The sequence below is a fragment of the Cobetia sp. MM1IDA2H-1 genome (assembly GCF_002916775.2).
GTDB classification, from domain to species: Bacteria; Pseudomonadota; Gammaproteobacteria; order Pseudomonadales; family Halomonadaceae; genus Cobetia; species Cobetia marina.
The window spans coordinates 1,551,056-1,608,726 of the sequence record NZ_CM133225.1; the positions used below are offsets into that span (position 1 = coordinate 1,551,056).

Annotated in this window: 50 protein-coding genes and 1 pseudogene (1 of these 51 cut by a window edge); 29 read left to right on the forward strand and 22 right to left on the reverse strand. The window is 61.4% G+C overall.

What is annotated here, in order from left to right; translation table 11 throughout:
- A protein-coding gene (locus BOH68_RS06630) for an EamA family transporter (RefSeq protein WP_077377196.1) crosses the window boundary here: on the forward strand, positions 1–22 show its 3' portion. 875 nt of this gene lie to the left of the window's left edge; the window shows 22 of its 897 coding nt (coding positions 876–897); the start codon falls outside the window, past its left edge; its stop codon occupies positions 20–22.
- A gap of 101 nt (positions 23–123) precedes the next feature.
- On the opposite strand, the gene BOH68_RS06635 is transcribed toward BOH68_RS06630, so the two are convergent.
- A complete protein-coding gene (locus BOH68_RS06635) occupies positions 124–1,605 on the reverse strand; it encodes a mannitol dehydrogenase family protein (RefSeq protein ID WP_077377193.1) in 1,482 nt (493 codons plus the stop codon).
- Between the two features lie 140 nt (positions 1,606–1,745).
- Positions 1,746–3,506 (reverse strand): purine-cytosine permease family protein, encoded by a 1,761-nt coding sequence (locus BOH68_RS06640; RefSeq protein WP_077377189.1) that lies wholly within the window; start codon positions 3,504–3,506, stop codon positions 1,746–1,748.
- 770 nt (positions 3,507–4,276) lie between these two features.
- Here BOH68_RS06640 and BOH68_RS06645 point away from each other — a divergent pair.
- Complete coding sequence (locus BOH68_RS06645) at positions 4,277–4,672, forward strand: RcnB family protein (protein WP_077377186.1); 396 nt, start codon at positions 4,277–4,279, stop codon at positions 4,670–4,672.
- 144 nt (positions 4,673–4,816) lie between these two features.
- On the opposite strand, the gene BOH68_RS06650 is transcribed toward BOH68_RS06645, so the two are convergent.
- On the reverse strand, positions 4,817–7,093 hold the full coding sequence (locus BOH68_RS06650) for a xanthine dehydrogenase family protein molybdopterin-binding subunit (protein ID WP_077377183.1): 2,277 nt from the start codon (positions 7,091–7,093) through the stop codon (positions 4,817–4,819).
- Between the two features lie 356 nt (positions 7,094–7,449).
- Between BOH68_RS06650 and BOH68_RS06655 the strand changes: the two genes are divergently transcribed.
- Positions 7,450–7,935, forward strand: coding sequence for a MarR family winged helix-turn-helix transcriptional regulator (locus BOH68_RS06655; protein ID WP_303567221.1), 486 nt, complete (start codon positions 7,450–7,452; stop codon positions 7,933–7,935).
- Positions 7,936–8,013: 78 nt separating this feature from the next.
- On the opposite strand, the gene BOH68_RS06660 is transcribed toward BOH68_RS06655, so the two are convergent.
- Genes BOH68_RS06660 through BOH68_RS06675 form a run of 4 tightly spaced genes read right to left on the reverse strand, consistent with a single transcriptional unit; the run spans position 8,014 to position 11,441 of the window.
- A complete protein-coding gene (locus BOH68_RS06660; RefSeq protein WP_077377180.1) occupies positions 8,014–8,646 on the reverse strand; it encodes an N-carbamoylsarcosine amidohydrolase in 633 nt (210 codons plus the stop codon).
- 30 nt (positions 8,647–8,676) lie between these two features.
- Positions 8,677–9,429: a maleate cis-trans isomerase family protein gene (locus tag BOH68_RS06665; protein WP_077377177.1), complete on the reverse strand. Its 753-nt coding sequence runs from the start codon at positions 9,427–9,429 to the stop codon at positions 8,677–8,679.
- A gap of 15 nt (positions 9,430–9,444) precedes the next feature.
- Positions 9,445–10,278 (reverse strand): alpha/beta fold hydrolase, encoded by an 834-nt coding sequence (locus BOH68_RS06670; RefSeq protein ID WP_077377174.1) that lies wholly within the window; start codon positions 10,276–10,278, stop codon positions 9,445–9,447.
- Positions 10,275–11,441: an FAD-dependent monooxygenase gene (locus BOH68_RS06675; protein ID WP_077377171.1), complete on the reverse strand. Its 1,167-nt coding sequence runs from the start codon at positions 11,439–11,441 to the stop codon at positions 10,275–10,277. The genes BOH68_RS06670 and BOH68_RS06675 overlap by 4 nt, the downstream gene beginning before the upstream one ends.
- Positions 11,442–11,972: 531 nt before the next feature.
- Here BOH68_RS06675 and BOH68_RS06680 point away from each other — a divergent pair.
- The 5 genes from BOH68_RS06680 (at position 11,973) to BOH68_RS06700 (ending at position 18,501) form a co-directional block, all read left to right on the forward strand.
- The gene (locus BOH68_RS06680) at positions 11,973–13,028 is read left to right on the forward strand and encodes a M29 family metallopeptidase (RefSeq protein WP_077377168.1); all 1,056 of its coding nucleotides are present in this window, start codon (positions 11,973–11,975) and stop codon (positions 13,026–13,028) included.
- A gap of 140 nt (positions 13,029–13,168) precedes the next feature.
- Positions 13,169–13,678 (forward strand): (2Fe-2S)-binding protein, encoded by a 510-nt coding sequence (locus BOH68_RS06685; protein WP_077377165.1) that lies wholly within the window; start codon positions 13,169–13,171, stop codon positions 13,676–13,678.
- A gap of 70 nt (positions 13,679–13,748) precedes the next feature.
- Positions 13,749–16,757 (forward strand): c-type cytochrome, encoded by a 3,009-nt coding sequence (locus BOH68_RS06690; protein ID WP_258038288.1) that lies wholly within the window; start codon positions 13,749–13,751, stop codon positions 16,755–16,757.
- A gap of 42 nt (positions 16,758–16,799) precedes the next feature.
- Positions 16,800–16,988 carry a hypothetical protein gene (locus BOH68_RS06695; RefSeq protein ID WP_077377159.1) on the forward strand — a complete coding sequence of 63 codons (189 nt, stop codon included), beginning with the start codon at positions 16,800–16,802 and terminating at the stop codon, positions 16,986–16,988.
- Positions 16,981–18,501: a sodium:solute symporter family protein gene (locus BOH68_RS06700; protein WP_077377156.1), complete on the forward strand. Its 1,521-nt coding sequence runs from the start codon at positions 16,981–16,983 to the stop codon at positions 18,499–18,501. Before BOH68_RS06695 ends, BOH68_RS06700 begins: the two co-directional genes overlap by 8 nt.
- A gap of 98 nt (positions 18,502–18,599) precedes the next feature.
- Here BOH68_RS06700 and BOH68_RS06705 read toward each other — a convergent pair whose 3' ends face one another.
- Entirely contained in the window at positions 18,600–19,208 is a 609-nt protein-coding gene (locus BOH68_RS06705) for a helix-turn-helix domain-containing protein (RefSeq protein WP_170877442.1), read from the reverse strand.
- A gap of 328 nt (positions 19,209–19,536) precedes the next feature.
- Here BOH68_RS06705 and BOH68_RS06710 point away from each other — a divergent pair, with 328 nt between their 5' ends.
- From BOH68_RS06710 to BOH68_RS06755, 10 genes are all read left to right on the forward strand, one after another.
- Positions 19,537–20,595 carry a type 2 periplasmic-binding domain-containing protein gene (locus tag BOH68_RS06710; RefSeq protein ID WP_077377150.1) on the forward strand — a complete coding sequence of 353 codons (1,059 nt, stop codon included), beginning with the start codon at positions 19,537–19,539 and terminating at the stop codon, positions 20,593–20,595.
- Between the two features lie 79 nt (positions 20,596–20,674).
- Positions 20,675–21,190, forward strand: a complete 516-nt coding sequence (locus tag BOH68_RS06715) for a TRAP transporter small permease subunit (protein WP_077377147.1) — start codon at positions 20,675–20,677, stop codon at positions 21,188–21,190.
- Positions 21,187–22,515 (forward strand): TRAP transporter large permease, encoded by a 1,329-nt coding sequence (locus BOH68_RS06720; protein WP_077377144.1) that lies wholly within the window; start codon positions 21,187–21,189, stop codon positions 22,513–22,515. Before BOH68_RS06715 ends, BOH68_RS06720 begins: the two co-directional genes overlap by 4 nt.
- A gap of 31 nt (positions 22,516–22,546) precedes the next feature.
- Complete coding sequence (locus tag BOH68_RS06725) at positions 22,547–23,587, forward strand: Ldh family oxidoreductase (protein WP_258038286.1); 1,041 nt, start codon at positions 22,547–22,549, stop codon at positions 23,585–23,587.
- A gap of 313 nt (positions 23,588–23,900) precedes the next feature.
- Positions 23,901–24,995 (forward strand): ADP-ribosylglycohydrolase family protein, encoded by a 1,095-nt coding sequence (locus BOH68_RS06730; protein ID WP_077377138.1) that lies wholly within the window; start codon positions 23,901–23,903, stop codon positions 24,993–24,995.
- Positions 24,996–25,833: 838 nt separating this feature from the next.
- On the forward strand, positions 25,834–26,178 hold the full coding sequence (locus BOH68_RS06735; protein ID WP_077377135.1) for a hypothetical protein: 345 nt from the start codon (positions 25,834–25,836) through the stop codon (positions 26,176–26,178).
- Positions 26,179–26,245: 67 nt separating this feature from the next.
- A complete protein-coding gene (locus BOH68_RS06740) occupies positions 26,246–26,584 on the forward strand; it encodes a hypothetical protein (RefSeq protein WP_077377132.1) in 339 nt (112 codons plus the stop codon).
- Between the two features lie 66 nt (positions 26,585–26,650).
- Positions 26,651–26,989, forward strand: coding sequence for a hypothetical protein (locus tag BOH68_RS06745; RefSeq protein WP_139345468.1), 339 nt, complete (start codon positions 26,651–26,653; stop codon positions 26,987–26,989).
- Positions 26,990–27,056: 67 nt separating this feature from the next.
- Entirely contained in the window at positions 27,057–27,395 is a 339-nt protein-coding gene (locus BOH68_RS06750) for a hypothetical protein (protein WP_077377126.1), read from the forward strand.
- A gap of 77 nt (positions 27,396–27,472) precedes the next feature.
- Entirely contained in the window at positions 27,473–27,820 is a 348-nt protein-coding gene (locus BOH68_RS06755) for a hypothetical protein (protein WP_077377123.1), read from the forward strand.
- 485 nt (positions 27,821–28,305) lie between these two features.
- Here BOH68_RS06755 and BOH68_RS06760 read toward each other — a convergent pair whose 3' ends face one another.
- The 3 genes from BOH68_RS06760 to BOH68_RS06770 all read right to left on the reverse strand — a co-directional run bounded on the left by BOH68_RS06760 (position 28,306) and on the right by BOH68_RS06770 (position 30,590).
- A complete protein-coding gene (locus BOH68_RS06760; RefSeq protein ID WP_077377120.1) occupies positions 28,306–28,719 on the reverse strand; it encodes a DUF6691 family protein in 414 nt (137 codons plus the stop codon).
- Positions 28,716–29,216, reverse strand: a complete 501-nt coding sequence (locus BOH68_RS06765; RefSeq protein WP_333781921.1) for a YeeE/YedE family protein — start codon at positions 29,214–29,216, stop codon at positions 28,716–28,718. Before BOH68_RS06765 ends, BOH68_RS06760 begins: the two co-directional genes overlap by 4 nt.
- A 477-nt stretch (positions 29,217–29,693) precedes the next feature.
- Complete coding sequence (locus BOH68_RS06770; RefSeq protein WP_077377114.1) at positions 29,694–30,590, reverse strand: LysR family transcriptional regulator; 897 nt, start codon at positions 30,588–30,590, stop codon at positions 29,694–29,696.
- Positions 30,591–30,726: 136 nt separating this feature from the next.
- Here BOH68_RS06770 and BOH68_RS06775 point away from each other — a divergent pair, with 136 nt between their 5' ends.
- Entirely contained in the window at positions 30,727–31,713 is a 987-nt protein-coding gene (locus BOH68_RS06775) for a zinc-dependent alcohol dehydrogenase family protein (protein WP_077377111.1), read from the forward strand.
- Between the two features lie 134 nt (positions 31,714–31,847).
- Positions 31,848–32,657 (forward strand): SDR family NAD(P)-dependent oxidoreductase, encoded by an 810-nt coding sequence (locus tag BOH68_RS06780; protein ID WP_077377108.1) that lies wholly within the window; start codon positions 31,848–31,850, stop codon positions 32,655–32,657.
- A 104-nt stretch (positions 32,658–32,761) separates the two neighbouring features.
- Here BOH68_RS06780 and BOH68_RS06785 read toward each other — a convergent pair whose 3' ends face one another.
- From BOH68_RS06785 to BOH68_RS06805, 5 genes and pseudogenes are all read right to left on the reverse strand, one after another.
- Positions 32,762–32,890 carry a putative transporter small subunit gene (locus BOH68_RS06785; protein ID WP_218015038.1) on the reverse strand — a complete coding sequence of 43 codons (129 nt, stop codon included), beginning with the start codon at positions 32,888–32,890 and terminating at the stop codon, positions 32,762–32,764.
- Between the two features lie 83 nt (positions 32,891–32,973).
- Positions 32,974–34,616, reverse strand: a pseudogene (locus tag BOH68_RS06790) (sodium:solute symporter family protein).
- 953 nt (positions 34,617–35,569) lie between these two features.
- Positions 35,570–35,881, reverse strand: coding sequence for a putative quinol monooxygenase (locus BOH68_RS06795; protein WP_043332154.1), 312 nt, complete (start codon positions 35,879–35,881; stop codon positions 35,570–35,572).
- A 226-nt stretch (positions 35,882–36,107) separates the two neighbouring features.
- A complete protein-coding gene (locus BOH68_RS06800) occupies positions 36,108–37,598 on the reverse strand; it encodes a CoA-acylating methylmalonate-semialdehyde dehydrogenase (protein ID WP_077377102.1) in 1,491 nt (496 codons plus the stop codon).
- Positions 37,599–37,717: 119 nt separating this feature from the next.
- Positions 37,718–39,067, reverse strand: a complete 1,350-nt coding sequence (locus BOH68_RS06805) for an aspartate aminotransferase family protein (protein ID WP_077377099.1) — start codon at positions 39,065–39,067, stop codon at positions 37,718–37,720.
- 150 nt (positions 39,068–39,217) lie between these two features.
- Here BOH68_RS06805 and BOH68_RS06810 point away from each other — a divergent pair, with 150 nt between their 5' ends.
- Positions 39,218–40,204 (forward strand): LysR family transcriptional regulator, encoded by a 987-nt coding sequence (locus tag BOH68_RS06810; protein WP_077377096.1) that lies wholly within the window; start codon positions 39,218–39,220, stop codon positions 40,202–40,204.
- A gap of 75 nt (positions 40,205–40,279) precedes the next feature.
- Here the strand turns inward: BOH68_RS06810 and BOH68_RS06815 are convergent, their stop codons facing one another.
- The gene (locus BOH68_RS06815) at positions 40,280–40,990 is read right to left on the reverse strand and encodes a helix-turn-helix domain-containing protein (RefSeq protein WP_077377093.1); all 711 of its coding nucleotides are present in this window, start codon (positions 40,988–40,990) and stop codon (positions 40,280–40,282) included.
- 329 nt (positions 40,991–41,319) lie between these two features.
- Positions 41,320–42,465: an aminomethyltransferase family protein gene (locus BOH68_RS06820; RefSeq protein ID WP_077377090.1), complete on the reverse strand. Its 1,146-nt coding sequence runs from the start codon at positions 42,463–42,465 to the stop codon at positions 41,320–41,322.
- Positions 42,466–43,151: 686 nt separating this feature from the next.
- Here BOH68_RS06820 and glnT point away from each other — a divergent pair.
- The 8 genes from glnT (at position 43,152) to amt (ending at position 52,451) form a co-directional block, all read left to right on the forward strand.
- Complete coding sequence (glnT, locus tag BOH68_RS06825; RefSeq protein WP_077377087.1) at positions 43,152–44,486, forward strand: type III glutamate--ammonia ligase; 1,335 nt, start codon at positions 43,152–43,154, stop codon at positions 44,484–44,486.
- Between the two features lie 117 nt (positions 44,487–44,603).
- A complete protein-coding gene (locus tag BOH68_RS06830) occupies positions 44,604–45,521 on the forward strand; it encodes a class II glutamine amidotransferase (protein WP_077377084.1) in 918 nt (305 codons plus the stop codon).
- Positions 45,521–46,207, forward strand: a complete 687-nt coding sequence (locus BOH68_RS06835; RefSeq protein WP_258038285.1) for a GltB/FmdC/FwdC-like GXGXG domain-containing protein — start codon at positions 45,521–45,523, stop codon at positions 46,205–46,207. Before BOH68_RS06830 ends, BOH68_RS06835 begins: the two co-directional genes overlap by 1 nt.
- A gap of 14 nt (positions 46,208–46,221) precedes the next feature.
- A complete protein-coding gene (locus BOH68_RS06840; protein ID WP_077377081.1) occupies positions 46,222–47,562 on the forward strand; it encodes an FMN-binding glutamate synthase family protein in 1,341 nt (446 codons plus the stop codon).
- Between the two features lie 686 nt (positions 47,563–48,248).
- On the forward strand, positions 48,249–48,935 hold the full coding sequence (locus tag BOH68_RS06845) for a dimethylamine monooxygenase subunit DmmA family protein (RefSeq protein ID WP_139345467.1): 687 nt from the start codon (positions 48,249–48,251) through the stop codon (positions 48,933–48,935).
- Complete coding sequence (locus BOH68_RS06850; RefSeq protein WP_077377075.1) at positions 48,920–49,864, forward strand: PDR/VanB family oxidoreductase; 945 nt, start codon at positions 48,920–48,922, stop codon at positions 49,862–49,864. The genes BOH68_RS06845 and BOH68_RS06850 overlap by 16 nt, the downstream gene beginning before the upstream one ends.
- A 39-nt stretch (positions 49,865–49,903) precedes the next feature.
- Positions 49,904–50,959: a heme-dependent oxidative N-demethylase family protein gene (locus BOH68_RS06855; protein ID WP_077377072.1), complete on the forward strand. Its 1,056-nt coding sequence runs from the start codon at positions 49,904–49,906 to the stop codon at positions 50,957–50,959.
- 145 nt (positions 50,960–51,104) lie between these two features.
- On the forward strand, positions 51,105–52,451 hold the full coding sequence (gene amt / locus BOH68_RS06860) for an ammonium transporter (RefSeq protein ID WP_219815823.1): 1,347 nt from the start codon (positions 51,105–51,107) through the stop codon (positions 52,449–52,451).
- A gap of 213 nt (positions 52,452–52,664) precedes the next feature.
- On the opposite strand, the gene BOH68_RS06865 is transcribed toward amt, so the two are convergent.
- The 4 genes from BOH68_RS06865 to BOH68_RS06880 all read right to left on the reverse strand — a co-directional run bounded on the left by BOH68_RS06865 (position 52,665) and on the right by BOH68_RS06880 (position 57,662).
- Entirely contained in the window at positions 52,665–53,507 is an 843-nt protein-coding gene (locus tag BOH68_RS06865; protein WP_077377066.1) for an IclR family transcriptional regulator, read from the reverse strand.
- Positions 53,508–53,648: 141 nt separating this feature from the next.
- Positions 53,649–54,344, reverse strand: a complete 696-nt coding sequence (locus tag BOH68_RS06870; RefSeq protein WP_219815822.1) for an aminomethyltransferase family protein — start codon at positions 54,342–54,344, stop codon at positions 53,649–53,651.
- Position 54,345: 1 nt separating this feature from the next.
- Positions 54,346–57,354: a 2Fe-2S iron-sulfur cluster-binding protein gene (locus tag BOH68_RS06875; RefSeq protein WP_258038284.1), complete on the reverse strand. Its 3,009-nt coding sequence runs from the start codon at positions 57,352–57,354 to the stop codon at positions 54,346–54,348.
- Positions 57,351–57,662 (reverse strand): sarcosine oxidase subunit delta, encoded by a 312-nt coding sequence (locus BOH68_RS06880; protein WP_054555966.1) that lies wholly within the window; start codon positions 57,660–57,662, stop codon positions 57,351–57,353. Before BOH68_RS06880 ends, BOH68_RS06875 begins: the two co-directional genes overlap by 4 nt.
- Between the last annotated feature and the right edge of the window lie 9 nt (positions 57,663–57,671).

Sequence of the window (57,671 nt, forward strand, 5' to 3'; positions counted from 1 at the left end):
GTGGACCGTTGCGCTGGCATGAGGCACAAAAAAAGCGAGACAGGCGGCTGCCTGTCTCGCTTTTTGTCTTTCTGCGGGTGCTGGCGGGGCATCACGCTGTCGTGAGCCCCTTCACCGCCATGCTTACTTGGCGTCTGCCACCAGCATTTCCAGCGTGGCGCGCGCGCCGTTGTCGTGCAGGCTCTTCAGGGCCTTGAGATAGGCATCGCGGAAGCGCGGCTGATCGACCAGGTCTCCGAACAGTTCGCGGTTGTCCAGGAAGGCGGTCGGCTCTTCGCGCTGACGGCTGGCGCGCTCCATCAGCTCGTCCTTCAGCGGGTCGACCACGTCGATGGTCTCGCCTTGCTCGTCCACGCCTTCGGCATAACGTGCCCAGCTGGCCACGACGGCTGCAGTACGACGCAGTTCGCCGTCGGTCTTGAGCTGTGCGTGTGCCACCGGGATCAGGAACTTCGGAATGCGGTCGGAGGTCTCGGCGCACAGACGCGCGAGGGTGTCCTTGACTTCCGGGTTGGCGAAACGCTCGATCAGCGTGCGGCAATGGGCGTCGAGATCGATACCGGGCAGCTGGGCCAGCGTCGGGCGAGCTTCCTCGTTCATGTAGCCGAGCAGGAAGTCGACGATCAGCGGGTCGTTGCAGGCTTCGTGGGCGTAGCGATAGCCGGCCAGATAGCCGAAGTAGCACAGCGCCTGGTGACCGGCGTTGAGCAGACGCAGCTTCATCAGCTCATAGGGCTCGACATCTTCCACCGGCTGCACGCCGGCATCTTCAAAGGCCGGGCGGCCATTGGCGAAGTGGTCTTCCAGCACCCACTGGGTGAAGGGCTCGCAGACCACCGGCCAGGCGTCTTCCACGCCGAAACGTGAGGACAGCTCTTCGATGTCAGCTGGCGTGGTCACCGGCGTGATGCGGTCGACCATGGAGTTGGGGAAGGGCACTTCGGCTTCGATCCATGCCGCCAGCTCGGCATCACGTGCACGCGCGTAGGCAGTGAACATCTTGTGAGCGACGTTGCCGTTGCCTTCGATGTTGTCACAGGACATCACGGTGAACGGGGCGACGCCGCGCTCGCGACGACGGGCCAGGGCTTCGGTGATCAGGCCAAAGCTGGTCTTGGCTTCACCCGGATTGGCCAGATCGTGCTGGACATCGGCATTCTCGAGATTGAATTCGCCGCTAACCGGGTGGAAGTTGTAACCACCTTCGGTGACGGTCAGCGAGACGATGCGGATCGCCGGGTCGGCCATCAGCTCGATGACGGCATCCGGGGAGTCAGGGGCAAAGCGGTAATCGATGATGGACCCCACCACGCGCGGCTCATAGTTGCCGTCCGGGTGCTTGAGTACCACGGTGTAGAGGTGGTCCTGCGAGGCCAGGGCTTCCTGCATGCGGCGGTCACCCGGCATCACGCCGACGCCGACGATGCCCCAGTCCAGCGCCTTGCCCTGATTCATCAGCTCGTCGAGGTACATGGCCTGGTGCGCGCGATGGAAACCGCCCACGCCGAAGTGGACGATACCGGTGCTGACCGCAGTGCGGTCATAGTTCGGAGTGGCTACCTTGGCGTCCAGCTGAGTCAGACTGGCATTGGAGAGACGGGTCATGGGGAGGTCTCCTGCCGCGTGTCGCGGTCGAGTCGAGATGGGTAAAGAAAGGGTAGGTCGTAACGGCCAGCGGCGAAGGTCACCCGTGTGATTCAGGCTTCCTTCGCCGCTGGCATGGCAGGGGGCAAGCCCCTGCCGACTCAGCTAGCGGTGGCCGCTTGCTTGGGGGACTGCTTGTTGAACAGCGCCTTGCTGCGCTGCAGCTCCCAGTACGCGAAGATGAAGTAGATGATCGTCGACCAGATGGTCACGTCATAGAACAACTCACGATTCGCTTCGTAGCTGGCCAGGTCCGGACTGCCGAACAGTACGCGCAGCGCGAGGACCATCGGCACCGCCAGGCCCAGCACCATCCAGACGGCCTTGATGACCTTGGTCAGACCCGAAGTGTCCTTGACCGGTGCATGGTTGGTGGTCTCGGCCTGCTTGGCGTGCAGGGCTTCGACACGCTCCTGGAATTCCCGCTCGGCCGCTTCGGCTTTCGGGTAGGAGGCGGCTGCACCGGCAGATCTGGCCATCAGGGTGTAGAGGATGATGGAGACAAACCAGGTCGGCAGGAACAGGTAGTAGAACGGGATCACGTCGACCATCTCGAGGCCAAAGCCGAAGATCAGTGACAGCGCCCAGGTCGCCAGTGCCGGCGTGTTGTGCTTCACGCCCTTGTAGCGCGCCCAGTAACGGCTGAAGCCGAGTTTCGGGAACAAGTGATGCTCAGCGAAGATGATCCCGCCGACCGGCACCAGCACCAGACCCGCATAGGTCAGCAGCGGCAGCATGCTGCGATAGACGAACGGGAAGCAGCTGAGCACGGCAACGCAGATACCCACGGCCAGCGTCGCCTTGTTGCGCGACAGGTTCGGCATCGCCGACTGGGCGGCAAGGCCAGCGCGGTAAAGGTTGGCGTTGGCTGTTGTCCAGCCAGCGACGACCACGATCACGAAGCCAGCGGCGCCAAGGGCGTGCAACGCCACTTCGCCCGGTTCCAGTACATCGATGCTGATACCGGCGACGGCTGCGGTGGCCGCGCCCATCAGACCGGCGGAGATCCAGGCGACGTAGTGGCCGAACATCATGCCGGTGCTGGTCGCAAGGCCGGAGCGCATGCGCTTGGCATAGCGCAGCAGCGCCATGTCGATCAGACCGAAGTGGGAGAAGGTATTGGCCGCCCAGGAGAAGCCGATGACTTCCCAGATGCCGATGCCTGCTTCGCCCTGGGAGTTGATCCCGGTGAAGACGGTACTGCCGGCGACATCAATGAAACTCGAGAAACTGTTCAGGCTGGTTTCACCAGTGACAGACTCCGCCAGTTCCGGCAGCAGTACCATGCCGCCGACGGTGAACATCAGCATCAGCCATGGGGCGCAGATGCTGGCAAATTCGGTCAGGGCATTGAAACCATAGACGGCAACCAATACCACGATGGCGGCAACGGCCAGTGCCAGCAAGATGAACTCGAAGCTGGTGGGGTAGGCCTGGGTCTGGGCTGGAATGTCGAACAGCAGTCTGACCGCCGTGGCGGAAACGGTGATCATGGCCGCCGAGATGGCGGTGAATATGATCACGTTGGCCCAGTTGTAGAGCCGTGACATCGAATCACCGGCAATACGGTGAAGATAGGTGAAGAGGCTCAGACGGGTCTCGATCGCGATTGGCGTCGTGATCAACCAGAAGCTGAGTACTGCAAGGCCATTACCGATCAGCAGGCCCAGCAGGATATCCCAGATACCGGCACCGAGCGCCACGAAGGTGGCACCGATGACGAACTCGGTCGCGGCAACGTGCTCGGCGGCATAGAGACCGGCAAAGTGCGGCCACCGATGCAGTTTATGACGTGGCACCGGCAGTAGCTCATCGTCCATATGGGCGATCTGCCGATCCAAATCTGGCGCAGTACTGGCCATGATTGGCTCCTGTTTTTTTACGGCTTGTCTTGCTGCTCCTACCCGAGATGTCACGCAGCCGCCTTGGCGATCCTGTCGGCGATGACGAGGGTAGATCGTCTATTATCGATCAAATGACTCAGGTGTGGTGCAAATGATCGATGAATGGTCATCAAAACGCAAAGCCCGCGTGCTTGAACTTTGGGCTATGCCCTCGAGTGGTTATGGTTATTGAAGTCAGGAAGGCGCTGAAGACCGCATGAAATCTGGGATTTCGCGGGGGTGTCTCGATTCAATGACACGATTCAGCAAAATTAATTTTTCCGTTCTCACACCCCGTTCGGCGCCTGACGCATTGTGTCCTGGCTAAAACGGCCAACGATTCAGGAACAAATATCTCACAATTCTGAGGGTGGTCTTGCACCGATGTGGTGCGATCGGCGTACTAGGCATCGTCGCTTTCTTGCCATGCCTCAGCGTCGTTTTGGTTGAGGCTCGAGAGTCGAGAGGGGAAATGGGGCAGCGGGAAGGACAGCGAAAGCCCGGTCTCTGCAAGAGAGCGCTATAAAGGTGGCGACATATAAAGGAAAGTGTTGGCCAGTGGCGACATCGACTTCGGTGCAATGCGACAGAAAATGCATGAAATAACGACAAAGAACGAGAAAAATGAGACATCTTGCGGGCTTCCTCGGTTCTCGTTAAGGTTGCGCAACACTGTTTCCTAACCAGGAAGCCCCCAACATGATTCCCAGCGCTTTGATTGGCGGTGGGGCACGGCGAGGAGGCCAGCCATGCGAACGCGCACACTGACCATTCTGATGATGATATTTACGCTGCTGGGAGCCCCGCTGGCTCAGGCAGGACCGCACGATAGAGGCCATGGGCATCATGACCGTGGGCACGGCCATCACGACCGCGGTCATCATGGCAAACATCACAAGAAGCACCACAAGCAGAAGCGTCACCATGAGCGCCACCGTCATGAGGCCCGACGCCACCACCAGTGGCGCCGTGGCGACCACCTGCCGCGTCATTACTATTCCGATAGCCGCTACTGGGTGAAGGACTGGCACCATCGTCACCTCTCCAAACCGCCGCGCGGGCATCGTTGGCTGAACATCGATGGGCGCTATGTGCTGGCCGCGGTGGCGGGTGGCGCGATCACGGCCATCATTCTCAATCGCTGATTCCAGCCGCGTGTTCATACGTCAGTCAGCAAGCACAAAAGCCAGCCGCGTGTTCATGCGTCAGTCAGCAAGCACAAAAGAAAGGGCCTCCAGTGAGGCCCTTTTTTGATGACATGACGTCAAGCCCTCTCGCATTGCAGCCTGTCAGATGCTGCCGAAAGTCTTCTGAAGCGTTTGGCGGACCACCTCTGGTGTGAAGGGCGGTGCGAGGAAGCGAACGCCCGTAGCGTCGAACAAGGCATTTGCGATGGCAGGTGCGCCGGGCAGGGAGGTGGATTCGCCTACACCGAGTGGTGGCTGGTTCTGGTCCTCCAGCAACACCACCTCGATATCGGGTATCTCCGAGAAGCGCAGGATCGGATAGCTGCCCCATTCCCGGCTGCTGGGCTTGCCATCCTCGAAGTGGATCCTTTCCTTGAGTGTCCTGCTCAAGGTCTGGATCACGTTGCCATGAACCTGATGGCGAACTCCTGCGGGATTGATCATCAGGCCGGCATCCTGACCGATCGTCAGTCGGGTGACGACGATACGGCCACTATCGGGGTGGACCTTGAGCTCGACGATCCAGGCGGCCAGCGCCGCACCGAATCCTGGGTATCGGCTGTGGACGTATTGGGCGTAGGCGACTCCTCTGCCGTACAGCCAGCCATCTTGCGACGCAAGAGGGGCGGAAAACGCCACGCGTGGCTCCCAGTCGGCGTGTGCCGCCACTCGTCTGGTGAGTTCCACCGCTCGCGGATCACTCAGGGCATCGAGGCGATAGGCGACCGGATCCTGGTCGGCGAGATAGGCCAGCTCATCGATGAAGCTCTCGTGAGCGAAGGTGTTGGGCATGGCGGAGACGCCGCGAAACCATGAGGCGCGCACGAGTGTCGGCACATCATCGCAACGGATATCGCGATGTTCGTAGCGATAGGGCGGGACTGCCGTTCGATCGCCCATCTCGAAAGGAATGTCACTCGGTGCGACGGCACCGGTCAACAGCAAAGCCAAGGTGGGTGCGTCATTCGAGGGATAACGGGATGTGAATCGATAGGCCAATGGATTGCCATCCTCATCGCTTGCGCCCGCGACCGTCATCAATTGTGCCGCCCCCTTGGGCTCCCAGGCATGTTCCTGTGCGCGTGACAGCTGCACGCGTACCGGGCGACCTATGGCACGAGACAGCAAAGCGGCATCCGCTCCGACATCGTCGGCGCAATTGCGGCCGTAGCAGCCAGCCGCTTCCATGCGCGTGATGGTGATGCGGGACTCATCGAGGTCCAGCAGCCTGGAGAGATCCGCCCGGAGGCTGTGCGGATTCTGGGTGCCAGACCATAGCGTGAGAGAGCCCTCTCGAAAATTCGCCAGCGAACAGGATGGGCCAATCGAGCCATGCAACTGAAAGGGCCAGACATAGGTCCGCTCCAGGGGGTGAGGCGCACTGGCCAGGACGGAGTCGGCATCCCCTTCGCTCAGCAATGGGCGGTGGCTGGCGGGCAATGCCGCCAGCGCGCTCGGGATATCATGCAGGGACGGCAGGTCGATGTCCTCACGCCACGTGACCTCGAGCCGCTTCGCGATGGCGGCGGCCTGTTCTTCTCGTTCCGCCACTACCCCCACGAAGTCACCGATGACCACAATATCGACCAGGCCTGGCATTCCCTTGACAGATCCACGATCGACCTTGATCAGACAATTGTTGACGAACGTGCCCTTGTCGTGGCCTGTATAAGGTGGCCGAATCACGGCGCCATGCAGCATGTCGGGAAGTCGCATGTCGTGAACGAAGGTCAGCTGTCCCGTTGCCTTCTCAGGGATATCGACCCGCGAGGCGGCCTTTCCGACGATCCGATAGTCACCGGGTGGCTTGAGAAGGACGGTGGCCTCGAGTTTCAAGGCGTGGCGGCGACCCTGGAGTAGTTCGCCGTAGTCGATGCCACGGGTGCCATGCTCGGGTGAAGCGTCTCGTGCCTTGGGCAGAACTCGGCCATGGCTGCACCGCAAGCCATCGCGAGGAAGATTCAGGTGAGTCGCCGCCAGGTCCAGCAAATATTCCCGTGCCTGGGCGGCTGCGCGACGAAGTGGGTCAGCGGTGATCTGGATGGTCGCGCTGGCGATAGTCGGCCCCTGGTTGGGCACATCGAAGGGGTGGCCCAGAATCATGTCGACCCGTGAGCAGGGGAGCTCGAGTTCCTCGGCCACTATCTGGGCAAGCGAGGTACGAATGCCGGTGCCGAGATCCACGTGGCCATTGAAGGCCATGACTCGCCCATCGGCGCAGATTGCGAGGAAGATTTCTGGCTCCGTGGGGATGAAGTCCGAATGGGTGCCGGGTTGACCGGGGGCGGGCTTAGGGGGAATGACAGGGTCGCGATAGACCACCAGGATGTCAGTGCCGGTGAGAAGTGCCCGGCGGTCAGGCAGCGGATTGCGAGACATGTCGCTTCTCCATTTTCTGTTCTTGTTGTACTGGCGGTGACGACCTCCCGGCTGTCAGCGGTATGTCGTCATGATGCCTGTTGAGAGTTATCGTGCGTACATCATTTATGCTGGTTGGTGATCTGTTCGGTTACTGCATGACTTCTTGGCCATGATTGCCAAATTGTCTCAGTTTATATAGGTCTTTTATCCTGTCATCGATCAGGGTGAGACAAGGTGCTATCATCGTCATCAAGGTGTATACACCATATATCGGCGGTGATGATAGACGATTACCAATAGTTACAGGTGGTTCGGTCCCTGTCATTCCACGGGGAGTGCCAGGCCGGCAATCGATAATCTCTTGAGGATGCTGCATGACCATGGAGCAACAGGACAAGGCGTCATGTTCTGGCAGACACCAGACCCCTGCGGAGCAGGGCTATGACTTTTCCGAGCAGGTCGGCCATCTGCTGCGCAAGGCCTACCAGCGTCACACGGCAATCTTCCAGCGTCACTGCAGTGATTCCCAGTTGACGGCGATCCAGTTCGTGACACTTTGCACGGTCATGGAGCGCGGGCCCAGCTCTCTTACCGATATCGTCAAGGCGACGGATATCGACCCTGCGACCATCCGAGGTGTCATCAAGCGCCTGACGGCTCGCGAGTGGGTCACGCTGTCTGCCGATCCTACCGATCAGCGAAAGGTCATGGTGAAGATCACCGAATCCGGCGAAGCCTTGGTCGAGAGCATGATTCCCGTGGCGCATCAGATCACCGACCAGACCATGGGCAAGCTCAATCCTGCGGAACGTATTGCCTTGCTGCATCTGCTCGAGAAGATGAATCACTCCGAGTCGTGAACCGGCGCGTCAGGCTCGCGGTACACGGGCATGTTTTCCTCATCACGAAGCCCGGCCTCTCGGGCCGGGCTTCGTGATTCATCCCTGTTGCAGGTAGGCGAGTGTCTCGTCAAGCGAGACGACATCGCCGTACTTGCTGTCGATGTCGAAAAGATTGGCTTCATGTGGGGCAGGGTGGCGGTCTCCCACGCACTCGCGCACCACCATCATCCTGAATCCATGCTGTACGCCATCCACTGCGGTCGCGCGAATGCAGCCGCTGGTAGAACAACCCGTCAGAATCAACGTATCCACGCCCATCGACATCAGGGTGGAGGCCAGAGATGTGCCGAAGAAGGCACTGGCGTATTGCTTGGTGATGATCAGTTCGCCTTCCTGTGGCGTGACTTCTTCGCAGAATCTTGCATAGGGACTCTCAGGCACCATATGGCGCATCACGGGAGCCTTCTTGACCCAGATACCGCCATCGAGCTGTTCGGGAGCAAGGTAGAGAATGTTGGTATGGATGATCTCGATCCCTGCTGCCCGAGCCTGCTCCAGCAGGTATGGCATTCGCGCCACGGCTTCCACCACGCCCGAGGCATGAAGAGGTGAGCCGGGGGTGGTATAGCCCTGCATGAAGTCGACGACAAGCAGGGCAGCCTTGTGACCAAAACCGAGGCGGCCATCCCAGACACCCTGGTAGTTCGCGTTCAGATCCTCTGGTGCCATGCTCATGTTCCTCGCGGTGGATGTCGGCCTTCAATAGGCGCCGGACAGCAATGCGCCGGCACCGGGCACCACAGGCTCCAGGCCCAGTGATTTCAGCATTGCGTAGGTGGTCGCGATCGCGGCGGTGATGACCGGCTTGCCTGTCATCGCTTCTACCTTGGCGACGGCAGGAAGCGATGGCATCTGCACGCAGGCGGACAGCACGATGACATCCACCTCGCTGAGGTCCATGCTGGCAACGATGGCCGGCAGGTTGTCGGGATCGTGGCGAGCCACTGCCAGGTTGTCGGGGATTTCCAGTGCTCGGTAATCCCGTACGTCGATGCCTTCCTCACGGATATAGTTCACCACCATCTCCGTCAGCGGTTTCATGTAAGGGGCGACCACCACGACTCGCCTGGCATTCATGATCTCCAGAGCATCGACCAGTGCGCCGGCACTGTTGACGACTGCCGTCTCGGCGCCGTTCTCGGCGGTGACTCTGCGCAGGCGTTGCTGGGATTCCCGGTGGTATCCGGGGCCCATCGACATGATGGCGACCAGGCAGGCATATCCCATGACATCCACGGCAGCGTCCGACAGCTCAAGGGCACAGCGATCCGATTGGGCGTCCATGCTGGCCAGCTCTTCCCTGGCGACGGTTTTCATACGCATGCGACTGGAGTGGAAGGTAAAGCGTTCCGGGCGAACATGCTGGCGTGCTGTCAGCATGGCGGGAATTTCCGTTTCCATGGTGATGTTGGAACTCGGAACGATCTGGCCGATACGGTAGGGTCTGGTCATGGCGAATTTCCTTGCTCAAGGCGCGTGGCCGAGGAAGTCTTCGAAGGCCGCGAAGAAGCCCTCGTAATCATCCCAAGGGATCATGTGGCCGGCGTTTTCCGCCGTGGTGATGCGGATGCTCGGAAGAAGGCGCTGGATCTCTTCCTTGTCCTGCGTCTGGATGACGCCCCCCTTGCCGGCGCACATCAGCAAGGTGGGGATCTGGATGCCAGGGATGTCCTGGTGGATGTCCACCGTATGGAACTCTTCGAAAGCCTGCACGATGGCCGGGGTGTAGCACGTATGGAGCCATTCGGCGCGAAGCTGAAGCTGGTCATCACTCCAGCTGGCACAGTAGCCGCGCATGGTCTCGATGTCCGCGCCATGCGTGCAGTCACGGATGGAATCCACATACCAGGGGAGGCGGCTGGGATACTCGCGACGTCCGGGTCCGGAGACCGGCGGGTCGATCAACACCAGCTTGCTGACGTTTCCTGCGCCGCGGCTCATGGCGCGCAGTGCAAAGCGAGCCCCCATGGAGTGCCCTGCCAGTATCACGTCCTCCAGCCCCAGTGCGTCGATGAACGCCTTGATGTCCTCGGCACAGGTGTCGGTGTCGTAATCGAGTTCGGCGCCGCTGGATGAGAGGCCGCGCCCGCGAACGTCCAGCACGTAGGTGTCGAAATGCTGACCGAAGCGTTGGGCCACGAAGCCCCAGGTGATGGCCGGACTGGTGATGCCGGGGATGATGACCAGGGGCTGGCGGGCAGCGCCCACACTGGAAGGCTGGCTCGGGGCTCCGTAGCGGAGATAATGCTGGCGGATGCCATTGGCCTGGACGTTGGCCCCGTAAAGGTAGGTGCTGGTCATGCAGACTGTTCCTCGATAGCCGTGGCGGGGTACTGCAGCGCGACGTCATGCACGTCGTACGCGAAGACCCAGGCGGGGTCCTCGTTCTCACGTAGCCAGGTGTTGTCGTGGGAGACCTGCTGCACGCGAGAGGCGCGTTCGAAGCGGTTCTGGCGATAGAGTTCGAAGGCTTCCTGATGCTGCTCGGCGCCGACCTCCTTCAGACAGCGCACCAGCATGGCGGCATCTTCGATGGCCATGGCGGCACCTTGTGCCATGTGTGGCTTCATCGGGTGGCAGGCATCGCCCAGCAACACGAGTCGCCCGTCATGCCAGAGCGGGAGAGGATTGCGTTCCAGCAATGGCCACTTGGTCACTGTCTCGGTGCAATCGATCAGTGCCTGGACTGTCGGGTGGTAACCCACGAAGGCCTGACGCATTTCCTCGCGTGAACTCTCGACAAAGGAGCTGTCGTGATTCCATTCGGGTTCCGGTACGCCGGTGACGTAGTAGTACTCCTTCTCATCTCCGGTCACGAAATAGACCATCATGTGGCGGTCTTCTGACCACCATTTCACGCAGGACTCGAAATCAAGCTCATAAGCCTTGAGCTTCTCTGCCGAGATGATGGCGCGGTGGGCTACCCAGCCGCTGTAGGTCGGCGCTTCCTTTCCCAGCAGTTTCTCGCGAATGCGTGAGTTGACCCCGTCCGCCCCGATCACGATATCGGCGTCCTCCGTCGTGCCGTCGGCAAAGTGCATGGTCACCTTGTCGCCACGATCATCGACATCCACCAGATGCTTGTCGAAGTGAAGTCGATTGGGGTCGAGTGCACCCACCATGAGCTCATGGAGATCCCCCCGGTGCACGGTGATGTAAGAGGCGCCGTACTGCTCGCGAGCCTGCTGGCCCAGCGGAATGCGCGACAGATATTCGCCCGTCTTTCCATCTCGACTGAACCATTGCTCTGGATGTGATCCCATCTCGGCCAGTTGCGTCTCGATACCGATCTGGCGCATGACCTTCATGACGTTCGGGCCCAGGTGGATACCCGCGCCCAAGCGTGAGAATGCGGGTGCCTGCTCATATACCCGGGTGTCATAGCCGGCCTGCTGGAGCAGGGCCCCGGCAGCGGCGCCCCCTAATCCTGCACCAATCACGGCAATCCTGGGTGTCTTGGTCATCTTGCCTCTCCTGTCTACGGTCTTGTTGTTGGCGGGTCGTCTGACATGCTGCGCTTGCGCAATGGGGAGGGCCGGGTGGTGAATGCCCCGTCAATCTCTGGCGCGGAAGACGCAGTGTGGTTGCTTCGCTAAAAACAACGTATACACCATTAATGAGAGGGTCAAGCCTATAAAATCAATTTTTTTCTACATGGGTTTTTCATGATTAATGCGATGTATATATTATTAACTTGTTGATTTGCATAAATTTTATTGAGTTTTAGCGCGAATTTACCCTTGCTTGCCAGATCAGTGTCTTGAGTGCTATACGTTGTAAACACTGATAATTAGTCACGTGTACGTTGTAGTTTGGCGATCAGGGTGCACCAATCTGGATGACTGCATGCCGAGGCTGCACAACAGAAGTGCAGGGGGCTGTCAGTCAGAAGTTGGGGTTCCACCAGAACGTCAGCACAACAGGGTACCGGGGCAGGGAGCGGTCTCGTCAGCCATGACGGAGCCGTCATCAAGACAAGAACAAGAGGTGGTGAGATGCCCGTCAGTCAAAGCGAATTGACGCAACATTTTGAGCACGTTCTCACGTTGTCGAAGGTGGATGACACTCAGAGCGTGGCGATACTCAAGAGCCATTATTCCAATGCCATGATCGTGACGGCAGCCATGGAGGCGTCACAGCGTCTAGGGGCCAAGGCCTATATCGTCGAACTTGCCTCATTCAATCACCGTACGGCGGTAGGCAACGATCTCACGGCCTATGTGGGGCATACGGCGCTGACCGGCCACCCCGCGGCGCAGCAGGCATTGATGGCCGCCGATCTCGTCGTGGATACCATGATGCTGCTGCACTCTCCGGAGCAGGAGGCGATCCTGAAATCCGGTACCCGTATCCTGCTGGCGGTAGAGCCTCCGGAAATGTTGGCGCGCATGCTGCCCACCGTGCAGGACAAGCAGCGGGTCGAGGCTGCGGCGGACGTCTTCCGGCAGGCATCCACCTTCAAGGTGACCTCCCGCGCCGGCACGGATTTCACGGCAAGCCTGGGGCAATACCCCGTGGTCAGTGAATATGGCTTTGCGGACGCGCCCGGGCGATGGGATCACTGGCCCAGCGGCTTCCTGTTCTCATGGCCCAATGAAGGCACTGCCGAGGGCACCATCGTGGTGGATGTCGGCGATATCCTGCTGCCCTTCAAGACCTACGTGCGTGACAAGCCGATCACGCTGGAAATCAGCGAGGGATTCATCCGCAAGATCCATGGTGGGTTCGATGCCGAGTACCTGCGTGAATACATGGCTCACTTCAAGGATCCCGACGTCTATGCCTTCTCGCATATTGGCTGGGGTCTGCAGTCGCGAGCGCAATGGTCGGCGATGGGGTTGCACGACAAGAACGATGCCATCGGGATGGATGCTCGGGCCTTCGAGGGCAACTTCCTGTTCTCCACAGGCCCCAATACCGAGGTGGGGGGGCCCCGTAACACGCCTTGCCACATGGATATTCCGCTGCGCCACTGCTCGGTTTTCCTGGATGACAGCGCAGTCGTGGAAGAAGGCCGGGTGGTAGCGCCGCAGGGGTCACTCCTCACCTGAGCTGATGCAAGTGAGGTAAGCTGAAAGACTCCCTATGAATCATGAGCTTACCGTGGCTCTTCTTCATGGCCGTAGCCGGTGATGCATCATCGAAGGTTCCTGAGAGAGCCTGGATTATCCAACAACAACGACGAGTCATCATGACGCAGACACTGACCCTACGGGTGAATCACGAGACGCATGAGCTGGCAGTGCCCTCGGGGACATCACTGCTCACCGTACTGCGCAATGACATGGCGTTGAACGGGCCCAAATATGGTTGCGGGCTCGGGGAATGCGGCGCCTGCGGTGTGCTGGTGGATGGCATGGCGGCACGTGCCTGCGTGACTTCGGTGGCCGCGGTGGCAGGTCGTGAGGTCATCACGCTCGAGGGATTGGGTGGACCGGAAAGTCTGGACCCCGTCCAGCAGGCTTTCATCGACTGTCAGGCGGCGCAGTGTGGCTATTGTCTCAATGGCATGATCATGGCCGTGCGAGCGGTCCTGAATCGCAAGCCAGACGCGACTCCGGAGCAGTTGCGGGCGGCACTTGAATACAACCTCTGCCGTTGCGGGACCCATGTGGAAATTCTGGCAGCAGCCGAGCGTGCCGTGAGGCTCAATGCCGCTGCCATCGGGGGAGGTCACGATGTGCAATCTCCCGGTGAATGAGTCGTCTCAATCGCTGTCGTGGCTGAGCGAGTGCCCGCCTGACACGCTAGCCCGTGCGCGATATGGCGTAGTGATACGCCCACCAAGCTACAAGTGGAACGGTGATTTCTTCGTCTGTGATCGACTGGTGGAGGCTGTACTGGCGCCTGCCCGATCGCCGGACGACGAGGTCCAGCTGGTGCGCGAAGGTGACTTCGTCGCCGTCGTGGCGAAGACGCTTGTGGCGGCACGCAACGCGGCGCGGTCGGTCACGCTTCGCTGGCAGACTGCGGGTGCGTCGGGCCTTGGCACAGTGGAGGACCGTCGCCATGGCCCGCAGGCCAGCCGGATGACGGGGGCGCGCGCTCTGGAATCGGTGGCGGATGTCGAGCTGGCGCAGAGTGATCATCGAGGAGATTACACCTGGCCCAGTCGAATGGGGTGGGGAGAGGCGCCCGGCTGGGTGCTGGCTGACTACGCCGGCGACACTCTGGAGCTCTGGGGGCAGACTGCTACGCCACAGCTGCTGGCACAGGACATCGCCTGGGCCACTGGCCTCGAGCCTCAGAATGTCCAGGTATTTTCTGAGCACGCCGAGCAGCACTCCGGGCTCGGGCGACATTGCGGTGATGACGCCGGGGTGGATGCGGCCTTGATATCGCGTGCTCTGCGGTGCCCTGTCGCGGTGTGGCTTGATGCCGAGTACATGCGGGATGTCCAGGGGCTCGGACAATCCCAGCGTATGTCGCTCGGGGCCGTTCGTGACTCCGGAGGCAGACTCCTTCGCTATGCCTATCGACAGAGACATCTCTGTGGAGAGGTGCCGGCTGTCGGATTGCTGTTGAGTGGCAGGTTGCCGGAGTGGCGGGGTGATTCACCGTCAGGCAGCGACCATCCGGTATCTTCGTGCGACGTTGAGGATCAGGGCGTTCATGAGGACGACATCGCCAGTCTCTTCCCCTATGACGTCTCGGAGCAGCGCATCTCGATACGCAACCGGGGAGTGGCGGCGGGCAGTGATGTCAAGGGACTGACGGAGATCCAGCAGGTCTTCGCGCGCGAATCGTTTCTGGATGAAGTGGCACATGCCGGCGAAGAGGACCCTGTCGCGCTGCGACTTGCGCATCTCACGGACGTGCGCGGAAGTGAGTTGATCCGTTCGGTTTCCCGGCGTGCCGAGTGGCATCAGCGAGACCCTGTGGTTGCCGCGCCGACAGAAGATTCGAGCGATCGTCTTGCCGGGCGGGGGTTCGCCTATTCGCAGCGGCCGGGCGCTCGTCGGGAGATCGAGGCAGGCAGCCGTTCCGCCTGGATTGCGGATGTCGAGGTCAATCGCCTCACCGGCGACGTCACCTTGACGCGTCTGGTGGTCGGCCAGGATGCCGGCACGGAAGTGGACACCACGTGCCTGCAGGAGACGCTGCAGGCCAGGGTGTTGGGGGAGCGATTCCCCATTCTAGGTCATGAGACTGCCTTCGATGAATGGGGGGATGGTCGTTCGTCGTCTGCCGTGGCCACGCCGGAGGTGACGTCTTTCTCTTCGCTTCGCGTCACGGCGGCTACTGAGATCGTGATGCCGCAGCAGCAAGGTGTGGCATCTGCTGGCGTGCCGGCCTCCGTGGATCTCGCCCCCGGCGTTGCCGTGATAGCCAATGCGCTGTTCGATGCCACTGGCGTGCGCTTTCGGCAGCCGCCCTTCACGGCCAGTCGTGTACGTGCGGCCCTGTCCGCGAGCGGTCAGTCATCAAAGGCCGCTGAGAGCAAGGAGGAGGGAAAAGCGCCCGATGGACGTACGCGCAGCGCATGGTGGAAGCGTTCATTGCTGACCGTGGCGGCTAGTGCCATCACCGGCACAGCGATCATGGCGTGGCCCTGGAAGGGAGCCATTGCGCCCATTGCCCGGCCGGCAGTCAATCTGTACTCCGCCGAAACCATCGAACGGGGTCGCCTGGTGGCGGCAGCGGGAGATTGTGCCGCCTGCCATACCAGTGACGGGGGGGGCGAGAATGCGGGAGGGCGTCGGTTCGATACGCCCTTCGGCACACTCTACAGTACCAATCTCACCCCGGATGAGGCGACGGGGATCGGCCAGTGGTCCTATGCCGCCTTCGAGCGAGCGATGCGCCATGGCGTCAGTCGTGAAGGTCACAATCTCTATCCAGCCTTCCCGTATACGGCGTTCGCCAAGACCAGTGATGCGGACATGCAGGCCCTGTATGCCTATCTCATGGCCCAGCCTGCAGTGGCGGCCAAGGTGCCTGAGAATGCGCTCAAGTTCCCCTTCAACCGGCGTGAGTTGCTGGCAGGCTGGAACCTGCTCAATCACGACAGCTCGCCATTCATGCCGGACCCCGCGCAGAGTGACCTCTACAACCGTGGTGCCTATCTCGCGGAAGGGCTCGGTCATTGCAGTGCCTGCCATACACCGCGCAATGCCTTGGGAGCCGAGCGCTCCGGTAATGCCTATCTGGCGGGCGCGATGATCGATGGCTGGGAAGCACCGGCCTTGAGCCAGCTGAATCGCTCGCCGGTGGCCTGGAGCGAGTCTGCGCTCCATGACTATCTCCGTACGGGAAAATCGGCGCTGCATGGTGTGGCATCCGGGCCCATGGCGCCGGTCGTGGCAGGTCTGGCAGAGCTGCCGGAGCATGACGTGCGTGCCATCGCGCACTATGTCGCCGTGCAGATGGGAGCCCCTTGGGGCGAACAGCCGGACATGCTTCAGGAGGCGGCAGACAGGGTCCGGCTGTCTCGACAGGCCCCGGCAGGGATGGAAGAGGGCGACCGCCTGTTCGAGGGTGCCTGTGCCTCCTGCCATGTCGAGTTGCCGGTTCCGTCATTTTCCAGTGCGACGACATCACTGGCGCTCAATACCAATCTTCACAGCGACTCTCCCGACAACGTCATCCACTCCATTCTCGGAGGGGTACACATGGCGAATGCGTCCGGAGTCGCCGATATGCCTGGCTTCGCGGAAAGCTTCACGAATGCCCAGGTGACCACATTGACACGTTATCTGCAGGCGCGTTTCGCGCCTGACAGCTCGCCCTGGCGAGACGTTGAGCAGCGCGTATCGCAGATACGCGAGGAACATCACTGAGCATCTGCATTCCCCTGAAATGACAATAACAAGAGGTTGATCATGAAACGAAGCAAGTGGATATGGCTGATATGGGCATTGGTCCTGCTCTGCTACGCAGTGCCCTATACGCTCTTGAGCGATGTGAGTGCCTGGTATGGCAGTTTCCTGTTCTGGTCGGTGGCGGGGCTGGTCGTCATCGCTGTGAATCTCTATATCACCAAGGATTTCGAGGAGCACGGTAATGACTGAATCCCTCATCTGGTGGTCCATCGCCATCTATCTGATGATCGCGGTAGGGATCGCGCTGCTCGCACGGCAGGCCGGCGCGGAAAGCATGTCCGGCTATTTTCTCGGTAATCGTCAGATGAATGGCTTCGTCTCGGCTCTAAGCTACAGCGCCACGACCTATAGTGCCTTCATGATGGTGGGGCTGGCGGGACTGACCTATGCCGGTGGTGTCGGGGCGCTGGGCTTCGAGATCGTCTATTTCGCGGGTGTTTCACTGGTCTCCATCTTTGGTCCGCGCTTCTGGGCGGTCGGGAAGACGTTTGGATTCGTCACGCCCAGCGAGATGCTGGGGCATCGTTATCACAACAAGCATGTCGCCATGGCAGTCTCGATCGCCAGCTGCATCTTCCTGATTCCTTATGCTGCCGTGCAGTTGGCCGGTGTCGGCTATCTACTGCAGGGGACCACCGATGGCGCGATCGATTTCACCACAGGCGTGGTGATGGCAACCGCCATCGCGATCTTCTTCTCCTATGTCGCGGGAATCAGGTCTGTCATGTGGACTGACTCGCTGCAGGCCATCATGATGATCGTCGCCTCCACGCTTGTCGCGTTTCTCGTCATCGAGGGGCTGGGGGGCTTCAGCAGCATGTTCGAGACACTGGCGAATGACAAACCTCAGTCGCTGACGGTGCCGGGTTCCGGGCTCTTCAGCTTCGTGACCTTCCTCGGGCTGACCATTCCCTGGTTCTTCTTCAGTCTTTCCAACCCTCAGGTCAGCCAGCGTCTGTTCATGCCATCCTCGCTGAAATCCATGCGTCAGATGCTGATCGGTTTCCTGGTCTTCGGTTTCATCTACACACTGGTTTCCGTGCTGTGGGGCTTTTCGGCCCTGGTAGCCTTCCCAAGCCTCGAAAGCCCGGATCTGGCTACGGCCTCGCTGCTGGGCTCTGCCTCGGTGCCGCCGGTACTGGGTGTCATCGTGCTGATCGGGATCATGGCCGCTGCAGTCTCGACCATTGACTCCATCATGCTGACCCTGTCATCCATGCTGGCGCGCGACGTCTATGCCAATGTGACGCCGGCCGCCACCGAGAAGCGACAGTTGATGGTCGGCAAGATCGTCGTGCCGCTCATCGCCCTGATGGCGCTCGGCTTCGCGGAGCTGCAGTTGGATCTCATTGCCGTGCTCTCGGTGGCGGCATCTTCCGGTCTGGTCGCCACGGTGCCGGCCATCATCGGTGCCTTCTACTGGAAGCGAGGCACGTCCGCCGGTGTGCTGGTGAGTGTCATCGGTACCGCCATCTTCGTGCTGGTCATGTATGCCACGGGCAATTCACTGTTCGGCCTGCCGGCCGGTATCTGGGGCATCATCGTTGCAAGCGTGCTGTTCGTGGGTGTGAGTCTGATGACGCAGCCACATGCTTCCTCGGCTGATGCGTTCATGCAGGCCATCGACGATGAGTTGAAGACCGGGCGGAGTCCGGCGCAAGACCCTGCACAGGAAGCACCACTGGACCTGGCCAGGCACTGAGCGCTGCCTCACCCAAGCGCCCAGCGACAGAAAGCCCCGAAAGGGGCTTTCTGTCGTTGGGCGGGCAGCCCATGGTGGTAGCTGTCATCTTCGAAGCTTCAGGCGTAGGCGCTGCATACCCAGGTCATTGTCGCCGGGGTGTCGCCGTTGTAGGTGATGGCGTGTCCGAGGGTGCTGTCAAAGGCCAGGCTATCGCCGACCTTGAGCTGGATGGGGTCGTAAAGTTCGGTCCAGACGGTCACTTCTCCGCTGGTCACGATGATCTGTTCCTGGCCGGAGTGTTTCTGCAGGCCGCCGAATTCCTCGAGACTACGATTGAGCACGGTGGTCTCCAATACCATGTATTCCTTGGACGCCACATTGTTGCAAAGCGGGCGATACCGGTAGTTGGGCGTCTCGATGACGTCTCCCTCCTGCGCTCGCGTCAAGGCGAGCCACCCCCGAAACGACGTGTCCTCCGTGTAATAGAACAGCTCGCTGACATCGACGTTCAGACCCTTGGCGAGGTTCACGATTGCCTCGAAGGTCGGTGAGATACGCCCATTCTCGATTCTTGACACGCTGGCCGCCGAGATTCCTGACGCGCTGGCCACGGCCGCGATGGTCAGTCCCTTCTCCTTGCGTAGCGCCTTGAGATTGTCACCAATGGCGCCTGCCTTGCGTTCTCGGTGCTTCAGGGCGATCGGCGTTTCCTGGTGGGGTGTCATGTCAGCGTGCTCCATCGTGTTCGTCTGCTGGGGTGGCGTCTGTCGCTGCCTATGCCGGTGTAGCGCAAGGGCGTGAGCTTTCAGGTCATGCTGCGGCAGGGAGAGGCATGAACGCCATGATGGGGTCCATTTAGAGCTTCCATGAGCAAAATGTCGAGCCTGATATCCATATTTGACCCAATATTGCGTATATGCAATTGTGGGGGCGAATGCGCAATCTACAGTGGCCGCCCACTGGGCATGTATCAGGCCTCAGCCTGTATCAGGCATTCGCCTGCTGGTAGGCATAGCATTGCACTCTAATTAAAATAATCTTGGGAAAACAATAATGTACAACTTCAAGAAACAGCTCCTCGGCATGGGTATCGCTGCCAGCCTGTTGGCGACTGCCACGACTCAGGCGGCGGACATCGAGTGGAAGATGGCGACTCCGTGGGGCGGTGGGCCCTGGCTTGAACGGGATGCCAAGACCTTCGCGGACTATGCAAACGAATTGACCAATGGTGACGTGAGCATCCAGGTGTTCCCCGGCGGCACCTTGGGTGGTGCGCTGCGTGTCACCAATACCGTGAAGTCCGGTGTCGCGCAGATCAGCCATAACTACATCAACTATGACTACGGAACTGACCCGACGGCAGCGCTGCTGGCCGGGCACTCCAGCGGCCTGACGCCGGAAGAATTCATGCTGTGGATGTACGAGGGCGGCGGTGTCGAGCTATATGAAGCCTTCCGTCGCGAGGTGTTCGGCGTCGTGGCATTCCCGTGCTCGACCCTGGGCACCGAGATCTTCCTGCACTCGAGCAAGAAGGTGCAGACGCTTGAGGACTTCCAGGGGCTGCGCCTGAGAACATCAGGTGCCTGGGCTGAAATCGCCTCGCGCCTGGGCGCTTCCACCGTCGTGATGGCGGGCAGTGACATCTATACGGCGCTGGATCGTGGTGTGATTGATGCGGCGGAGTGGGGCAGCCCCGAGCTCAACAAGCCGACCGGATTCCAAGACGTGGCGCAGTACGTCGTGCTACCTGGCGTCCACCAGTCCGGTGGCATTCTCGAGTGTGAAGTGAATGTCGATGCCTGGGATGGCCTGAGCGAAGCCCAGCAGAATCAGTTGCGTCTTGCCGGCAAGTTGAGCGTGTTCGAATCCTGGCTGGATAGCTCCTTCGCTGATCTCAAGGCCTTCAAGGAGCTGGAAGAGGGTCCCAATGAGATCGTGCAACTGGAGCAACCCTTCATCGATGCCATCTACGAAGAGACACGTGCCTGGGAGGATGAGAAGGCAGAGGAGAACGAGTGGTTCGCGCGTGTGCTTGAGTCTCAACGTACCTTCAAGCAAAGCATGACCACCTGGCAGGACTATCGTTTGCCGATCGGGGAAATGGGTCGCTGAACCCCGCAGGATCTGACGTTTTCGGCACAGGCAAAGAGTTTGCCTGTGCCTTACCCTGACTGTCATTCGGTAGGTTGCCATGAAAATAGTCGATGCCATTGAGCGTCAAACCCGTTGGGCGGGGTATCTAGGGGCTGTCCTGATACTGCCGCTGGTGCTTGCGCTGGTCTATGAGGTCTTCAGTCGTTATGTGCTGGGAAGGCCCACCCTGTGGGCATTCGAAGTCAGCTACATGGTGATGGGGGCCATCTTCATGTTTGGCATGGCGAATGCACTGCGCGTGGGCCAGCACGTCAGTGTGGATGTGCTGAGTCAGAACTTTTCGCCACGTCTGAAAGCCGGGGTGCATCTGGCCTGTTATGGCGTACTGCTCCCCGTGCTGGGCTGGCTGGTCTGGGAGCTTTCGCTCTACGCGATCGAGGCATTCTCCAGCAATGAGCGCTCTGGTCGCTCGGCCTGGAATCCCGTGATATGGCCGGTCTTCGGTGTGTGGTTGCTGGGATTCCTCTATCTGACATTGCAGGTGATCGCCGAGATGTTGAAACTGCTCGCCACGTTGCTGGGTCGTGATGCCGACACGGAGGCGTCCTCATGAGCGACTTCATTGCCCTCATCATGTTTCCTGCGCTCATCGCGCTGATCGTGCTCGGTTTCCCGATCGCCTTCTCGATGATCGTCGTCGCGACGGTCTTTGGCGTTGCCCAGTTCGGGGATGCCGCAGCCTATCAATTGCTGACCAAGATCGAGGACACGGCGTCCAACTCGATCCTTGCCGCCGTACCGCTGTTCATCTTCATGGGCGCGATGCTCGAGAATTCCGGCATTGCCGAGCGACTGTTCGGGGCCATCCATCTGTGGACACGCCGGATGCCCGGTGGACTGGGCGTCGGCGCAGTCATCATGGGGACCATCTTCGCGGCTGCCAGCGGCGTGGTGGGCGCGACCGAGGCAGTGATCGGCATGCTGGCGGTGCCGGTCATGCTCAAGCACCAATACGACAAGTCGCTGATCTCCGGCACAATCTGCGCCAGTGGCTCATTGGGCACGGCGATCCCGCCTTCCATTACCGTGGTCATTCTCGGGCCTGTCGCGGGTGTCTCCGTCGGGTCACTTTTCAGTGGCCTGTTGATTCCGGGACTGTTGATGGCGCTGCTGTTCCTCGTCTACATCGTCGTGGTCTGTGCGCTGAAGCCTGCGCTTGCGCCGCGACTCAAGGAAGATGAGCAACATCCGGGATGGGGCAAGCTGCTCACCATCACCCTGAGTGCATTGCTGCCGACCATGAGTCTGATCCTGGTGGTATTGGGCACAATTCTGATGGGCATCGCCACGCCGACAGAAGCGGCAGCCTGTGGGGCGCTCGGCTCCGTATTGCTGGCACTGGGGTATCGCAATCTCACGCTGTCCATCCTGTGGAACGCGGCGATACGCACACTCAACATCACCGCGATGATTCTGCTGATCGTGCTGGGCGGCAATATGTTCGCGGGCGTCTTCTTTGCTTCCGGCGGCATGGCGACTGTTCAATCGCTGCTGCTGGATACTGGCTTGAGCCCGTGGCTGATTCTCGGCGCCATCCTGCTAATCGCCTTCCTGGCCGGTTTCGTGCTCGACATGATCTCGGTGGTGTTGATCGTCATTCCCGTGGCGATGCCGGTCATCGGCCTGCTCGGGTTCGATGAGATCTGGTTCTGCGTGGCCTTCCTGATCGTGATGCAGACGAGCTATCTGACACCGCCGTTGGCGCCCTCCATCTTCTATCTGCGTGCCATCACACCGCCTGAAGTGACGTTGAAGCATATGTACAAGGGGGTGATGCCCTTCATCTGCCTGCAGCTGGTGGTGTTGGCGCTGATCCTGGCCTTCCCGGGGCTGGCGCTGTGGTTGCCTGATGCCATCAGCGGGCCGTCATGGAAATGATGGACACCTTATTGGAAAGGAATGAGTTCGCATGAGTGATGCAACACAGGAAGAGGCAGGAATGGACGTCAATCTCGATCGGGCAGCGCTCAAGTCGCTATGTCAGAAGGTACTGAGCCATCATGGCTTTAGTGAGCCACATGTCGATGCCATGAGTGACGCGCTGGTGGCGGCGGAAATGGATGGCTGTCGATCCCATGGGCTTTATCGCCTGATGGGGTTCGTCGCAACACTGAACAATGGTGGTGTGGTGCCGAATGCCGTGCCGGTGGTCGAGGATACGGCGCCCTCCATCGTCAAGGTGGATGCCAAGGGTGGTTTCTCATCGCTGGCCTTCCAGCAGGGCGTGCCTGAGTTGCTCAGCAAGGCGAGAGCCAATGGGATTGCCATTCTGGCCATCAACCATTGCGTGCATGGCACGGCATTGTGGGTCGAGATCGAGCGGCTGACGCGGGAAGGGCTGGTAGCCATCGCCTGCAACCCGACCCAGTCGTACATGGCGCCGTATGGAGGCAGCCAGCCCCTGCTGGGCACCAACCCCATCGCCTTCGGCTGGCCGCGCGGGGATGGCAATCCCTACGTGTTCGACTTCGCGACCAGCGCCATCGCACGTGGCGATATCGAGCTGCATCGTCGTCAGGGGGATGAGATCCCGCTGGGCTGGGGGGTTGATCGAGATGGTACGCCGTCACAGGACCCTGCCGAAGTGCTGGATCATGGCGCGATGCTGCCGTTCGGTGAGCACAAGGGCTCTGCGCTGGCGATCATGATCGAGTTGATCGCAGGGCCGCTGATCGGTGACATGCTCAGTATCGAATCCAGCGAGCATGATCAAGGCAAGGGCAGCCTGCCGTATCATGGGGAGATGATCATCGCGATGGACCCGGCGCGTCTCACGGGGGGCAGCCCCCAGCAGCACATGCTGCGCTCTGAACGGCTGTTCGACCTGGTCAAGCAGCAGGGCGCGCGTCTTTCCTCCGAGCGTCGCTATCAGGCTCGCCAGAAGCATCTGGAGGAGGGCGTCACACTCTCCCGGGCGCTGTATGACGACATTCTCGAGCTTGCCTCCTGAGAAGTTGCCTGTGCCGAGCTGCCGAGTCATCGCTGACAGGCACGCGGCAGGACGTCATGAGGGCATGACGGCATGAGGTCATGACTGCAGCAAGAAGAACGGCCGCCCCTGGGCGGCCGTTCTTCTATATAAGGTGTCCATCGTCGTCGCTGTCATCCTCAGTGCTCACCGATACTGGGCGCCCATCCAGTTCTGCCTGATTATGTGCACCACCGGATGTGGGCGTTTTTCCGCAAAGGTGCCGTTGCTGCTAGCGTAAGCCGTGTTGAGGGTCGTTGATGCCATCTTGATGGCCATTGAAGGGGAAAGGGACATGACGCTTGAGACGACATCGCGGTTTCAGGGTTGCCTGTTGGGTGGTGCGGTGGGAGATGCGCTGGGGGCGGCAGTGGAGTTCCTGTCGCACGAGGAGATCCAGGCGCGCTTCGGAAGTGAAGGAATACGCGATTACGCACCGGCCTATGGCGGGCTGGGGCGGATTACCGATGATACGCAGATGACACTGTTTACCGCCGAGGGTCTGTTGCGTAGCCACGTGCGCGGCTGTCTGAGAGGCATCACGACGCAAGGTAGCCTGGTCAACAGTGCCTATGAACGTTGGCTGTACACCCAAGGGGAACGCACGCAAAAGGCAACGGAACAGGAATGGCTGGACAGTGGCTGGTTGATCAAGCAGCCGGCACTGCATTCGCGCCGCGCCCCGGGCATGACGTGTCTGTCCGCGCTCAAGCAGGTGCGCACCTACAGTGACACCGCGCAGAACGACAGCAAGGGCTGTGGGGGTGTGATGCGCGTGGCCCCCGTCGGCTTGTTCGCACATGTGATGGGGGCTTCCCATGAGATGTGCTTCGCGCTCGGGGAAGAGGTCTGCGCGCTGACCCATGGCCACGTGATCGGTCAGCTGACGGGCGGGGTGCTGGCGGTGATGATCCAGTGCCTGGTGGCGGGTGACTCGATGGCACAGGCACTTGCGCACGCCATGCGCATTCTCGAGCGCAAATCAGGCTGCGAGGAGACCATGCAGGCCCTGAAGCAAGCCTGCGAGCTTGCCGAGTCCGGCGCTGCGCCGCAGGTGGCTGTCGTGATGCTGGGGTTGGGATGGATCGCGGAAGAGGCCCTGGCGATGTCCGTGTATTGCGCACTCACCGCGCGGGATTTCCGCTCCGCGATCCAGATCGCGGTCAATCATGATGGGGATTCGGATTCCACGGGGGCCATCACGGGCAACCTGCTCGGGGCGCAATGGGGAGAAGAGGCGATACCTGCTGATTGGCTGGAGCCGCTTGAACTGCGAGAGGTCATCGGCGAGGTCGCCCAGGACCTGCACGATTGCGCTCGCTGGGAGCTCTATACCGATGGGGGTGGCAAGGACGAGCGGTGGGTCTGGGAGAAATACCCGGGCTATTGAGATACGCGCAAAGCTAGCTGACTGAACGCGGGGCAATCCTTGGATTGCCCCGCGTTTTCGTGTCTGACGATGCCTTTTTGCCGGCTGTCACGAAACGTCGGTAGCGCAAAGGTGAGGGCATGCCTCAAGTTGGCGATCCGAGGACAACATCAGAGGGTTTCGTAAGCGATTGATAACGCTGCGGTTATTACCAAAGTCGTAGACTGCTGCCTGACCAGACGTTCAATACAGGCTTTTATTGGTTCGCTAGTGGAATCAATGCTGTTCCAGTGGGGGGATATGTGCCGATGCGGGATTCGTCCACAATGCGCTCACTCCACATTGCACGAAACGGTAGTCTGGATCTGGTCGACGGCAGGCACCTGTCAAGACGCCTGCGACTTTTTTGAAGATGGCATGCATCCAACCCGTTTGCTCAAGCGTAATACTCATCAAGCACAACGGTGAGGGTTTCAGCAGGGTAAGAGGACAAGTTGCTGGTGAATGCCTTTCTGATGATTGCGACCAAAGTTTAAACGTCATACGGCAGTGTCCTGGACAGTGCCAAGCATCTGATCCGCTCTCGATCATGGGATGTCCGCATCTTCAAGGTTGTACAGAAGTGATGCAGAAGAGGGTTGAAGGTTGTACCTCTTGAGGTTCACCAACACTCCTCAGGAGCAGGGCAATGCCCAGGCAACGCAATCTGGTTCTTTGATGGAAACAGTGAGCTGCCAGCAGCACGGCTAGTGTGATAGCGCAATAATCATTAGTCTGTTAACAAGCTAGACGGATGCAGCCAAGACTGCATACGACATCACAAGGGCAATATTGCCCAGGACATAGAAAGGAAAACCCAATGAAAACTCTGAATCTCAAGACTCTGATCGCTGCCGCCGCTCTCGCCACCGTCAGCACCGCCACCTTCGCGGCGGATGACAGCCCGGCCGCCCAGCGTGTCCAGCAGTCTGTCAGCCAGGACGTCGTCGTCGGCACCGCCCAGCAGGCCCCGACGGCACAGGCCACCTTCGCGGAAACCGGCAAGAGCGTCGCGGCAGGTCGTGTCGAGACCGCCCTGACCCAGTCCTCCATTGAAGGGCAAGGCAGCGCTACCGCCGGTCGTGAACAGGCCTTCGACAATGACGCTGGCAAGAGCGTCGCCGCGACCCGCGTTCAGCACGCCCTGAGCGACAGCAACGTCTGATTGACCATCATCCCTGACCTGCATTTCCAGGACTGATCATCACTTCATCTTCATCGAGGAAATCATCATGAACACTATCAAGACCCTGATCGCCGCCGCCGCACTCGCCACCGTCAGCACCGCCACCTTCGCGGCGGATGACAGCCCGGCCGCCCAGCGTGTCCAGCAGTCTGTCAGCCAGGACGTCGTCGTCGGCACCGCCCAGCAGGCACCGACGGCTCAGGCCACCTTCGCGGAAACCGGCAAGAGCGTCGCGGCAGGTCGTGTCGAGACCGCCCTGACCCAGTCCTCCATTGAAGGGCACGGCAGCGCTACCGCCAGCCGTGAACAGGCCTTCGACAATGACGCTGGCAAGAGTGTCGCCGCGACCCGCGTTCAGCACGCCTTGAGCGACAGCAACGTCTGATTGACCGTCATCCCCGACCTGCATTCCAGGTCTGATCATCACTTCATCTTCATCGAGGAAATCATCATGAACACTCTCAAGACCCTGATCGTCGCCGCCGCTCTCGCCACCGTCAGCACCGCCACCTTCGCGGCGGATGACAGCCCGGCTGCCCAGCGTGTCCAGCAGTCCGTCAGCCAGGACGTCGTCGTCGGCACCGCCCAGCAGGCCCCGACGGCTCAGGCCACCTTCGCGGAAACCGGCAAGAGCGTCGCGGCAGGTCGTGTCGAGACCGCCCTGGCCCAGTCGTCCATTGAAGGGCACGGCAGCGCTACCGCCAGCCGTGAACAGGCCTTCGACAATGACGCTGGCAAGAGTGTCGCCGCTACCCGCGTTCAGCACGCCCTGAGCGACAGCAACGTCTGATTGACCGTCATCCCTGGCCTGCATTTCCAGGCCTGATCATCACATCATCTTCATCGAGGAAATCATCATGAACACTCTCAAGACCCTGATCGCCGCCGCCGCTCTCGCCACCGTGAGCACCGCCACCTTCGCGGCGGATGACAGCCCGGCCGCCCAGCGTGTCCAGCACAACGTCAGTGAAAGTGTCATCCATGGTGCCGCTCAGCAGGCACCGACAGGCCAGGCGACCTTCGCGGAAACCGGCATGAGCACTTCTGCAGGCCGTTTCCAGATTGCCTCCGGTGACGACGAGATCCGTGGCCATGACCGCTCCATCCACCTGCAGGAATTCGATGTCGCCAATGATTCAGGCGATAGCGTTGCCGGCACCCGTGTTCGTCACGCCGTGAGCGACGTCAACGTCTGAGACGCCCGATGTCTGCGTCAGACGCTTGCAGGCCAGGTGTCTGCACTGACATGACCTTTTTCAATAGGAGAACCCCCATGCAATCTCTCAAGTCTCTATTCGCCATTGCCGCATTGTCCGTTGCCGCCACTGGCGTGGCCTCTGCCAATGACAGCGAAGCCGATGCCCGCGTACGTGCCACCCTCAGTGATCGCGTGATCATGGGTCAGGCACAGCCGGTCACTCAGCAAGCCACACTGCACCATGATGATGTCGTGAAAACCGGCATGAGTGTCGCTGCCAGCCGCGTCCAGACATCCATCAGCAACGCCGGCATCCAGGGCACCACCCGTGCACTGGCAAGCGATTCGGCGGATTACGTCAACGATGCCGGCAAGAGTGTCTCTGCCACACGCGTCGAACATGCCTTGAACGAGAGCGCGTAACCGCTCGCGGCAACGCAATAGTCCCCGACTCTGCAAGACAGCCAAGGACGCCGATATGCCATCGACCTACCTCTGTCAGTTGCTGAATGGACCCACTGACCATCACGTTGTCTCCTGATGGTCAGTGCTCCAGAGAACAACTCGTGAGAGAGAAGAACGCTTGAGCAAGTGTTTTGACCCGAACGCAAGACCGCACTCGTCGTCAATGGCAGAACCCTTGCTCAAACGCTTTCCTGTCCTGAATGTCCTGTCCCGACATTCCCTGCCCGCCATTGGCGGGCTTTTTTTTGGCTTTTCGACGCTTCATGTGGATGTGACTTCATCCAGCACACGAACCACGGGGCTGTTGATCAGCGAGATCATCGCAATGAGGTCCCGTGAGAGAAAGGGCGCCGTGTGGTCGTGGTGACTCGCCTTGCATGAGAAACGCCCGCCATTCGGCGGGCGTTTCTCATGCAAGGATTTTCGCTTGCGTGGCGCTCGGATCAGTGAGCGCGAGTCAGGCGCGTGGCCAGCCACCAGCCCAGTAGCATCGTCAGTAGAAAACCCGCCAATGGCAGACTCATGGCGCTGCTGGAGACGATGGCAGGCCCGGGGCAGTATCCGCTCAGGCCCCAGCCGGTACCGAACAGGGCCGCGCCGAGCAGCAGGCGGCCATCGATATCGCGGCGTGTAGGCAGTTGGAATCGCTCACCCAACAGGGGAGTGCTGCGTCGCCAGGCGAGGCGATAACCGATGAAGGTGGTGATGACTGCCCCGCCAAGCACGAAGATCAGCGTGGGGTCCCAGTCTCCGGCCACGTCGAGAAATCCGACGACACGCGCGGGGTCGGTCATGCCGCTGAGTGTCAGGCCGAGGCTGAAGACCAGCCCGGTAATGAAGCCGGTGACAGCTTTCATGGTGACTCTCCCAGCAGATGTCGGGTCACGAAGACCGTCAGCATGGCGATGGCCACGAACACCCCCGTGGCCACCAGCGAGCGCGGGGAGAGACGCGCGATGCCGCAGACGCCGTGGCCACTGGTGCAGCCGCCGCCGATGCCTGTTCCCAGGCCCACCAGCAGGCCGGCGAACATCATGCTCAGCACCCCGCTGGCGGGATCGCCGATCAGCGCATCCGTGCCCTCGGCCACATTGCCCCAGTCAAGATTGAACAGCACAAGGAGCAGCGGGCCGCTGATCAACCCGAGCACGAAGGCGATACGCCAGCGGCGGTCCGGGCCTGATTCCAGCAGCGCGCCCCGCGTGATACCACTGATACCGGCGATACGTCCCAGAAAGGCCATCAGCATCACTGCCGAAAGACCGATCAGAACGCCGCCGGCGAGTCCTTTCATGCTGCTCATCATGTCCATGTGGTTCGTCCTCGTGTCGCGGTCATCCTGCGTTGCGACGATGATATGCTCGTGCCTGGCGAGCGCCAACCGTCATCGCCCACCGACTGCTGAGTCTGCTGGTCATGACATCTGCCCATCGGGTGGCCTGAGCGGATCCGGTTGACCCGACAGCCACGGAAAGGCCCGCCTCGAGCATCTCGGGGCGGGCCTTTCCGTGGCTGTTCTACGTGTGGGCAAGGTCAGACCAGCTCGCGGTGCTCCTTGCGAGCGCGACGACTGTCACGCACCACGGCGCCGCAGATCACGGCGAGTACGCCAAGGGCCGCCGGGGCGCTTGTGGCAAGCATCCCGATCAGGTCAGGGACTCGTCGTAATGGCCGACCTTGTCGGTGATGGTGGTGAAGTCAAAGCGCGGCTGGCGGCTGGCGAGACTCCAGGCCGATGCTCAAGCGCTGGAAGATCGCCTGAGTCACGCCGCTCATCTTCTGTGACGTGCGGGCCCGTCTTCAGCGAAATCGTCGCGCCTTCGGCTCAGGACTAGGGGAAGTCCCAGTAAGGCGGGCTACCGAAGTACTCGGAGAAGTAGTCCAGGAACGCCCGGATCTTAGGGGCCAGTTGTCGGGAGCTTGAATAGATCGCCCAGATACCGGTCTCGTTGACCAGCGGTGTCTCGGGCAGCACTTCCACCAGCTCGCCCCTCGCCAAATGACGATAGAGACTCCAGGTCGAGGAGAGGGTGATGCCCAGTCCCGCGGCGCAGGCATCGCGCACCGCTTCGCCATTGTCGGTCCGTATGCGGCCCTTGATGCGTATCACCTCGACGCGATTCTCGTGCTGGAAACTCCATTGATCCATCCCGATCAGCGTCAGGCATTCATGGTGTTTCAGTTCCGCAGGGCGGGTCGGAGTGCCATGGCGTTGCAGGTATTGCGGAGAAGCACACAGGATACGCTTGTCGGGGGCCAGGCGCCGCGCGATCAGACTCGAATCCTTGAGAGCGGAGTTGCGGATTGCGATGTCGAAGCCGCCTTCCACCAGATCGACGATGGTATCCGTCAGGCGCAGATCCAGCTCGAGGTCCGGGTAGCGTGCCAGAAAGCCGGCCAGCCCGGGGATCAGATGCATGCGTCCGAAGGAGGCCGATGCCGTGATGCGCAAGGTGCCGGTGGGGGTGGTGGTGCCGGCACCAACGGCAGCCCGCGCCGCCTCGGCACTGGCCAGCACCTCCTCTGCGTGGGGGAGAAAGGCGCGACCTTCTTCGCTCAGTGCCACATGACGCGTGGTGCGATGCAACAGGCGTACCCCCAGACTGTCCTCGAGCTTGCGCAGGTGAGAGCTGGCGACGGCGGGCGACAGTCCCAAGTCCTCGCCGGCCTGACTGATGCTGTTCACGGCGGCGAGACGGACGAACAGCTTCAGGTGCTCAAGATTCATGTCATCTCCCCCCGAGGCGATGGTGTTGTGGACTGATATTCAACAAAATATAGAAACTGATTGTATCAACTCGCCGTTTATTGTTCATGCCGAAGATAATTACCATGGCATGAACATTCACGCAGGAGTCAGACTCATGAAAGCGATGCTGGTGACGTCATTCGGTGGTCCCGAAGTGTTCGAAGCGGCGGAAATCGCCAAGCCCCAAGCGGCGGCAGGTCAGGTACTGGTGCGTATCGCCGCCACCAGCATCAATACCGTCGACACCATGATTCGCGAGATGGGCGCAGAGCTTCCGCTGTCTCCGGCACTGCCGGCGCTGCTGGGCATGGACTTCGCCGGTACTGTCGAAGCCGTGGGCGAGGGCGTCGAAGGCTACGCCATCGGGGATGAAGTCTATGGCTGTGCTGGTGGCCTGGCCGACCTGCCGGGTACGCTGGCCGAGTACATCGCCGCCGATGTTCGCCTGATCGCCCACAAGCCGAAGTCCCTGAGCATGGTGGAAGCCGCGGCGCTGCCGCTGGTCGGCATCACGGCCTATGAAGGCCTCAAGCGCGCCAACATCCAGGCCGGTCAGAAGGTGCTGGTTCACGGTGGTGCGGGGGGTGTGGGTCACATCGCCATCCAGCTGGCCCGTCACTTCGGTGCCGATGTCGCCTCTACCGTCGGTCGTGATGAGCACGAGACGCTGGTCGAAGGCCTGGGGGCCAGTGCCATCAATTACCGCAATGAGCAGGTCGCCGACTATGTGGCCAGGCTCACCGACGGCAAGGGCTTCGACATCGTGTTCGACTCCGTCGGCGGCGCCAACCTGCCGACCTCCTTCGAGGCTGCCGCGCTCAATGGCCATGTCTCGACGACCGTGTCCTTCATGGACATCGATCTGACCACCGCGCACTTCAAGGGCCTGTCACTGCATGTCGTCTTCATGCTGATCCCGATGCTGCATGACTTCCGTCGTCAGGAGCACCACGAGATTCTGGCCGACATGGCGCGTATCGCCGATGCCTGCGCACTCAAGCCGATCATCGATGATCAGGTCTTCCCGCTCGCGGAAGTGGGCCAGGCCCACGCGCGGCTGGGCAGCGGTCAGGCAACCGGCAAGGTCATCGTCGAGGTCTGATACCGTGACCGAAAGCCACATTGGCAGGATCATCCTGACACTGCGCTGGTACAGACAAACGACAGGGTGTGGCCATACGGCACACCCTGTCGTTCGCGTCTCAAGCGTCGTGGGACATATCAAGGAGAGAGCACATGAAAACCATTCTTATCACCGGTTCCACCGATGGCATCGGCCTGGTCACGGCCAAGGCCCTGCTGGAGCGCGGCCATCGCGTGCTGATCCACGGGCGTAGCGAGCAGAAGGTCAATGGTGTCGTCGCCGAACTTGCGGCGCTGGCCGGGGCTGAGCGTGTCGCCGGTTTCGTGGCCGACCTGTCCGACCTGGTCGCCATCGACTCACTGGCAAGCGATGTGCTGGCGGCCAATGCCAGTCTGGATGTCCTGATCAACAATGCCGGTGTCTTCCAGGCACCCAGCGTCGTGACGGCGGACGGTCTCGACCTGCGCTTCGTGGTCAATACCCTTGCCCCCTATCTGCTCACCCAGAAACTGGCGCCGGCACTGCCTCCGGCCGGGCGGGTCGTCAATCTGTCCTCGGCGGCTCAATCCCCCGTGGACCTGAAGGCCCTGACCGGCGAGGTCGCGTTCAACGACCACTACGCGGCCTATGCCCAGAGCAAGCTCGCGATCACCATGTGGACCCGCACGCTCGCCCAGGACTGGGAAGGCCAGGGGCCTATCCTGATCGCGGTCAACCCGGGCTCTCTGCTGGCCAGCAAGATGGTCAAGGAAGGCTTCGGCGTACCGGGCAAGGATCTTGGCATCGGTGCCGATATCCTGGTACGTGCGGCACTGGATGAGGAATTCGCCGGCGCCAATGGTCAGTACTTCGACAACGACGCCCAGCGTTTCGCACCGCCGCACGCCGACGCACTCGATGATGCGCTGTGCCGTCAAGTGGTCGCGACGATGGAGAGAATGCTTGACCGGATTGGCCGCTGAGTGACTCCGACCAGAGGGCAGCGAGCTGGAGTGCCCTGTCTGAAGACGAAACGCCCACCCCGAGAGTCTCGAGGCGGGCGTTTCGGCTTCTGCGCGCGGACCGATCAGACCAGCTCGCGGTGCTCCTTGCGAGCGCGACGGCTGTCACGTACCACGGCGCCGCAGATCACGGCGAGTACGCCAAGGGTCAGCAATGGCCAGATGAGGACATAGGTGGCAAACAGGAATGTCATGGGCGTGTGTCTCCTGAAATGTACAGTAGGAAAGTCCCCGGCGACGCCAAGGGCCGCCGGGGCGCTTGTGGCAAGCATCCCGATCAGGTCAGGGACTCGTCGTAATGGCTGACCTTGTCGGTGATGGTGGTGAAGTCAAAGCGCGGCTGGCGGCTGGCGAGACTCATGATCACGCAGACCAGGGTGCTGGTGCCGTAGGCCGTGAGCGAGGCCAGCAGCACGGTGTAGTCACGCAGTTCGCCGGTCGCGAAGACGACCATGGCCAGCATGGCCAGCACGCCGGCGACCAGTCCGGCGATGCGACCGAGGAAGCCGAAGACCATCAGGCCGATGATGACGCCGCCACCGATGCTGGCGAGCAGCTCGAAGATCAGCCCACTGATACCCTCCAGCGGCACCCACTCGAAGCGCGCCATGCAGAACACCACCATGGCGACCAGGACGGAACTGGTGAAGGCCAGGTTGGTGATGCGATCCCAGAAGCAGCTGGCGATCACCGGGAAGACGATGGCGCCCCAGAGTGCGCCGACGAAGACCAGCATCACCAGAATATCCAAAGAGAAGCTGGCGAAGACGATCCCCAGCACGGTGGCGATGATCATCGTCAGACGCCCGACCAGCAACATGCGTCGAGGGTCGGCCTTGCCGCGGGCGATGTTCTTGCGGTAGACGTCCGCCATCATGATCGCCGAGAGTGCCGAGAGATCGGAGTCAGCGGTGGAGGACAGCGAGCCGATCACCAGGATGAAGAACAGGCGATGAAGAAGGGCGGCAGGTACTCCGACACCATCTGCGGAATCAGGTTGTTCATGTCGCCATTGAGCGGCTCGACCCCGAGGGTCAGCGCCATCAGACCGATCATCCCCAGACCGATCACGATGGCACCGTAGCCGACGGTAGCCGTGATGAAGGTCGGCTTGATGTGATCTTCATTGACCGCGAACAGGCGCTGGGAAATCGTCTGATTGCCGATGGCATACGCCAGCACGGCCACGAAGAAGGGCGCCCCCTGATTGAGGATGGCATCAGTCGAGAAGAAGTCGGCCTGTTGCGGCGTGACATGCTTGAGCCCTTCCACCAGCTCCGAAGGGCCCCCCATGGCAAAGAACACGGCCGGAATGATGACGATGGCGATGGCCATCAGTGCCACCAGCTGGGCGAAATCCGTCAATACCGAGGCGCGGAAGCCCGACCAGAGCGTATAGCACAGCACCCCGACCCCCGCCAGGATGACGCCTGTCTGGAAGGACAGCGGCGACAGCACCGAGACAAGCGCACCGGCGGCCGTGAAGTTGACCATCAGGCTGATGATGCTGCCCAGCACGTTGGAGAAGGCCAGAATCAGCTGGCTGCTCGAACCGTGGCGTGCATGGATCAGCTCGCCCAGCGTATGGGCGTTGGGGGCCAGCTTGCGGAAGCGGCGGCCGAAGGGATAGATGAACAGGATCATCAGCGCGCCCCAGAATCCATAGTGGATCGGGCCTGACACGCCATAGGTATAGCCGGAGGTGGCAGCGGCATAGAAGGAGGCGGCCCAGATCCAGGTGGCGGTCATGCTGGCGGCGCCCATGCCGAAGCCGACACGGTGGTTGGACACCATGAACTCGTCAGCATCTTCCTTTTTCTTGCGAATGGTGAGAGTGATCAGGTAGGTACCGCCATAGAAGGCGATCAGCAGGAGAAGAACGGTAATGGTCGAGAATTGATAGAGAGAGTCGTTGTTCAAGTACGGAGCCTCCAATGGATGACAGAACACCTGTTGACCTGAGCAGCGAGCTGTTCAGGAGTGCGGTGATGAGAGTCATGAAAGGAAGGTTCTGAGCCGTCTTGCCTTGAGATGGTTGTCGTGTCCAAGGCGTCTTCGTCTGGTGAACAGGCAGACCCTGTCACACTTGCGAGCTACGAGGTGTCAGCACTTTCCAGGGAAGAAAGTGCGGGGTGGCGGGCGTCGTGGCATGCACTTGCCCTCATCAGCGTAATGGATTCCCTCTCTTATCGATAATGTCGAGGTTTCGACAGTCTTTCGAAAATACTGGTGATCCAGTGGGTCGCGAGTCCTGGTGCTTTCGGTGAGCGTTAAGATTGAGTTAATGAAGGCTGCATACCTTAGTGTCTGGTTTGCGACATGTCCACCCTTGACAGATTCCAGCAGATCGCTCTCAGGTATTGCCTGAACTCCAGGTCCATAAAGACGGCGTCATGCCAGAGGTATCTGGCGTTTTATTGAATCTTCGTTCAATATAAATCAAGTGTAATTCTTGGTGTTTCAGGGCGTCAAAGTCTGTCATTTAATGTCATTGAACTGTGTGAATTCCCCTTATTTTTCTCGTGATGCCTCTCGGATCTTTGAGGGATTTTCTCTGCCTCATCGTGGGGTTTCATGTTGATGGATATTCAATGATTTCACACAAGTGATTGTTTTAAAGGTTGTTTGTCTATTATTTCCCAGCGTTCGGCCAGTTCTCATGAATACCGTGGTGTCTAGGAGGACGCGAGAGGAGTACGAAGAGAGGGCGTGAGGAGTGCGAGGAGAGGGCGAGAGGAAAACAAGAAAAAAATGAGAAGGCAGTCTCGACGGTTGTTCGCCACCTTTCTGGCCGATTAATCAAAAAAACCGCCCCCTGAACGGGAGCGGCAAGATGATGTTCTCAGTGCAGAGCACGTCACTGAGGGGCGTCTTCAGCCCGCCGGGCTCAGGATGCGGATATCGCCATCGGCGATCCAGTCACCGGCGTTGTCGCGGAAGCGCTGCATATGTTCGGTCTCACGGTGGGCCTGCAGCGCGTCGTGGGATTCCCAGGCTTCTACCACGGTGATGGTGTCGGGGCGTGGGTCGTTGTCCTTGTCGGCGGCGCGCTCGGAGTCCAGGCACGGGTGGTAGGCGTGGCAGCCATCTTCCTCGCGCACGGTGGGCGCGACGGCGCAGAGTTCATTGAAGACATCCTGAACGTGACCTTCCTTGGCGGTAACGGTGGCGATTACCCAGATCATCCTGGCTCCTTGTGACGGTGTTGACCGCAGTTGTGGCAGGGATTCTCGTGATGAGATGTCCTGACTATGTGGAGTCGTTTCTGGCCACTGCAAGGGGCGGCGGCTGACTGCCGGCATGATCTCGCGTGATGCGCACACCAAAGCGCCGGACAGCAGGGCTGTCCGGCGCAGTTGTCACCAGGCAATGATCCGTGATCGTGAGGGATCAGGCCGGGAAGGCGATCGATCAGGACGGGAAGGCGAACTGGGCGCCTTCACGCAGACCAGCGGAAGGCCAGCGCTGGGTGATGGTCTTGCGGCGAGTATAGAAGCGCACCGCGTCCGGGCCGTAGGCGGACAGATCGCCGAACAGCGAGCGCTTCCAGCCACCGAAGCTGTGATAGGCGACCGGCACCGGCAGCGGCACATTGATGCCGACCATGCCGACCTGGATGTGATCACTGAAGTAGCGGGCGGCTTCGCCATCTCGGGTATAGATGCAGGTGCCGTTGCCGTATTCGTGATCATTGATCAGCTGCATGGCGGCTTCCATCGAATCGGCGCGCACGACCAGCAGCACCGGGCCGAAGATCTCTTCCTGATAGCAGGTCATCTCCGGTGTGACGCCATCGATCAGGGTGCCGCCGACGAAGAAGCCGTTCTCGCCGCCTTCGACCTGCGGATTGCGGCCATCGACCACCACCTTTGCGCCTTGCTGCTCGGCGCTATCGATGTAGCCCACCACCTTGTCTCGATGCGCCGCGGTGATCAGCGGGCCGAAATCATTGCCCTTGTCGCTGTAGATACCGACCTTGAGGCCTTCCATCTGCTGCTTCATCTGCGCGATCAGCTTGTCGGCGGCGTCATCGCCCACGGCCACCGCGACGGACAGCGCCATGCAGCGCTCACCGGAGGAGCCGAAGGCGGCGCCATTCAGTGAGTTGGCCACGTATTCCATGTCGGCGTCCGGCATCACGATAGCGTGGTTCTTGGCGCCGCCGAGGGCCTGACAGCGCTTGCCGTTGGCGGCGGCGCGGCTGTAGATGTACTCGGCGATCGGCGTGGAGCCCACGAAGCTGACCGCCTGGATGCGCGGGTCATCCAGCAGCGTATCGACGGCTTCCTTGTCGCCATTGACGACATTCATGACGCCGGCCGGCAGGCCAGCCTCCATCAGCAGCTCGGCGATGAACAGCGTGGAGGTCGGGTCGCGCTCGGAGGGCTTGAGGACGAAGGTGTTGCCGCAGGCGATCGCCATCGGGTACATCCACAGCGGCACCATGGCCGGGAAGTTGAACGGCGTGATGCCGGCAACGACGCCCAGTGGCTGGAATTCGCTCCAGGAGTCGATGCCCGGGCCGGTATTGCGGCTGTGCTCACCCTTGAGCAGTTCCGGGGCGCTGCAGGCATATTCGACATTCTCGATGCCGCGCTGGAGTTCCCCCAGCGCATCGTGACAGATCTTGCCGTGTTCCTGGCCGATCAGGCGGGCGATCTCGTCGGCGTGTTCTTCCAGCAGCTGCTTGAAGCGGAACATCACTCGAGCGCGCTTGATCGGCGGCGTGTTGCGCCATTCTGGGAAGGCGGCCGCGGCGGCCGCGATGGCTTCCTCGACGGTCGCCTTGCTGGCCAGGCGTACCTGACCGCCGACCTCACCGGTGGAGGGATTGAAGATGTCCTGGGTACGGCCTTCGCTGTGATCGAGGTTGCCGTTGATAAGGTGACCGAGCGTTTTCATTGTTGTGAGCTCCATGAAATGACTTGCAAGAAAAAGGGCAGTGATGGGACTGGCGTCGATCGCCAGTCCGAACGTGATCGTCAGTCCTGAACGTGATTGTCAGTCTTAAGCGTCGATCATCAGTCCTGTGCGGCGAAGGCATCGCCCAGGGCATTGATCAGACGGTCCAGTTCATCGTGCTCGGTGATGAACGGCAGGCCCAGCTGGATGGTGTCGCCGCCGTAACGCACATAGAAGCCGGCCTTCCAGCAATGCATGGCGATCTCGTAGGGACGCCGCGCCGGCTCGCCGGGATAGGCCTCGACCTGCAGAGCACCGGCCAGGCCGTAGTTGCGAATGTCACTGATGTAGCGAGTGCCCTTGAGCTCGTGCAGCTTCTTCTCGAACACCGGGCTCAGTTCACGGACACGGGGGATGAGCTGGTCATTCTCGAGCACGTCGAGGGCCGCCAGTGCCGCGGCACACGCCACCGGGTGACCGGAGTAGGTGTAGCCGTGGGGAATCTCCATCATGTAATCGGCGCCGCCGTTGTCCATGAAGGTCTGGTAGATATCGCCCTTGACGACCACGGCACCCATCGGCACCGCGCCATTGGTAAGCTGCTTGGCGACATTGAGGATGTCCGGTGTGACACCGAATTCCTCGGCGCCGCTCATGGCGCCCATGCGCCCGAAGCCGGTGATGACCTCATCGAAGATCAACAGGATATCGTGCTGGTCACACAGCTCGCGCAGTCGCTTGAGGTAGCCCACTGGCGGCGGCAGCACGCCGGCGGAGCCTGCCATCGGCTCGACGATGACGGCCGCGATGTTGGAGGCATCATGCAGCGCGATCAGCTCCAGCAGCTCATCGGCGCGCTCGGCACCGGTCTGGGGCATGCCGGGGGTGAAGACATTTTCCTTGAGCAGGGTATGCGGCAGATGGTCGGCATCGACCCCCTGGCCATAGAGCGTGCGGTTGGCGCCGATGCCGCCGACGCTGAAGCCCCCGAAGTTGACGCCGTGATAGCCCTTGCTGCGACCGATCAGCTTGGTCTTGGTCGGCTTGCCTTTCTTGCGCCAGTAGGCGCGCGCGATCTTCAGTGAGGTATCGGCGCTTTCGGAACCTGAGCCGGTGAAGAAGACGTGATCCAGCCCCTCGGGCATCAGTCCCGTGATGCGATGTGCCAGCTCGAAGGCCTTGGGGTGGCCGTACTGGAAGGATGGCGCGTAATCCAGCTCGCGCAGCTGTGCGCTGACCGCTTCGGCGATCTCCGGGCGGCAATGGCCGGCACCGCAGGTCCAGAGACCCGACAGGCCATCGAAGATCTGGCGTCCCCGGGAATCCGTGAAGTAGGCACCCTGCGCCTTGGTGATGATGCGTGGGTCCTGCTTGAACTGCCGATTGGCCGTGTAGGGCATCCAGTAGGCGTCAAGTTGTTCCTTGCTCAATCCTGCCTGGGCGGAAGGGGATGTGTCGAAGGCGGTCATGATGTCTCCCGAAGAGTGCTGTTGTTGTTGGATCTCGGCTCCTGTCTGGCTAGATTAGAAAGCCCTTTTGATAAGATAAATGCCGTTGTCTTTATCTTCAGGAAAGCATTTACTTAACTTTCCATGTCGTGGAACTCAGGAGGGCAGACCATGCGCAAGGACGGCATGAGAGGACAGCTTGGCGATGCCGATCTGCGCTTGCTGCGCATCTTTCGCAAGGTGGTGGAGTGCGGCGGTTTCTCGGCGGCCGAGATCGAGCTCAACATCAGTCGCTCCGCCATCAGCATGGCGATGAGTGACCTGGAGACGCGGCTTGGCCTCAAGCTCTGCCAGCGGGGTCGCAGTGGTTTCGCGCTCACCAATGAGGGAAGAGACGTCCATGAAGCCGCGATGCAGATGCTGGCAGCGGCGGAAGGCTTTCGCACGCGCATCAACGGACTGCACGCCTGGCTCAAGGGCGAGCTGAACATCGGCATCACCGACAACCTGGTCACCATGCCGGAGATGCACATCACTCACGCCCTGAGCGCGCTCAAGAAGCACGGCCCGGAAGTGAAGATCAACATCCGCATGATCCCGCCCAATGAGATCGAGCGTGCCGTACTGGATGGGCGATTGCATACCGGCGTGATCCCGACGCTCAAGACGCTGCCGGGACTCGAGTATCGCTCGCTCTACGAGGAAACCTCCTGCCTTTACTGCGCGCGGGGCCATGTGCTGTTTCGCGAGCCCCGGGAAGGCGACACTCGCGCGCGCGGACGCCCGGTGGGGCAGGAGGAAATACGCCAGCATGATGCCGTGCTGCCTGCCTACGCGCAGACACCCACGATCAAGGCGCTGCATGAGCCACTCAGGGCATCCGCCTCGGCGACCGACCGCGAGGGCATCGCCTTTCTGGTGCTCTCCGGGCGTTATCTCGGCTATCTGCCCACCCACTATGCCGAGCGCTGGGTGCGCGATGGCCAGATGCAGGCGCTCAGCCCGGTGGCCAACTCCTATGTCACCTATTACAGCGCCATCACGCGCAAGAGCCGCGCGCCCAACCTGGTGCTGGAGCGTTATCTGACCGAGCTGGACGCCCTGCGCCAGGCGACACCGACACGGAAAGCGCCATCTACCCAGGAGGGCCGGTCATGAACCAGCACCAGGGGAAGTGGGCCATCCAGGGGCGGGGAGACTGTCGGGGTCATCAGGCGCGGTGAAGCGGATGACCTATTCGTTGTCGTCGTAGTGAATGATCGACAGCAGCTGAATCGGGACCTCGTTCAACTTCTCGGGGCCATGCGGAACGCCGGCATCGAAGGCCAGGCTGTCGCCGGGGCCCATCTCATAGAACTTGTCACCGTGGCGATAGGTGAGATGTCCTGACAGCAGGTAGATGAATTCATGTCCGGCATGGCAGAAGTTGGGGAAGACTTCGCTGGCATCATCCATGGTGATCAGGAAGGGTTCGTAGCGCTTCTTGGGGCCCTGCTTGTAGCTCAACAGTTGATAGGCATGGCCGACTTCCGTGCCGGTGCGTACCACCTGCATGCCTTGCCCGGCCTTGATGTGCTGGGCACCACGCCCATTGACATCGTAATCGCTGAACAGCTTCGAGATCGGCAGACTCAAGGCATTGCACAGCTTGTTTAGGGTATCGAGACTGGTGGACACCTGGGCGTTCTCCACCTTGCTGATCATGCCCTGACTGACACCGGCGATACGCGAGACGTCAGAAATCTTGTAGCCCTGCGAGACTCGCTGCTGCTTGAGCGCGCGCGCGATGTGCTGCTCGAGTCCCAGGCGTGTCTCGTCGGCTGCCGCCGTGATGGTGTCTTTCCTCTCTGACTGCGCAGCGGGGTCGGTCGCTAGTTCACGGGGCAGAGTGTCGGAGCTGTCCTGTTCCGACTTCTCGGAGGGAGCGGGGGATTTTCGCGGCATGATGACTCCTGTAGCGGAGAGGGTGGCAATGGGAAGGGGGTGGCCGGCGAGGACGCGGCATGCCCTTGTGAGGCATGCGGCGCATCGGCTCGCGAGCGGGGTATGGCGTGACATTACCAACTTTGCCGTCAACCCTCATCCTTGATGTCTGCCAAGGGGGCGGGAGTACCTTTCGAGAGTCCTTCTCAATCACCTGGCCTGGGTGTGAGGCAAGAGGCCTCCTCGACGTCACGTCGAGGAGGCCTCTTGCGTCTTGCGTTCGCAATGCGTCCTGCCACTTCACCCGGTTGTCACTGCAGGTCTTGCAGTGCCCGACATGGTGGGTGTGCTCAGCCGCGCGCCAGTCGCTTGGCCTTTTCCGGATCATCGAAGGGCAGGGAATGGCTGATGGCCGAGAGGCTGGTCTCTCCGTCAGTGCCGGTCTTGAGGGTCAGCGGAGTGCCATGCTCGGCATAGCCGGGTTCGAGACGTGCCAGCGCCATGGAGCGATCGCTCAGGCGCGAGTACATGCCTTGGGTGATGACACCGACACACTTGCCGTCGGCGTAGATCTTGTCACCGATCTGGGCGACGTCTTTCGAGTCCAACAGCACGCCATAGACCTTGACGCGCTCCTTGCCCTGCAGCGCGAAGTGTTCGCTGGCGCCACGGAATTCGCTCTTGCCCGGGGAGACGGTGAAGTCCAGGCCCAGCTCCCACAGGGTGTCGCCCACCGGCTGGTCGGGATACGGGTAGGTTTCGGAATTGTCCGCCGGGTAGAACAGCAGGTGGCTCTCGACCCGCAGCCAGTCAAGGGTGCCGAAGCTGCACGGCTTGATGCCCATGTCGGCGCCATCTTCGAGAATCTGTTCCCACAGAGAGGGAGCGTCCTTGGCCTTGCAGAAGATCTCGTAGCCACGCTCGCCGGTGTAGCCGGTGCGCGAGATCATCACGTGGTAGCCGAACAGCTGGGTCTGCAGATGGTGGAAGTAACGCAGCTCACGGATGCCCGGCACATGACGCTCCAGAAAATCCACCGCGACCGGCCCCTGCAGTGACATGTCATGCATGTCGTCATCGAAGGTCAGGCTGACGGCGCGCCCCAGGGCACTCTTGGCCAGCATTTCATTCGCGGTGCCCGTGCCGTGCACCACGAGGTAGGAGTTCGGCGCCAGGCAATAGACGATGCAGTCGTCGACGAACTTGCCGGCCTCATTCAAGACGCTGGCATACACCGATTTGCCCGGATACAGCTTGGACATGTCCCGCGTGGTGACGTAATCCAGCACGGCCTGGGCGTGCGGGCCATTGCAGTGGATCTTCTTGAGTCCCGAGACATCCATCAGACCGGCGCGGGTGCGGATGGTCTCGTGGTCATCGGCCGTGTCCGAGACGGCGTAATTCCAGGCAGTGCCCATGCCATTCCAGTCTTCCAGCTCCGCGCCCAGCTTGCGGTGTTGTTCGGCCAATGCCGAGATGCGCCATGAATTCGCCATGCGTCCCTTTCTCCTGTGAGTCGTGCTGCCTAGCGTAAGTGGGTGGTGCCGTAGTCCTGCTGGTGCTGGCGGAGATGGCGCGCAAGACGCGCATTCGCCGCAGGAGGTGTTGTTGTTCTGTTGCCTCTTCAGGCGCCTCTTCAGGCGCTTCACAAGGGCTTGTGCCTGCTGCTTGCCTTGCCTGATCGCATGAGTGTCGATTCTTGAAAGGAAAGAAACATTCCTCATGGTTAAGCAAGGGGCTTGCCAATTCCGTCAAAGGCCATGGCCACGGCAGCCCTTGAGCGAGTCAGGCGCCGATTGGCAGCACGAATTCGGGCGTGAATATTAGCGTTTTGCGTCATGCTGGTGCGAAGAGAGGGCTTTGGGCACCGAAATGATGCCTATTTCGAGAAACGAGCAGGAATTCACTCAGGATCACTTGGCATTTCCTGTGGGGTAAAACGAGCTTGGAAAATAAATTTCCATGCAAAACAGGAAGTTGATGAAAAGTTCTGGGCAGCAGCTGGCGAAATGGCATGCTGCATGCTTTTCTTTGGGGGAAATAAAGTTGACCAGCAGGAATCACAAAAACTCGTTTCATCCGCTATCTTGACGTGGCGAGTCACCACAAGGGGTCAGGTTTCCCGGGGTGGCAGACAGTGTCGAGGGAGATGGAACCCGGTCCGCTCTCAGAGGAAACCCAGATGTCACCCGAAAACGCGCAACAGTTCATCAAGGATCACGACATTCGCTATCTGCTGGCGCAGTTCGTGGATATTCACGGCGCCGCCAAGACCAAGTCCGTGCCGGCCAATTGCCTGATGGATGTGGTCGAGAAGGGCGCCGGCTTTGCCGGCTTCGCCGTCAGTGGTCTCGGCATGTCGCCGGAGGGGCCGGACTTCATGGCGCGGGGTGATCTGAGCTCGTTGTCGCTGGTGCCGTGGCAGCCGGGTTATGCGCGCATGGCCTGTGATGGCTACGTCAATGGGCAACCGTTCGCCAACGACAGCCGCGTGGTGCTGCTCAAGCAGCTGGAGCGCCTGAAGGAGAAGGGCTGGACGCTCAATAGCGGGCTGGAGCCGGAATTCTCGCTGTTCCGCCGGGGGGAAGCGGGTGAGCTGTTGCCGGTGGACGAGAGCGATACCCTCGCCAAGCCCTGCTACGACTACAAGGGCCTGTCGCGTTCGCGTGAATTCCTCGAACGTCTGGTCGAATCGCTGCAGGCGGTGGACTTCGACGTCTACCAGATCGATCACGAGGACGCCAACGGCCAGTTCGAGATCAACTACACCTACAGCGATGCGCTGACCTCGGCAGACCGCTTCACCTTCGTGCGCATGGCCGCCGGCGAGATCGCCAATGACCTGGGCATGGTGTGCTCCTTCATGCCCAAGCCGCTGGCGGACCGCCCGGGCAATGGCATGCACTTCCACCTGTCCGTATGTGATGACACCGGACGCAACCTGTTCGGCGATAATTCCGACGCCCAGGGCATGGGCCTGTCGTCGCTGGCGTACCACTTCCTCGGTGGTCTGCTGGCGCATGCCCCGGCGCTGTGTGCCTTTGCCGCGCCGACCGTCAATTCCTACAAGCGTCTGGTCGGGGGTGGCAGCACCAGCGGCGCGACCTGGGCGCCGGTCTTCATCGCCTACGGGGACAACAACCGCTCGGCCATGGTGCGTGTGCCTTACGGTCGCCTCGAGTTCCGCCTGCCGGACGCCGGCTGCAACCCCTATCTCGTGCACGCCGCCATCATCGCGGCGGGGCTGGATGGCGTGGCGCGCAAGCTGGACCCGGGCACGCCCCACAACATCAATCTCTACTCGCTGACCCCGAGCGAGTGCGCCGAGAAGGGCATCGAGACGCTGCCGCAGAATCTGGCCCTGGCCATCGATGCGCTCGAGGCGGACAGCATTCTGCGCGAGAGCCTGGGCGAGGGAATCTGCGCCGAGTTCATGCGCCTCAAGCGCGAGGAATGGCTGGATTACAACGCACAGGTCAGTGCCTGGGAAGTCCAGCGCTACGCCGAATTCTTCTGATCTCATCCGGCGGCGCTCGCGGATCTCGCGGGTCATGCCAGACGAGGGTCGCCACTGTCACCACCACGTTCAAGACATCAGGCAGGAGACGCCTCCTGCCCGTGAGAGGACATCACCATGTGTGGAATCGTAGGGCTTTATCTCAAGAACCCGGCGCTGGAATCGCGCCTGGGGGAGCTGTTCGAGCCGATGTTGATCGCGATGACCGATCGCGGCCCGGACAGCGCCGGCTTCGCCATCTATGGCGACGAATTTGACGCTGGCATCAAACTGACGCTGCAAAGCGATGGTGCCGATGAGGATTGGGAGGCGATCGCCAAGGGCCTGGGCGAGCAGGTCGGCACGGTGGCGGACTGGTTCAGCAATGCCAGTGTCGCGGTATTCAAGATCGCCGGAGAAGAAAGTGCCGTGCGCGGCTGGCTTGCCGACAGCGCCCCGCAGATTCGCGTGCTGAGCGTGGGGCAGAGCATCGAGATCCTCAAGGCGGTGGGCCTGCCGGCCCATATCGCCAGCCTCTATGGCCTCAAGGGCATGCAGGGCAGCCACATCATCGGCCATACCCGCATGGCGACCGAAAGCGCCGTGACCCTGCAGGGCAGCCACCCGTTCTCCACCGGGCGTGACCTGTGCCTGGTCCACAACGGCTCGCTGTCCAACCACAACTGGCTGCGCACCAAGCTCAAGCGTGAAGGCATCAGCTTCGAGACCGACAACGATTCCGAAGTCGCCGCCGGCTACCTGACCTGGCGTCTGGAGCAGGGCGACAGTCTGGAAGCCGCAATCACCGGCGCCCTGAAGGACCTTGATGGCTTCTTCACCTTCACCATTGGCACGCGTGATGGCTTCGCCGTGGTACGTGATCCGATCGCCTGCAAGCCTGCCGTGATCGCCGAGACCGATGACTACGTGGCCATGGCCTCGGAATACCGCGCCCTGGCCAGTCTGCCGGGCATCAAGGATGCCCGCGTGTGGGAGCCGGAACCCGGCCGCCTGTATCTGTGGGAAAAAGACACCGCCCGTTCGGAGGCCGCGTAATGATGAAGACTCACGATCTGGCCGTTGATGGGCTGCGCGAATTGAACCAGGCCCTGCACGATGCCGATACCCTGAAGGACGCGCGCGAGTGGCGAGTGGTCAACTCCGACGGCGCCCACAACATCGCCTGCGGTATCAATGATGACATCAGTGTCGATATCGATGGCCACGCGGGCTACTACTGCGCGGGCATGAATCAGAAGGCCAGCATCACCATCCACGGCAATACCGGGGTGGGGGTGGCGGAAAACATGATGTCCGGCTGCGTGCGGGTCAAGGGCGATGCTTCCCAGTCCGCGGGCGCGACCGCCCACGGCGGCCTGCTGATCATCGAAGGCAACGCCTCGGCGCGCTGCGGCATCTCGATGAAGGGCGTCGATATCGTCGTCAAGGGCAACATCGGGGCCATGAGTGCCTTCATGGGCCAGGCGGGACGCATGGTGGTCTGCGGCGACGCCGGTGAAGGCCTCGGCGATTCGCTCTATGAAGCGCGACTCTACGTGAAGGGCACGGTCGCATCGCTGGGCGCGGACTGCATCGCCAAGGACATGCGTGCCGAGCACCTGGAAGAACTGGCGGAGTTGCTGGCGAGTGCCGGAATCGATGAAGACCCGGCCAGCTTCACGCGTTATGGATCTGCGCGTCAGCTCTATCACTTCAAGGTCGACAACGCCTCAGCCTACTGATCAGGATGCCCAACATGACTGACGAAACTCAAACACAGCCTTACAACCCGGCACTGCGGGAATCCGCCACCTTCGGCCGCGATGTCATCCATGAGATCCAGCGCGCGGCGGAGACGGGAATCTACGATATCCGTGGCTGGGGCGCCAAGCGCAAGGTGCCGCATTTCGATGACCTGCTGTTCCTCGGCGCCAGCATGTCGCGCTATCCGCTGGAAGGCTATCGCGAGAAGTGCGAGACCGAAGTCGTGCTCGGCACGCGCCATGCCAAGAAGCCGGTGGTGATCAGCACGCCGGTCACCATCGCCGGCATGAGCTTCGGGGCCCTGTCCGCCCAGGCCAAGGAAGCCCTGGGGCGTGGCGCCTCGGAAATCGGCACCTCCACCACTACCGGCGATGGCGGTATGACCCCGGAAGAGCGCGGCCAGTCCTCGCGCCTCGTCTATCAGTACCTGCCGTCGCGCTACGGCATGAACCCGGACGACCTGCGCAAGGCCGATGCAATTGAAGTCGTGCTCGGCCAGGGCGCCAAGCCCGGCGGTGGCGGCATGCTGCTGGGCCAGAAGATTTCCGAGCGGGTCGCGGGCATGCGCACCTTGCCACAGGGCATCGACCAGCGCAGCGCCTGTCGCCACCCGGACTGGACCGGCCCAGATGACCTGGCGATCAAGATTGCCGAGCTGCGCGAGATCACCGACTGGCAGGTGCCGATCTACGTCAAGATCGGCGCGACCCGCACCTACTACGACGTCAAGCTGGCGGTGAAGGCAGGCGCGGATGTCATCGTGCTGGATGGCATGCAGGGCGGCACCGCCGCCACCCAGGATGTCTTCATCGAACACGTCGGCATCCCGACCATGGCCGCCATCCCCCAGGCCACTCAGGCACTGCAGGAGATGGGCCTGCATCGTGAAGTGCAGCTGATCGTCTCCGGCGGGATTCGCAACGGCGCCGATGTCGCCAAGGCGATCGCGCTGGGTGCCGACGCCGTGGCCATCGGTACCGCCGCCTTGATCGCGCTGGGCGACAACCATCCGCGCTACGCCGAGGAGTATCAGAAGCTGGGGTCCGCCGCCGGTTTCTATGACGACTTCCAGGATGGCAAGTGTCCGGCCGGTATCTCCACCCAGGACCCGGAGCTGAGCCAGCGACTGGACCCGGTCGCGGCCGGCAAGCGTCTGGCCAACTACCTGCGCGTGCTGACGCTGGAAGCCCAGACCCTGGCACGTGCCTGTGGCAAGTCACACCTGCATCATCTGGAACCGGAAGACCTGGTCGCCCTGAACGTGGAAGCTGCGGCCATGGCCCGGGTGCCGCTGGCGGGCACCAACTGGGTGCCGGGCCAGGGCGGTTACTGATGGCACGATCTCTATCGTGCGTGTGCCATTGCGCATGAGAGCGATCGTGCATGGCTGCCATTGCGCATGATTGTCATGGCAAAGCTGCGAAGCCTTTTGTCAGCAAGATCGCCGCAATGTTGTCCAGGCAAAATGTCGCAATGACAAGAACTCTGCTCCGGTTGATGTAGAAAAATATGACCTGACGATATTGAGTTATCAAAGCGCCTCACCCTTCGGTGAGGCGCTTTCTTTGGTGGTGAGTACAATCAAGGAAAAAGGCCAATATCATGCAAGCGAAAGTGCATCAGAATGCTGACGGTGGAGAAGCGCGTAGTGTCGTGTCGATTGCGAGATCGTGATTCTCCAAAGATAAATTTTTCCATTCTTTCAGCATCTTGAAGACATTAAATGAGAAATATGTCAGGCGTAGCGATTGGCTTATGAGGTGAGGTTGGGTCAGGGCAATAATGGTGAATTCAAGCCGATATTCATGAGCTTTGTGTTCTGTTTTGGTGCGTGAATACCTCTATTGATTGTTCATATGTGAAATGGGGTTTTCAGACGATTTTGCCGGGCATGCGGGGTAATAATTTTGCCGTCAATGGCACGAAATATGCTCAAGAAATGGAGTGGTAGTCGGATGCACGTCATCGTCAAGACGGCGGCATTACAACAAGGACAATTTCTCAGAGCAGGGTCGTGTCATGAAAAGCCCGCAATCATCCTCTGTCACTGCCGGGATTCGAAGTCGGCAACACTATCCACGCATCGAGGCGCTGCCCGATGCCCAACGGTATCTGGTGGCATGCCAGTCTCCCGAGAGCCTGCCAGGCACTGGAGAGGCGGCGGGCAACGCCCGTCAGCAACTGCAGATGCATTGTCAGCTGATCAGTACGCTGCTGGGGCAGCTCGGTAGCCGCGAGGTGGGAGGCGCCGTGCAATCCGCTCCGGCAACAGAGGCGTTGCCCACGGGGCCCGCCGACAGCGCCCGCCTGCATCGCTGGTACGACGTCGATGATCGCCCCCTGGCCTGCGATGCGCTGGCGGGTGCCATCGGCGAGGTAGGCGCGGCGGGATGTCTGATCATCATCGGCAGTGAGCATTTCGTGTGGCAGGTCGCCAATCTGGCTCAGCAGCAGGGTCTGTTGCTGGATGACATGGTGATGCTGCCGGTGGCTGCTCTGGGGCGGCATGTGTTCTGCGTGCACTGTCAGCAGGTCAGTGAGCACGTCATCCACTCACCGGCGGCCTGTGATGGCTGTGGTTTGATGCTGGAAGTGCGTGATCATTTTTCCAAGCGTCTCGGCGCCTACATGGGCGTGCGAATCGATGCGGAAGCCCCGGGAGAGATTCCCCCACAGGAGGAGGTGGCACCATGTCTCGCTTCATGAAGGCGCGGGTCGCCGCGGTCGATCAGCTCAGCAGCAGCGTGCGCCGTCTCACTCTGGTGCCTGCCGATGAGGCCTCACCCTTCACGCTGTTCTCACCGGGCAGTCATGTGGTGCTGGGCATTCCAGGAGAAGGGCGGGTGTGTCGCAACGCCTATTCATTGATCAGCCCGCCGGATGATCCCTCGCAGTACTGCATCGCGGTGCGTCGTCAGCCGGTCTCGCGTGGGGGCTCCGAAGCCATCCATTCACGCGTCAAGGTCGGTGACGAGCTGGAGCTCAGCCCGCCGGCCAACCTCTTTCTGCCGCACTGGCAGGCGCGTCACCACCTGATGCTGGCAGGCGGCATCGGCATCACGCCGTTTCTCTCCTACCTGCCGGAGCTGGAGAGTCGTGGCGCCAGCTGGGAGCTGCACCTGCGCAGCCAGGACCTCGATGTCGCCCGCTTCCCGGAGGCCGCACCCTATCTGGCGAGTGGCAACATCACCCAGCACCGTCTCGAGCGTCCGAATCTCAAGGCCCTGCTGGCGCGTCAGCCCGCCGGCACTCACGTCTATCTCTGCGGCCCGCAGGCCATGATCGATGCCGTGAAGGACGCGGCGCGCGAGCTGCACTGGAGTCTCGCGCGCATCCATCACGAGGTCTTTGCCGCCCCGGAGCCGGGGACTCCCTTCATGGCCGTGGCGCGTGGCAGCGGTGTGGAAGTGGCGGTCGGTGCTCAGGAATCGATGCTGGAAGCACTGGAGCGCAGCGGTGTCGAGGTCACAAGCCTGTGTCGTGGCGGCGTCTGCGGACAGTGTCGGGTCGAGATGCTGGAGGGGGAGGCGGAACACCGTGACTCCTTCCTCGATGAACAGGAGCGGGCCAGTCAGCGCTGCGTGATGCCCTGCGTTTCCCGGGCACGCAGCCAGCGGCTGGTGCTGGATCTCTGAAACCGTCTTTCGCGAGATGGACCCCCAAGGAGCAGGAACATGCAATTTTCCCCGCGAGATGACCAGGCGTTCCATGGTCAGTTCACCTTCAAGAATTCCGACTACGCCATCCAGCGTTTTCCCTTCCCGTTCCCGGAAGATGAGTACCGTTACTCGGTCAATATCGAGCCGCATGTCTTGCCGGGCAAGCCGGGTTCCATCACCGAGCACATGCTGGATATCGATGAGCACTATCTGAGCGAGATCGCCGAGCGTGAGCGGGTGCTGGCCAAGGACCCCAGACGCTGCCTGGTGATGCCACACATGCAGCCGGCAGCCTGGGACTTTCTCGAATTCGTGATGACGCACTACGCCCGGGACTATCCGCAGGCCTTCAGTTTCGAGCGCGACGGCGATGACTGCGTGTGGCGCAACCATCTGCTGGGGCTGGAGCAGGCCTTTTGCATGGGTGATGACACCAGCCTGCCACTGCCGCCACTGGACTATATCGGCCGTCAGATGCAGGGCGATATCGCGCTGCTCGACCAGCGCGACGGTGACCTCTTTATGGACGCCGGCATGATCACCTGTCCGGCGGACTGGTCACTGGCCTTCGATGCCGGCATGAGCTTCAAGCAGTGGCATGGTCCGGTGCCGCTGGCGCATGAGATGGGCGTGTTCGATCGCGCGCTCAAATACCTGTGCGCCATCCAGGTCGGCGGGCCGGTGCGACGCCTCAACTGGACCATGACCATCCATCCGCGCATGGACAGCTCCCCGGAGACCTATGCCGAGTGGGGCAGTGATCGCACCACCATCACCGCCGAAAACGCCGGTCGTGATGTGCATCTGCGCGTCGAGCTGCAGACGCTGGTGCGCATGCCGCGCAGTCATGCGCTGTTCTTCGGTATCCGCACCTATCTGATCAGCCTCGAGGACCTGTGTACCAACCCGGTCTGGCAGTCGCGCTTGTTGAAGGTGCTCAAGACCCTGCCGGCGGAGCTGATCGACTACAAGGGGCTGACGCGCTATCTGCCCAGCGTGCTCGAGTGGCTGGAAGCCCGCGAGGCAAGCGTTGCGGCCAAGGCCGAAGCGACGGCGCAGGCAGCGGTCTAGGCCACGTTGCGGGCAAGCCGCTCTGGCTAAGAGCTCCTGATAAAGAGCTCTTGATAAAGAGCTCTCGGCACCGAGGGCGTGATAGGGCATGGATCGCAAGCCGCTGACGAAAGCGCTTGCGAATAACAACAAAGGGGAAACGCTGGTGAATATCGATGTGCTCCAACTCAGCTACGCGCTGGATACGTTCTACTTCCTGATGTGTACCGCGCTGGTCATGTTCATGGCCTGCGGCTTCGCGATGCTGGAATCCGGGCTGGTGCGCTCCAAGAATACCGTCGAGATCCTGACCAAGAATGCGCTGCTCTACGGCATCGCCTGTCTAGTGTTCCTGGTGGTGGGCTACAACGTGATGTATCCCGGTGACAATGCCATCAGCAGCGTAATTCCGGGGCTGTCGTTCATGCTCGGCGCTGACAATACCCTCAGCGACATCAGTGCTGGCGAAGGGGCGGCCTATTACTCCAGCATGGCGGACTTCATCTTCCAGGCGGTGTTTGCCGCCGCGACCATGTCCATCGTCTCGGGGGCCGTGGCGGAACGCATGCGTCTGTGGCCGTTTCTGATCTTCGCGGTGGTGATGGTCGCGGTCATCTATCCGGTGGAAGGCTACTGGAAGTGGGGCGGCGGTTTCCTGAATGCGATGGGGTATCAGGACTTCGCAGGCTCGGTGGTCGTGCACATGGCGGGCGCGGCGGCGGCATTGGCGGCGGTGCTGCTGGTCGGTCCGCGCAAGGGGCGCTACGGCGTGGACGGCAAGGTACGTGCCATTCCGGGTGCCAATCTGCCGATCGCCATGCTGGGCATGTTCATCCTGTGGATGGGCTGGTTCGGCTTCAATGGCGGCTCGATGCTCAAGATCGCCAGTCTCGATGATGCCAACAGCGTGGCGCGTATCTTCGTCAACACCAATGCCGCGGCCTCGGCAGGGATGGTGGCCGCGGCGCTGCTGTCACGTGCCATGTTCGGCAAGACCGACATGACGATGGTGATGAACGGTGCCCTGGCCGGTCTGGTCTCGATCACCGCCGAGCCGTTGCTGCCGTCTGCCGGCCTTGCGGTGCTGGTCGGTGCGGTAGGCGGCATCATCGTGGTGCTGTCGGTGGTGGGACTGGACCGTCTCAAGATCGATGACCCGGTCGGTGCCATCTCCGTACACGGCTCCGCCGGCCTGTGGGGCATCATGGCAGTGCTGTTCTCCAATCCGGACGCCGCGTTCGGTACCCAGATCCTGGGCACGCTGATCATCTTCGCCTGGATGTTCGGCGCAAGCTTGGTGGCGCTGCTGGTGATCAAGAAGGTCTGTGGTGGCCTGCGTGTCAGCGAGGAAGAGGAACTGGAAGGCATGGACATGCACGAATGTGGCATGGGGGCCTACCCGGAGTTCGTCAACATGTCCTCCCCGTCACAGGGAGAAGGCACTGCGTCCGGGCATGCCGGCAAGGCGAGCGCTGCAGTCCCGGCTGCGGTGCTCAAGGGGGCGGCGCGTTGAGCCTGCCCCCCCCCAAGTGCTGGAGTCTCAGAGTTTGATGTGATGAGCCCCGCCAGCATGTGACACGAGAAGGCCCGCCAATTGGCGGGCCTTCTCGTGTTCCAGGGGCAGCGTAAGGGGAAAGGGTGGGCAAGGGATAGGGAAAGGAGGGGGAAACAAGAGGGATGATGGACGTCCCGGGAGAACAAGCAGCGGCCAGACGGAAACTGCCTGTCAGCGGCGGTGCAGGCCACCCAGCTCATGATTGATATGGCGGGCGCAGTCCATCAACGCGCCGCGCAACAGCAGGCACCGGCGCTCGTCGGCCATCATCGCATCGGGGCCCGAGATATTGATGGCGCCCACCAGATGACCGGTATGGTCATAAAGCCCCGTGGCGATGGCGGTGGCGTAGTCGGAACGACTTTCCACCCATCCCTGGCGGCGAGCCTCCTCGATGGCATCCTTCAAGGCCGGCAGGTTCTGGGGCGCCGGCGGTGGGTAGTCATCCAGACGGATCTGACGATAGAGCTGCTGCAGTTCATCCTCGCCCAGCACCGTGAGCAGGATGCGCCCCATGGCGCTGACATGACACGGCAGACGGGAGCCGATGGGGATGTTGACCGACATGCGCTGTGCGGCGAAGGCGCGGTAGAGATAGATTGCATCCGTGCCCTCACGCACGCTCAGGTGACATGACATGGTGGTCTGGTCGCGCAGGGTGTCCAGGTGGGGTGCCACTACCTCGACCAGGTCACGACTGGCCAGATAGCTGAAGCCCAGCGAGATGACCTGTGGCCCCAGTTCATAGGTGTTGCGAGCGATCTTCTTGAGATAGCCCATGTCGGTGAGGGTGATGACGATACGATAGATGGCCGAATTGGTGGTGCCAAGTTCCTCGGCGAAGTCATTGGTGGTCAGCACCTTGCGCCTGCTGCTGAACATCTCGAGGATTCTCAGCCCGCGAAACAGTGCCGGCACGGTGTAATCATTCTCGCGAGCAGGCGCGGTCGAGAGCGATGGGTCATCGGTCACGACCTCCTGCCCGGAAGGGAGCGAGGCGTGGGAATCGGGCATACCTGGTTCCTTTTGCTGCGTATGGCGAGCCGTAGGTGAAACGCAGTCTCCCCGTCGCTGCCTGGAACTCAGACGACGACGGGGAGCGGGTGACAACGTGAGAGGCATGCGCGAGCGGATGCCAAGGTTGCGTCGCAATCGCTAGCCGTGATGATGGGCCAGCAGGGCAGCGGCTGTCACGGTCTGCCCCGAGTATTCGTGCATGGCATCGAGCATGACGCCCCACTGATAGTGGCTGGAGGCGATGTCGAACAGCAGGTGGAAGCAGGGGCACTGATGGCTTCCCACGTTGACGATGATCGCGTTGGTGCGTGCCACTGACGTCTGCGCGACGCTCCCGGGCGGGAAGGCCTCACTGCGCAGGTCCACCCCGCAGAGCTTGGCCATCAGCGTCGGTACGCTGCTGCCACTCAGGCTGAACCAGGCGTGGGAATCCCGCCGTGGCAGGGAATGCACGCGCCTGCCCTGGGCCAGTGCGTCATCCGCCTGCGCGATGAGCGGCAGCTCGGCCACGCCCGCATCGGGGGTGATGGCCGGCGTCAGTTGCAGAAACTCACCCACTGACAGCCTGACCAGCCAGCTGCCATCCGTCTGGAGCCTTGCCGTATTGGGCGTATCCGGCACCGTGAAGCCCAGCGCGCCCAGCCAGTCGGCGGCCTCGCGGCCGCGAAGACCTGCGCGTCCCAAGGTGCTCATGTCGGCGAGCGCGCAGTGGCTGATGGCCGTCGCCATGTCACTTGATGCGTCGGTTGTCGACGCGCCAGTGAGGCTTGCCGGCAATGCACAGCGCGCCAACGCCGTGGAGCCATCCAGGTGGTCCGTCATTGATGTCGTCATTTCACAGCTCCTGGCGGGCAGACTTGGGATCAAAGAAGGGCAGGGCCACGACCTCGGCCTGGACCAGTACGTCGCCCTGGGTGCGGATGGTGATCTTGCTGCCGGGCGTACTGCTGTCGATTCCGGCGTAGGCCAGGCCGATGATGGCACCCAACGTCGCGCTGTATTCACACGAGGTCACGTTGCCGGTGATGTCGCCACCGGGCTTGGCGGCGTCGGCGCTCTGCTCCCCGCCGCTGAGCACCAGTTGACCTTCCAGCGGTTGCGGGCTGTCCTTGGGCAGCATGAAGCCGACCAGCTTGCGGGTCTGGGGCTGGGCGGCAAGAATCTCGATCGCACGACGGCCGACACAGAAGGGCTTCTTGTGGCTGACTGCCCACTCAAGGCCGATCTCGCCGGGATGGCTCATGCCATCGGTATCCTGACCGATGATGATGTGACCTTTCTCGAGACGCAGCAGACGCTGGGCCTCGACGCCGAAGGGGCGGATGTCGGCCTGCTCGCCTGCCAGCATCAGCAGGTCCCACAGCGCTTCGCCGAAACGGCTCGGCACGTGGATCTCGTAGCCCAGTTCACCGACGAAGCCGACCCGCAGCAGGCGGGCGGGAATCCTGCCCTGCGTGCCCAGCAATTCGGTCTCGAGATGGCCGGTGCGCAGCTCCAGATAGGGGAAGGCCTGGGGGCTCAGGTCGATGTCGCGACACACCTTGCTCAGCACCTCGCGGGCCTTGGGCCCGGCCAGATTGACGGCGCAGTAAGCGGCGGTGACGTTGGTGATATCGACATCGAGTCGCCACTGGGCATTCCACTTCAGCATCTGCTGGTAGACACGGTCCACGCCGCTGGTGGTGGCGGTGACATAGAAGTGTTCCTCACCGAGGCGGCACGAGACGCCATCGTCGATGATCACGCCTTGCTCGTTGGCCATGGTGGCGTAACGTGTGCGACCCACCGGCTGCTTGAGGAAGGCGAAGGTGTAGAGGCGGTTGAGCAGCTCGGCGGCATCCGGCCCGCGCAGCTCGATGCCACCGAGGGTCGAGACATCGATCAGGCCCACGCCGTTGCGCACGGCCAGCGCCTCGGTCTGCATGGCGTCATTGCGCTGCTCGGGGCGGCCATAGAAGGCCGGGCGCGCCCAGTGGCCGGCCGGCATCATGCTGGCACCGAGAGCTAGATGGCGCTGATGCATCGGTGTCTGGCGGTAGGGGTCGAAGCTGCGACCGGCCAGCAGCGGCAGCGGTTCGGCCACGAAGGGCGGGCGCGCGGTGGTCACGCCGGTCTCGCTGACGGTGCGCTGGGTGGCCTCCGCGACCAGACGCGCGGCCGGCAGTGCCGAGTGACGGCCCTGGGACGGACCCATGCCCAGTGTCGAGAAGCGCTTGACCAGCTGGATGTCGCGATAGCCATGGCGGGTGGCATTGAGGATGTCGCGAATCTGCAGGTCTTCATCCAGATCGACGAACTCCTTGCCCTTGGGGTGCGCGAACAGCGGCCAGCCATGCTGACGGAAGGGGCGTGACGGCGTGACGGCCGCAGGCTCATTCGCCTCAAGCGTGGCATCCACGACCTTGCCTGCCGCGGCAAGCCCGTTCAGGGCGGCGCTCGTGGCACGCTGACCATCGGCGATCACGTCCTTGAGGTGATAGAGGCCATTGGCGGAGCCTGCCATGTGCAAATGTTTCGGCAGGCCGCTGAGGCTGAAACGCGCATCATCATCCAGATAGGAGAGCTTGGCACCCGCCTGGCAGGCCAGCTGATAGACCGGCATGTAGCCCGCCGTCATGCAGACCAGATCACAGGGGATCACCTCTCCCTCGGTGGCCAGTTCGCCGCGCGCGACGATCTTGCGTACCTCGACGCCGGTGACGTGATGCAGCGACTTCTCCGCCTGCGCCTCGAAGATGGCGTGCTCGAGCTTCAGGGCGATGCCGCAGTGGCGCACCGCATCGGCAAGGCTTGCCTCATCGGGCTGGGCGCGCATGTCGAGCAGCGCGACGATGTTGACGCCGTGCTCCATCAGGTCCAGCGCGGCCAGATAGCCATCATCGCTGCCGGTGATCACCACGCCTTGCTTGCCCGGCAACACGCCATAGTGCTGCATCAGGCGCTGGGCGGCACTGGCGAGCATGATGCCCGGCAGGTCGTTGTTGCGAAATACCACCGGTTGATCGAAGGCGCCGCTGGCGAGAATGCATTCCTTGGCGCGCACCTTGTAGAGGCGCTTGCCGCGGATCACCGGCAGGTAGTTGTCGGTGAACCAGGCATTGCAGGTCGCCTCGGTCATCACGTCGATTCGCGGATGCGCCGTGACGGCCGCGCTCAGCGTCTGCAGTGTCTGGTTGGCCTCATGGCCTTCGGCGTCGAAGCGCGCATAGGTCAAGGCGCCGCCGAGCAGACGGCCCTGTTCGACCAGCAGCACGTTGGCGCCACCCTCGGCAGCCCCAAGCGCCGCCGTCATGCCCGCCGGGCCGGCGCCCACCACCACCACGTCGTGGAACAGATAGGCCTTGTCGTGATAGTCGCCACGCACGTCCAGATTCAGGGTCCCGAGCCCGGCCTTGCGGCGAATCAGCGGCTCCCAGTACTTCCAGACGCCCTTGGGCTTGTAGAAGGCGCGGTAATAGAAGCCCACCGGCATGAATTTCGAGAACTTGCCCAGCCGCATGTCGCGGTCATTGTCCAGGCTGCCATTCACGTTCTGAGCAGTGACCTCGAGCCCCGGGCTGATCTGGCGCTCATCGCCCAGCACGTTGGGCTCATCCGGCAATTGCACCAGGGTGTTGGCATCCTGGCCGGCAAAGGTCAGAGCGCCGCGCGGGCGGTGATACTTGAAGGAGCGCGACAGCAGCCAGCGGCCATTGGCGGCCAGGGCACTGGCGATGGTGTCGCCGGCAAAGCCCTGGTAGCTCACACCATCGAAGCTGAAGGTCACCGGCGTGTCACGGTCGATCAGTCGGCCCAGCGGGGCTGGCAGACGTGCGCCTCGGGCCATGGGGACTCTGGCGTTCATGCGCGTTCTCCCGAGCTGTCCGTAGTGTGCAGTGGAAACTCCACGCGCTGGGTGAAGCGCTCGGAGGGATCGAAGGTGCGCAGGATCTCGTCGGTCACGGTGTGACGCTCGGCGAGGAACCAGTAGCTGGAGGCGGCGTGCATCCACCATTCGGTGACGACACCGGCGGTGTTGTCGCTGAAGAAGACGTAGTCGGCCCACTCGCGATCACTGCAGGTATCGGGGTCTGGCATGTCGGCAAGCTCGCCGCCATACACGAATTCGCTGATATTTCGGGGCCCATTGAGTGGGCAGGGCATGATCTTCATCGCGGAAAT

Bases quoted from the DNA above. Each gene is read 5' to 3' on its own strand.
- BOH68_RS06635 (WP_077377193.1), bottom strand. From the start codon at position 1,605: ATGACCCGTCTCTCCAATGCCAGTCTGACTCAGCTGGACGCCAAGGTA.
- BOH68_RS06640 (WP_077377189.1), bottom strand. From the start codon at position 3,506: ATGGCCAGTACTGCGCCAGATTTGGATCGGCAGATCGCCCATATGGAC.
- BOH68_RS06645 (WP_077377186.1), top strand. From the start codon at position 4,277: ATGCGAACGCGCACACTGACCATTCTGATGATGATATTTACGCTGCTG.
- BOH68_RS06650 (WP_077377183.1), bottom strand. From the start codon at position 7,093: ATGTCTCGCAATCCGCTGCCTGACCGCCGGGCACTTCTCACCGGCACT.
- BOH68_RS06655 (WP_303567221.1), top strand. From the start codon at position 7,450: ATGACCATGGAGCAACAGGACAAGGCGTCATGTTCTGGCAGACACCAG.
- BOH68_RS06660 (WP_077377180.1), bottom strand. From the start codon at position 8,646: ATGGCACCAGAGGATCTGAACGCGAACTACCAGGGTGTCTGGGATGGC.
- BOH68_RS06665 (WP_077377177.1), bottom strand. From the start codon at position 9,429: ATGACCAGACCCTACCGTATCGGCCAGATCGTTCCGAGTTCCAACATC.
- BOH68_RS06670 (WP_077377174.1), bottom strand. From the start codon at position 10,278: ATGACCAGCACCTACCTTTACGGGGCCAACGTCCAGGCCAATGGCATC.
- BOH68_RS06675 (WP_077377171.1), bottom strand. From the start codon at position 11,441: ATGACCAAGACACCCAGGATTGCCGTGATTGGTGCAGGATTAGGGGGC.
- BOH68_RS06680 (WP_077377168.1), top strand. From the start codon at position 11,973: ATGCCCGTCAGTCAAAGCGAATTGACGCAACATTTTGAGCACGTTCTC.
- BOH68_RS06685 (WP_077377165.1), top strand. From the start codon at position 13,169: ATGACGCAGACACTGACCCTACGGGTGAATCACGAGACGCATGAGCTG.
- BOH68_RS06695 (WP_077377159.1), top strand. From the start codon at position 16,800: ATGAAACGAAGCAAGTGGATATGGCTGATATGGGCATTGGTCCTGCTC.
- BOH68_RS06700 (WP_077377156.1), top strand. From the start codon at position 16,981: ATGACTGAATCCCTCATCTGGTGGTCCATCGCCATCTATCTGATGATC.
- BOH68_RS06705 (WP_170877442.1), bottom strand. From the start codon at position 19,208: ATGACACCCCACCAGGAAACGCCGATCGCCCTGAAGCACCGAGAACGC.
- BOH68_RS06710 (WP_077377150.1), top strand. From the start codon at position 19,537: ATGTACAACTTCAAGAAACAGCTCCTCGGCATGGGTATCGCTGCCAGC.
- BOH68_RS06715 (WP_077377147.1), top strand. From the start codon at position 20,675: ATGAAAATAGTCGATGCCATTGAGCGTCAAACCCGTTGGGCGGGGTAT.
- BOH68_RS06720 (WP_077377144.1), top strand. From the start codon at position 21,187: ATGAGCGACTTCATTGCCCTCATCATGTTTCCTGCGCTCATCGCGCTG.
- BOH68_RS06725 (WP_258038286.1), top strand. From the start codon at position 22,547: ATGAGTGATGCAACACAGGAAGAGGCAGGAATGGACGTCAATCTCGAT.
- BOH68_RS06730 (WP_077377138.1), top strand. From the start codon at position 23,901: ATGACGCTTGAGACGACATCGCGGTTTCAGGGTTGCCTGTTGGGTGGT.
- BOH68_RS06735 (WP_077377135.1), top strand. From the start codon at position 25,834: ATGAAAACTCTGAATCTCAAGACTCTGATCGCTGCCGCCGCTCTCGCC.
- BOH68_RS06740 (WP_077377132.1), top strand. From the start codon at position 26,246: ATGAACACTATCAAGACCCTGATCGCCGCCGCCGCACTCGCCACCGTC.
- BOH68_RS06745 (WP_139345468.1), top strand. From the start codon at position 26,651: ATGAACACTCTCAAGACCCTGATCGTCGCCGCCGCTCTCGCCACCGTC.
- BOH68_RS06750 (WP_077377126.1), top strand. From the start codon at position 27,057: ATGAACACTCTCAAGACCCTGATCGCCGCCGCCGCTCTCGCCACCGTG.
- BOH68_RS06755 (WP_077377123.1), top strand. From the start codon at position 27,473: ATGCAATCTCTCAAGTCTCTATTCGCCATTGCCGCATTGTCCGTTGCC.
- BOH68_RS06760 (WP_077377120.1), bottom strand. From the start codon at position 28,719: ATGAAAGCTGTCACCGGCTTCATTACCGGGCTGGTCTTCAGCCTCGGC.
- BOH68_RS06770 (WP_077377114.1), bottom strand. From the start codon at position 30,590: ATGAATCTTGAGCACCTGAAGCTGTTCGTCCGTCTCGCCGCCGTGAAC.
- BOH68_RS06775 (WP_077377111.1), top strand. From the start codon at position 30,727: ATGAAAGCGATGCTGGTGACGTCATTCGGTGGTCCCGAAGTGTTCGAA.
- BOH68_RS06780 (WP_077377108.1), top strand. From the start codon at position 31,848: ATGAAAACCATTCTTATCACCGGTTCCACCGATGGCATCGGCCTGGTC.
- BOH68_RS06785 (WP_218015038.1), bottom strand. From the start codon at position 32,890: ATGACATTCCTGTTTGCCACCTATGTCCTCATCTGGCCATTGCTGACC.
- BOH68_RS06795 (WP_043332154.1), bottom strand. From the start codon at position 35,881: ATGATCTGGGTAATCGCCACCGTTACCGCCAAGGAAGGTCACGTTCAG.
- BOH68_RS06800 (WP_077377102.1), bottom strand. From the start codon at position 37,598: ATGAAAACGCTCGGTCACCTTATCAACGGCAACCTCGATCACAGCGAA.
- BOH68_RS06805 (WP_077377099.1), bottom strand. From the start codon at position 39,067: ATGACCGCCTTCGACACATCCCCTTCCGCCCAGGCAGGATTGAGCAAG.
- BOH68_RS06810 (WP_077377096.1), top strand. From the start codon at position 39,218: ATGCGCAAGGACGGCATGAGAGGACAGCTTGGCGATGCCGATCTGCGC.
- BOH68_RS06815 (WP_077377093.1), bottom strand. From the start codon at position 40,990: ATGCCGCGAAAATCCCCCGCTCCCTCCGAGAAGTCGGAACAGGACAGC.
- BOH68_RS06820 (WP_077377090.1), bottom strand. From the start codon at position 42,465: ATGGCGAATTCATGGCGCATCTCGGCATTGGCCGAACAACACCGCAAG.
- glnT (WP_077377087.1), top strand. From the start codon at position 43,152: ATGTCACCCGAAAACGCGCAACAGTTCATCAAGGATCACGACATTCGC.
- BOH68_RS06830 (WP_077377084.1), top strand. From the start codon at position 44,604: ATGTGTGGAATCGTAGGGCTTTATCTCAAGAACCCGGCGCTGGAATCG.
- BOH68_RS06835 (WP_258038285.1), top strand. From the start codon at position 45,521: ATGATGAAGACTCACGATCTGGCCGTTGATGGGCTGCGCGAATTGAAC.
- BOH68_RS06840 (WP_077377081.1), top strand. From the start codon at position 46,222: ATGACTGACGAAACTCAAACACAGCCTTACAACCCGGCACTGCGGGAA.
- BOH68_RS06845 (WP_139345467.1), top strand. From the start codon at position 48,249: ATGAAAAGCCCGCAATCATCCTCTGTCACTGCCGGGATTCGAAGTCGG.
- BOH68_RS06850 (WP_077377075.1), top strand. From the start codon at position 48,920: ATGTCTCGCTTCATGAAGGCGCGGGTCGCCGCGGTCGATCAGCTCAGC.
- BOH68_RS06855 (WP_077377072.1), top strand. From the start codon at position 49,904: ATGCAATTTTCCCCGCGAGATGACCAGGCGTTCCATGGTCAGTTCACC.
- BOH68_RS06865 (WP_077377066.1), bottom strand. From the start codon at position 53,507: ATGCCCGATTCCCACGCCTCGCTCCCTTCCGGGCAGGAGGTCGTGACC.
- BOH68_RS06870 (WP_219815822.1), bottom strand. From the start codon at position 54,344: ATGACGACATCAATGACGGACCACCTGGATGGCTCCACGGCGTTGGCG.
- BOH68_RS06875 (WP_258038284.1), bottom strand. From the start codon at position 57,354: ATGAACGCCAGAGTCCCCATGGCCCGAGGCGCACGTCTGCCAGCCCCG.
- BOH68_RS06880 (WP_054555966.1), bottom strand. From the start codon at position 57,662: ATGAAGATCATGCCCTGCCCACTCAATGGGCCCCGAAATATCAGCGAA.